General features: G+C 36.8%; 62 protein-coding genes (1 of these 62 running past the window's edge). 17 read left to right on the forward strand and 45 right to left on the reverse strand.

Annotated features, from left to right (window positions below):
• Positions 1-92: 92 nt before the first annotated feature.
• The 14 genes from ASU02_RS17335 to ASU02_RS17405 all read right to left on the reverse strand — a co-directional run bounded on the left by ASU02_RS17335 (position 93) and on the right by ASU02_RS17405 (position 16,657).
• A complete protein-coding gene (locus ASU02_RS17335) occupies positions 93-818 on the reverse strand; it encodes a (S)-benzoin forming benzil reductase (RefSeq protein ID WP_057765909.1) in 726 nt (241 codons plus the stop codon).
• 114 nt (positions 819-932) lie between these two features.
• The gene (locus ASU02_RS17340) at positions 933-3,521 is read right to left on the reverse strand and encodes an ABC transporter permease (protein ID WP_057765911.1); all 2,589 of its coding nucleotides are present in this window, start codon (positions 3,519-3,521) and stop codon (positions 933-935) included.
• A complete protein-coding gene (locus ASU02_RS17345) occupies positions 3,518-4,201 on the reverse strand; it encodes an ABC transporter ATP-binding protein (RefSeq protein ID WP_057765912.1) in 684 nt (227 codons plus the stop codon). The genes ASU02_RS17340 and ASU02_RS17345 overlap by 4 nt, the downstream gene beginning before the upstream one ends.
• A gap of 86 nt (positions 4,202-4,287) precedes the next feature.
• Positions 4,288-5,292, reverse strand: a complete 1,005-nt coding sequence (locus ASU02_RS17350; protein ID WP_057765915.1) for a sensor histidine kinase — start codon at positions 5,290-5,292, stop codon at positions 4,288-4,290.
• Between the two features lies 1 nt (position 5,293).
• Complete coding sequence (locus ASU02_RS17355) at positions 5,294-5,977, reverse strand: response regulator transcription factor (RefSeq protein WP_057765917.1); 684 nt, start codon at positions 5,975-5,977, stop codon at positions 5,294-5,296.
• Positions 5,978-6,063: 86 nt separating this feature from the next.
• Positions 6,064-6,594 carry an RNA polymerase sigma factor gene (locus ASU02_RS17360; protein WP_232426280.1) on the reverse strand — a complete coding sequence of 177 codons (531 nt, stop codon included), beginning with the start codon at positions 6,592-6,594 and terminating at the stop codon, positions 6,064-6,066.
• 33 nt (positions 6,595-6,627) lie between these two features.
• The gene (locus ASU02_RS17365) at positions 6,628-8,577 is read right to left on the reverse strand and encodes a DUF6449 domain-containing protein (protein WP_232426281.1); all 1,950 of its coding nucleotides are present in this window, start codon (positions 8,575-8,577) and stop codon (positions 6,628-6,630) included.
• On the reverse strand, positions 8,552-9,457 hold the full coding sequence (locus ASU02_RS17370) for an ABC transporter ATP-binding protein (RefSeq protein WP_057765921.1): 906 nt from the start codon (positions 9,455-9,457) through the stop codon (positions 8,552-8,554). Before ASU02_RS17370 ends, ASU02_RS17365 begins: the two co-directional genes overlap by 26 nt.
• The gene (locus tag ASU02_RS17375; protein WP_057765923.1) at positions 9,444-9,839 is read right to left on the reverse strand and encodes a GntR family transcriptional regulator; all 396 of its coding nucleotides are present in this window, start codon (positions 9,837-9,839) and stop codon (positions 9,444-9,446) included. Before ASU02_RS17375 ends, ASU02_RS17370 begins: the two co-directional genes overlap by 14 nt.
• A 304-nt stretch (positions 9,840-10,143) precedes the next feature.
• Complete coding sequence (gene fdhF, locus ASU02_RS17380; protein WP_332307648.1) at positions 10,144-12,210, reverse strand: formate dehydrogenase subunit alpha; 2,067 nt, start codon at positions 12,208-12,210, stop codon at positions 10,144-10,146.
• 205 nt (positions 12,211-12,415) lie between these two features.
• Entirely contained in the window at positions 12,416-13,780 is a 1,365-nt protein-coding gene (locus ASU02_RS17390) for an ABC transporter substrate-binding protein (RefSeq protein ID WP_057765930.1), read from the reverse strand.
• 20 nt (positions 13,781-13,800) lie between these two features.
• On the reverse strand, positions 13,801-14,613 hold the full coding sequence (locus tag ASU02_RS17395) for a carbohydrate ABC transporter permease (protein WP_057765932.1): 813 nt from the start codon (positions 14,611-14,613) through the stop codon (positions 13,801-13,803).
• The gene (locus ASU02_RS17400) at positions 14,610-15,527 is read right to left on the reverse strand and encodes a carbohydrate ABC transporter permease (protein ID WP_057765934.1); all 918 of its coding nucleotides are present in this window, start codon (positions 15,525-15,527) and stop codon (positions 14,610-14,612) included. Before ASU02_RS17400 ends, ASU02_RS17395 begins: the two co-directional genes overlap by 4 nt.
• On the reverse strand, positions 15,524-16,657 hold the full coding sequence (locus ASU02_RS17405; protein ID WP_057765936.1) for an ABC transporter ATP-binding protein: 1,134 nt from the start codon (positions 16,655-16,657) through the stop codon (positions 15,524-15,526). The genes ASU02_RS17400 and ASU02_RS17405 overlap by 4 nt, the downstream gene beginning before the upstream one ends.
• 169 nt (positions 16,658-16,826) lie before the next feature.
• On the opposite strand from ASU02_RS17405, the gene ASU02_RS17410 reads away from it, so the two are divergent.
• Positions 16,827-17,672, forward strand: coding sequence for a glycerophosphodiester phosphodiesterase (locus tag ASU02_RS17410; protein WP_057765938.1), 846 nt, complete (start codon positions 16,827-16,829; stop codon positions 17,670-17,672).
• 201 nt (positions 17,673-17,873) lie between these two features.
• Here ASU02_RS17410 and ASU02_RS17415 read toward each other — a convergent pair whose 3' ends face one another.
• The 3 genes from ASU02_RS17415 to ASU02_RS17425 all read right to left on the reverse strand — a co-directional run bounded on the left by ASU02_RS17415 (position 17,874) and on the right by ASU02_RS17425 (position 22,328).
• Positions 17,874-18,641 carry an IclR family transcriptional regulator gene (locus tag ASU02_RS17415; RefSeq protein WP_057766047.1) on the reverse strand — a complete coding sequence of 256 codons (768 nt, stop codon included), beginning with the start codon at positions 18,639-18,641 and terminating at the stop codon, positions 17,874-17,876.
• 63 nt (positions 18,642-18,704) lie between these two features.
• Positions 18,705-20,876, reverse strand: coding sequence for a malate synthase G (locus ASU02_RS17420; RefSeq protein WP_057765940.1), 2,172 nt, complete (start codon positions 20,874-20,876; stop codon positions 18,705-18,707).
• A gap of 168 nt (positions 20,877-21,044) precedes the next feature.
• Complete coding sequence (locus ASU02_RS17425; RefSeq protein ID WP_057766049.1) at positions 21,045-22,328, reverse strand: C40 family peptidase; 1,284 nt, start codon at positions 22,326-22,328, stop codon at positions 21,045-21,047.
• Between the two features lie 467 nt (positions 22,329-22,795).
• Here ASU02_RS17425 and ASU02_RS27025 point away from each other — a divergent pair, with 467 nt between their 5' ends.
• Entirely contained in the window at positions 22,796-22,948 is a 153-nt protein-coding gene (locus tag ASU02_RS27025) for a hypothetical protein (protein ID WP_232426282.1), read from the forward strand.
• A gap of 347 nt (positions 22,949-23,295) precedes the next feature.
• On the opposite strand, the gene ASU02_RS17430 is transcribed toward ASU02_RS27025, so the two are convergent.
• From ASU02_RS17430 to ASU02_RS17440, 3 genes are read right to left on the reverse strand one after another with little or no spacing between them, the layout of a single operon-like run.
• The gene (locus ASU02_RS17430) at positions 23,296-24,156 is read right to left on the reverse strand and encodes a DUF421 domain-containing protein (protein ID WP_057765942.1); all 861 of its coding nucleotides are present in this window, start codon (positions 24,154-24,156) and stop codon (positions 23,296-23,298) included.
• A 14-nt stretch (positions 24,157-24,170) separates the two neighbouring features.
• On the reverse strand, positions 24,171-24,377 hold the full coding sequence (locus ASU02_RS17435) for a DUF1657 domain-containing protein (RefSeq protein WP_057765944.1): 207 nt from the start codon (positions 24,375-24,377) through the stop codon (positions 24,171-24,173).
• 57 nt (positions 24,378-24,434) lie between these two features.
• Positions 24,435-24,635, reverse strand: coding sequence for a DUF1657 domain-containing protein (locus tag ASU02_RS17440; protein ID WP_053476490.1), 201 nt, complete (start codon positions 24,633-24,635; stop codon positions 24,435-24,437).
• 203 nt (positions 24,636-24,838) lie between these two features.
• On the opposite strand from ASU02_RS17440, the gene ASU02_RS17445 reads away from it, so the two are divergent.
• The 7 genes from ASU02_RS17445 to ASU02_RS26475 all read left to right on the forward strand — a co-directional run bounded on the left by ASU02_RS17445 (position 24,839) and on the right by ASU02_RS26475 (position 30,655).
• Complete coding sequence (locus ASU02_RS17445; protein ID WP_057765946.1) at positions 24,839-25,183, forward strand: cupin domain-containing protein; 345 nt, start codon at positions 24,839-24,841, stop codon at positions 25,181-25,183.
• Positions 25,184-25,342: 159 nt separating this feature from the next.
• Positions 25,343-26,359 (forward strand): DUF3231 family protein, encoded by a 1,017-nt coding sequence (locus ASU02_RS17450; protein WP_057765948.1) that lies wholly within the window; start codon positions 25,343-25,345, stop codon positions 26,357-26,359.
• Between the two features lie 97 nt (positions 26,360-26,456).
• Positions 26,457-26,579 carry a hypothetical protein gene (locus ASU02_RS27245; RefSeq protein ID WP_269745994.1) on the forward strand — a complete coding sequence of 41 codons (123 nt, stop codon included), beginning with the start codon at positions 26,457-26,459 and terminating at the stop codon, positions 26,577-26,579.
• A 150-nt stretch (positions 26,580-26,729) separates the two neighbouring features.
• Positions 26,730-27,812, forward strand: coding sequence for an endospore germination permease (locus ASU02_RS17455; RefSeq protein ID WP_057765950.1), 1,083 nt, complete (start codon positions 26,730-26,732; stop codon positions 27,810-27,812).
• Positions 27,809-29,266 (forward strand): spore germination protein, encoded by a 1,458-nt coding sequence (locus ASU02_RS17460; RefSeq protein ID WP_057765952.1) that lies wholly within the window; start codon positions 27,809-27,811, stop codon positions 29,264-29,266. The genes ASU02_RS17455 and ASU02_RS17460 overlap by 4 nt, the downstream gene beginning before the upstream one ends.
• Positions 29,263-30,435 carry a Ger(x)C family spore germination protein gene (locus tag ASU02_RS17465; RefSeq protein WP_057765954.1) on the forward strand — a complete coding sequence of 391 codons (1,173 nt, stop codon included), beginning with the start codon at positions 29,263-29,265 and terminating at the stop codon, positions 30,433-30,435. The genes ASU02_RS17460 and ASU02_RS17465 overlap by 4 nt, the downstream gene beginning before the upstream one ends.
• A 73-nt stretch (positions 30,436-30,508) precedes the next feature.
• On the forward strand, positions 30,509-30,655 hold the full coding sequence (locus tag ASU02_RS26475) for a hypothetical protein (protein ID WP_157684529.1): 147 nt from the start codon (positions 30,509-30,511) through the stop codon (positions 30,653-30,655).
• 100 nt (positions 30,656-30,755) lie between these two features.
• On the opposite strand, the gene ASU02_RS26480 is transcribed toward ASU02_RS26475, so the two are convergent.
• On the reverse strand, positions 30,756-31,292 hold the full coding sequence (locus tag ASU02_RS26480; protein WP_198317456.1) for a CueP family metal-binding protein: 537 nt from the start codon (positions 31,290-31,292) through the stop codon (positions 30,756-30,758).
• Between the two features lie 340 nt (positions 31,293-31,632).
• On the opposite strand from ASU02_RS26480, the gene ASU02_RS17480 reads away from it, so the two are divergent.
• Entirely contained in the window at positions 31,633-32,262 is a 630-nt protein-coding gene (locus ASU02_RS17480) for a helix-turn-helix transcriptional regulator (protein WP_057765961.1), read from the forward strand.
• Positions 32,263-32,404: 142 nt separating this feature from the next.
• Here the strand turns inward: ASU02_RS17480 and trhO are convergent, their stop codons facing one another.
• The 4 genes from trhO to ASU02_RS17500 all read right to left on the reverse strand — a co-directional run bounded on the left by trhO (position 32,405) and on the right by ASU02_RS17500 (position 35,856).
• Positions 32,405-33,379 carry an oxygen-dependent tRNA uridine(34) hydroxylase TrhO gene (gene trhO, locus ASU02_RS17485; RefSeq protein WP_057765963.1) on the reverse strand — a complete coding sequence of 325 codons (975 nt, stop codon included), beginning with the start codon at positions 33,377-33,379 and terminating at the stop codon, positions 32,405-32,407.
• 98 nt (positions 33,380-33,477) lie between these two features.
• Positions 33,478-34,395, reverse strand: coding sequence for a UDP-N-acetylmuramate dehydrogenase (gene murB / locus ASU02_RS17490; protein ID WP_057765965.1), 918 nt, complete (start codon positions 34,393-34,395; stop codon positions 33,478-33,480).
• 288 nt (positions 34,396-34,683) lie between these two features.
• A complete protein-coding gene (locus tag ASU02_RS26485; RefSeq protein ID WP_157684530.1) occupies positions 34,684-35,031 on the reverse strand; it encodes an outer membrane protein assembly factor BamE in 348 nt (115 codons plus the stop codon).
• Positions 35,032-35,493: 462 nt separating this feature from the next.
• Positions 35,494-35,856, reverse strand: a complete 363-nt coding sequence (locus ASU02_RS17500; RefSeq protein ID WP_057765970.1) for a cupin — start codon at positions 35,854-35,856, stop codon at positions 35,494-35,496.
• A 187-nt stretch (positions 35,857-36,043) separates the two neighbouring features.
• Here ASU02_RS17500 and vanR point away from each other — a divergent pair, with 187 nt between their 5' ends.
• From vanR to ASU02_RS17515, 3 genes are all read left to right on the forward strand, one after another.
• Entirely contained in the window at positions 36,044-36,739 is a 696-nt protein-coding gene (gene vanR, locus ASU02_RS17505; RefSeq protein WP_057765972.1) for a VanR-ABDEGLN family response regulator transcription factor, read from the forward strand.
• Positions 36,729-37,850, forward strand: a complete 1,122-nt coding sequence (gene vanS, locus ASU02_RS17510; protein WP_057765974.1) for a vancomycin resistance histidine kinase VanS — start codon at positions 36,729-36,731, stop codon at positions 37,848-37,850. Before vanR ends, vanS begins: the two co-directional genes overlap by 11 nt.
• A 98-nt stretch (positions 37,851-37,948) precedes the next feature.
• Positions 37,949-38,881, forward strand: a complete 933-nt coding sequence (locus ASU02_RS17515; RefSeq protein WP_057765976.1) for a D-alanyl-D-alanine carboxypeptidase family protein — start codon at positions 37,949-37,951, stop codon at positions 38,879-38,881.
• 514 nt (positions 38,882-39,395) lie between these two features.
• Here ASU02_RS17515 and ASU02_RS17520 read toward each other — a convergent pair.
• The 18 genes from ASU02_RS17520 to ASU02_RS17600 all read right to left on the reverse strand — a co-directional run bounded on the left by ASU02_RS17520 (position 39,396) and on the right by ASU02_RS17600 (position 54,870).
• Complete coding sequence (locus ASU02_RS17520) at positions 39,396-40,163, reverse strand: MOSC domain-containing protein (RefSeq protein WP_242691192.1); 768 nt, start codon at positions 40,161-40,163, stop codon at positions 39,396-39,398.
• Between the two features lie 364 nt (positions 40,164-40,527).
• Entirely contained in the window at positions 40,528-40,947 is a 420-nt protein-coding gene (locus tag ASU02_RS17525) for a hypothetical protein (RefSeq protein ID WP_057765978.1), read from the reverse strand.
• Between the two features lie 108 nt (positions 40,948-41,055).
• Entirely contained in the window at positions 41,056-41,190 is a 135-nt protein-coding gene (locus ASU02_RS27250) for a hypothetical protein (RefSeq protein WP_269745996.1), read from the reverse strand.
• A gap of 141 nt (positions 41,191-41,331) precedes the next feature.
• Positions 41,332-43,047, reverse strand: coding sequence for an ABC transporter ATP-binding protein (locus tag ASU02_RS17530; RefSeq protein ID WP_057765980.1), 1,716 nt, complete (start codon positions 43,045-43,047; stop codon positions 41,332-41,334).
• A 77-nt stretch (positions 43,048-43,124) separates the two neighbouring features.
• A complete protein-coding gene (locus tag ASU02_RS17535; RefSeq protein ID WP_057765982.1) occupies positions 43,125-43,571 on the reverse strand; it encodes a threonine/serine exporter family protein in 447 nt (148 codons plus the stop codon).
• A gap of 23 nt (positions 43,572-43,594) precedes the next feature.
• Complete coding sequence (locus tag ASU02_RS17540; protein WP_095396734.1) at positions 43,595-44,350, reverse strand: threonine/serine exporter family protein; 756 nt, start codon at positions 44,348-44,350, stop codon at positions 43,595-43,597.
• A 288-nt stretch (positions 44,351-44,638) separates the two neighbouring features.
• A complete protein-coding gene (locus tag ASU02_RS17545) occupies positions 44,639-46,366 on the reverse strand; it encodes a PAS domain S-box protein (protein WP_057765984.1) in 1,728 nt (575 codons plus the stop codon).
• A 22-nt stretch (positions 46,367-46,388) separates the two neighbouring features.
• Positions 46,389-46,826 carry a GAF domain-containing protein gene (locus ASU02_RS17550; RefSeq protein WP_232426283.1) on the reverse strand — a complete coding sequence of 146 codons (438 nt, stop codon included), beginning with the start codon at positions 46,824-46,826 and terminating at the stop codon, positions 46,389-46,391.
• Positions 46,827-46,841: 15 nt separating this feature from the next.
• Entirely contained in the window at positions 46,842-47,495 is a 654-nt protein-coding gene (locus tag ASU02_RS17555) for a response regulator (RefSeq protein WP_057765986.1), read from the reverse strand.
• A gap of 88 nt (positions 47,496-47,583) precedes the next feature.
• Positions 47,584-48,234 carry a sensor histidine kinase gene (locus tag ASU02_RS17560; protein ID WP_057765988.1) on the reverse strand — a complete coding sequence of 217 codons (651 nt, stop codon included), beginning with the start codon at positions 48,232-48,234 and terminating at the stop codon, positions 47,584-47,586.
• A 15-nt stretch (positions 48,235-48,249) separates the two neighbouring features.
• Entirely contained in the window at positions 48,250-49,755 is a 1,506-nt protein-coding gene (locus ASU02_RS17565) for a nitrate/nitrite transporter (RefSeq protein ID WP_057766056.1), read from the reverse strand.
• Positions 49,748-50,035 carry a hypothetical protein gene (locus tag ASU02_RS17570; RefSeq protein ID WP_057765990.1) on the reverse strand — a complete coding sequence of 96 codons (288 nt, stop codon included), beginning with the start codon at positions 50,033-50,035 and terminating at the stop codon, positions 49,748-49,750. The genes ASU02_RS17565 and ASU02_RS17570 overlap by 8 nt, the downstream gene beginning before the upstream one ends.
• Positions 50,022-50,333, reverse strand: coding sequence for a hypothetical protein (locus ASU02_RS17575; protein ID WP_057765992.1), 312 nt, complete (start codon positions 50,331-50,333; stop codon positions 50,022-50,024). The genes ASU02_RS17570 and ASU02_RS17575 overlap by 14 nt, the downstream gene beginning before the upstream one ends.
• 5 nt (positions 50,334-50,338) lie before the next feature.
• Positions 50,339-50,530, reverse strand: coding sequence for a hypothetical protein (locus ASU02_RS17580; RefSeq protein WP_053476519.1), 192 nt, complete (start codon positions 50,528-50,530; stop codon positions 50,339-50,341).
• Positions 50,520-51,047, reverse strand: a complete 528-nt coding sequence (locus ASU02_RS17585; RefSeq protein ID WP_057765994.1) for a Rieske (2Fe-2S) protein — start codon at positions 51,045-51,047, stop codon at positions 50,520-50,522. Before ASU02_RS17585 ends, ASU02_RS17580 begins: the two co-directional genes overlap by 11 nt.
• Before the next feature lie 12 nt (positions 51,048-51,059).
• Complete coding sequence (locus tag ASU02_RS17590) at positions 51,060-51,623, reverse strand: 4Fe-4S dicluster domain-containing protein (RefSeq protein WP_053476521.1); 564 nt, start codon at positions 51,621-51,623, stop codon at positions 51,060-51,062.
• Positions 51,624-53,801: a molybdopterin oxidoreductase family protein gene (locus ASU02_RS17595; RefSeq protein WP_057765996.1), complete on the reverse strand. Its 2,178-nt coding sequence runs from the start codon at positions 53,799-53,801 to the stop codon at positions 51,624-51,626.
• The gene (locus ASU02_RS17600) at positions 53,788-54,870 is read right to left on the reverse strand and encodes a respiratory nitrate reductase subunit gamma (protein WP_057765998.1); all 1,083 of its coding nucleotides are present in this window, start codon (positions 54,868-54,870) and stop codon (positions 53,788-53,790) included. The genes ASU02_RS17595 and ASU02_RS17600 overlap by 14 nt, the downstream gene beginning before the upstream one ends.
• 192 nt (positions 54,871-55,062) lie before the next feature.
• On the opposite strand from ASU02_RS17600, the gene ASU02_RS17605 reads away from it, so the two are divergent.
• Both ASU02_RS17605 and ASU02_RS17610 read left to right on the forward strand, forming a co-directional pair.
• On the forward strand, positions 55,063-55,392 hold the full coding sequence (locus ASU02_RS17605; RefSeq protein WP_057766000.1) for a hypothetical protein: 330 nt from the start codon (positions 55,063-55,065) through the stop codon (positions 55,390-55,392).
• 47 nt (positions 55,393-55,439) lie between these two features.
• Positions 55,440-55,646, forward strand: coding sequence for a hypothetical protein (locus ASU02_RS17610; protein ID WP_057766003.1), 207 nt, complete (start codon positions 55,440-55,442; stop codon positions 55,644-55,646).
• Between the two features lie 16 nt (positions 55,647-55,662).
• Here the strand turns inward: ASU02_RS17610 and ASU02_RS17615 are convergent, their stop codons facing one another.
• On the reverse strand, positions 55,663-56,214 hold the full coding sequence (locus tag ASU02_RS17615) for a hypothetical protein (RefSeq protein WP_057766005.1): 552 nt from the start codon (positions 56,212-56,214) through the stop codon (positions 55,663-55,665).
• A 296-nt stretch (positions 56,215-56,510) separates the two neighbouring features.
• On the opposite strand from ASU02_RS17615, the gene ASU02_RS17620 reads away from it, so the two are divergent.
• A complete protein-coding gene (locus tag ASU02_RS17620) occupies positions 56,511-56,702 on the forward strand; it encodes a hypothetical protein (protein ID WP_057766007.1) in 192 nt (63 codons plus the stop codon).
• 137 nt (positions 56,703-56,839) lie between these two features.
• Entirely contained in the window at positions 56,840-56,995 is a 156-nt protein-coding gene (locus ASU02_RS26735) for a hypothetical protein (RefSeq protein ID WP_165571582.1), read from the forward strand.
• 54 nt (positions 56,996-57,049) lie between these two features.
• Here ASU02_RS26735 and trpA read toward each other — a convergent pair whose 3' ends face one another.
• Positions 57,050-57,671, reverse strand: the 3' portion of a protein-coding gene (gene trpA / locus ASU02_RS17625; protein WP_057766009.1) for a tryptophan synthase subunit alpha. The gene runs 167 nt beyond the window's last position; only the last 622 of its 789 coding nucleotides appear in the window; its start codon lies off the right edge, out of view — the gene reads right to left on this strand; the stop codon is at positions 57,050-57,052.

The raw sequence follows: 57,671 nt of genomic DNA on the forward strand, positions 1-57,671 counted from the left end.
ACCGCTCAGCTCTTTTTTTCCTGTTTGCAGGTATCATTTGTACATTTTTTTACCGCTATTCACCTTTTTCCAGTTACTAAGCATTAAAGAATTTAAAAATTCCGAATATCGGCAATAGGACCAATCTCATTAAAGCTTTCATTCTCTATTATTGATATAAGTTTCTTTGCCGTTTCCTCCGCACTAACCAGCTTTCCTTGTTCTTTATAATCAATGAATCGGTCTAAGAGCGGAAACGCATCTTCACTGCTTGTTCGGATAGTTTCCTGCATACCGGTGTCGATAATGCCTGGAGCAATCGATATAATCTCAACTGGGTATTCTGCCTTTTCTTGCTCAAGAGCAATAACTCTTGAAAAATGATCTAAACCTGCTTTTGTCGTGCAGTACGTTCCCCAACCTTCATATGGATTTCTGCCTGCTCCAGAAGATATATTAACAATTCGCTTTTTCCCGTTAAAATTCCCCAGTTCTGAGATGAACGCATTGGAAATTACCATGGGTGCAGTTAAATTAACTGTCATTGCCTTTGCTATTTCAACAGCATGTACAGTACCGATTATTCCAATAGGATCAACCATTCCCGCGTTATTTATGAGTGTAACGGATTCCACTTCCTCCGAGACAGAGGAAACAATATCATACATAAGAGATTCTAATTTCTCTAACTTCGATAAATCTGCATGATAAAATTTCACTCCATCTAGGCTAGTATCTGTTCTTGCAACTCCAACAACGTAATTTCCTGCTTCACCCAACTGTTTAGCCAGTTCGAACCCGATTCCTTTTGATGCACCTGTTATGATATAAACATTCATTTGTTTTCTCCCCTTTTTACAATATGTACATATATATGAAGGTAACACATCACTTATAAAAAAAGGAAGTTGAATCCCACATACTGTAGAATTCATCTTCCTATCTGAGATAATCTATATACTCTCTTGCTTCAATCCATCAATTATATTTTCCTTCTTCACTTTTGAGCTCGAGTAAAGCATCGCAGAAATAACAATGACAAAAACAGCAACTAGACAATACAAAAGACTTAACCAAGGGAGGGAGAAAGCATAAGAAAAGCTGTTCATCGTTCCTTTATAAATTAAATACATGACGATGATGCTAATTGGAAGTCCAAAGAGTAATGAGTTGACCCCATAAAAGATACTTTCATAATTAATCATTTTATTAAAGCCCTTTGGTGTCATTCCAACCGATTTCAGCATTGCAAATTCTCTTTTTCGAAGGGCGATGCTTGTTGAGATGGTGTTAAAGATATTTGCAATCGAGATGGCCGTAATTAAAACAATAAATCCATAAGTAAAGACAGACATAAGCATGATCATTTGCTCTTCCTGTTGTCTCTGTTGGAAAACATTATAGACAGAAAGCCCCTTTTCCTTCATCTCTTCTATTTCCTGCTGTGTTTTCATCGGATCTGAGCTTTTCAGATAAATGGAGGTGGCAATTTCCGGACTAGGGATCTGGTCAGTCAGTTTTTTCATCACTTGTTCAGAGATAATAATATCTAATCCGCCAACTCCACCAGATTGAACGCCCATTGGGTATTGATCGGTCATTGCTGCCACTTCAATATCATCTAGCTTCGTCTGCTCTCCTGTTTCCCAATCTGCATAAAGTAAATTAATCTTTTCCCCTATTTTCGTATGAATCGCTTTTGTTTCAACAAATTTTCCTGCATTCATATCTTCATACGTAAACGTGTCAATAATAATACCCGCGATATGGCCAGGATTGTTAAGCTTATCAACATCCGCGCCAACTACTTTCGCATATGACTTCAAGCTATCATCACTTAATGCATGCAAACGGATATAATATGGAAACTTTCCATTTTCTAGGGAGGCTTCCCCAGCCTCTACTCTTTCCTTCAATTCACTTGCTATCGCAGATTCATTTATCATTGAGGTTGTGTTCAGTTCTTTTATTACATTAAATTCCGTTACATCCTCAAGCAATGAAATTGATTTAAACAAGTCATCTCTTCCATCCTCAATAAAAACCTGCATATCGAAGTCTAATCCAGATTGGGACAATGCCAGTGATTTCTTCAGGCTCGTTGTAAAATAAGACACTGTTAAAAATAAAACAATACTAATTACTAAAGAAAACATTGTTGCTCGGTATCTGCGTTTGTTTCTTTTTAAGTTTTTCAAACCAATTTCTGCTTCAATGCCGAAAAGCCCGCGTATGAATTTCGACGTTTTTACTGCTTTCCTAGTTAGCTTCACATCTGTTGTTTGCCGAATGGCATCAATAGCTGAAATTTTTGATGCTCTCATTGCTGGGACAAAAGTTGAAATAAAAATGGTAATTGCAGAAACGCCACAGGCAATAAGAATAGAAACTGGTGTGACAGTGACTATTAACTTTTCAGTAACTCCTAAAGCCCCTTGAATAATTGAGTTAATAAATAAAAAAGTAACCCCGATGCCAGCAAGTCCGCTAACAATCCCTATAGGAATGCTGATTAAACCAATAATCACTCCTTCGAAAAACACAGAATTTCTCTTCTGCCGTTTCGTCGCTCCAACACTTGAAAGCATTCCTAAGTGACGAGATCGTTCCGAGACGGAGATGGCAAAGGCATTATAGATCAATGATACAGACCCAATGATAATGACTGCCATAATAATGACTGATAAAGAAAGAAGAGTATTCTTTAGCCCATTATTATTTGTCATACCGTAATAATGCAGCAAGTCATTATTATAGGTAATCGACTTTAATGGAATATTATTCTCCTTCGCTACTTTTTCAGCATGTTCATATAATGAACGCTTAACTTTCTTTAGTACGACGGTCGCATTCACGGTATTTTTTTCTGAAATCGCCTGCTCATCCAAATAGGTGAGAATTGTATAACTTGGTGACCATGCTGGCTCCCATGTAGGACGCTTGATAAAACCTACGATCGTATAATTTTTTGTTTGCTTAATATTTAGGCTTTCAAGCAATTCCCCATTTTCTATTTGCAAAAGGTCATTTTGTGTTAGTATTGTGTCTCCAGTTGGACTTTTCCGGTCACCCACTTCAAGGAGCCATGAATCCCCCAGTTTATAGTCAACATTCGAATTTGAAGCAATTTCTTCTGAAAGGACGACTTCATTCGGTGACTCTGGAAGTCTTCCATGACTTAATTCTATAGGGAACTGATTGAAGCCATCATCATTGTATTCTTTCACAAATACATACGGCTTGTAATCATTTTCACTTCCTTCTAAGAAAGCGTAGCCAATTTCCCTTGATAGGATCACTTTTTCCGTTTCTTCATCCGATGTTATTGCTTGGAGCTGATCTTGATTGACATTCTTATATTGAAGATGCCATTCCCCATCAGTTGAAATTGTTTGCCTTTGCATCAGATCCATAAACGAGAATCCGAGCGTTGCAACAGCTGTTACCATAGCTACAGAAATAATAACACCAATAATTGTCACAAGTGTCCGTTTCTTATTTTTCTTCAAATGCCTAATCGTTAATTTATTGACGATATTCATGGACGAATCACCTCATCATTGGCAATCCTTCCGTCTTCAATGGTTATGACTCGATCTGCTTGTAATGCAATTCGCTCATCATGGGTAATCACAATTAGCGTTTGGTTATAGGTTTTATTAAACATTTTCAAAAGATCAATGATTTCACTGCTGTTTTTACTGTCCAAATTGCCTGTTGGCTCGTCTGCCAGCATAATCGCTGGATGGCTAATCAAGGCTCTGCCAATTGAAACCCTTTGCTGCTGACCTCCAGAAAGCTGATTAGGAAGATGGGTTAAGCGGTTTTGCAGATTTAATATTTTTACAACCTCTGAGAATTGCTTCTGATCAACCTTATGTTCGTCCAACAGCAATGGAAGCGTAATATTCTCTTCTACTGTTAAAACAGGGATAAGATTATAAAATTGATAGATTAAGCCGATTTGTCTGCGTCTGAAAATAGCCAACTGGGTTTCATTCAGCTGATAAATATCTGTGTTATCAATAAGTACCTTTCCGCTTGTCGGCCTGTCCACTCCCCCAAGCATATGAAGCAAGGTAGATTTCCCAGAACCAGACGGACCAATAATCGCGACAAACTCCCCTTTCTTGATTGAAAATGAAACATTATCAAGTGCCTTTACTGCTGTTTCGCCTTTTCCATAAATTTTAGACAGATTTTCTATTTTTAAAATATCCATTGATATCCCTCCATGTTTTGCTGATGGTTCTAGTTTATCTGCCTAAAATGACTATTAAGTGACTCATAATATGACAATTTAGTCACTTAAACAATTTGTTTATAAAACTTCAGTTGAAATTGTGTACCTTTATTCTGCTTGCTTTTTACATGGATGTCGCCATTTTGACTTTTAAAAATGCTGTGAGCCATCGCAAGTCCTATACCAACGCTATCCTCACCTGCATTCTTCCCTTTATAAAAACGGTTAAAAATGTATGGTATATCTTCCTTTGGAATACCTTCACCGTTATCTGTAATCAATATTTCCGTAAAAAGCACATTTTCAGAAAAAGAAATGGAAATGACACCACCTGTTGGCGTATGTTCTACACAGTTTTTTAATATATTTATGATTGCTTCACACGTCCAGTTGAGATCCCCAATAAAGGAAGCTTTCTCTTCCCCTTCGATCAATAACATTTGTTCTTTAATATCCATCGGAATCATAACTGCCTCTACCGCTTTTTCAATTAGTTTCTTCACTGTTATTCGATCTTTTTTAAATTCAACGGTGCCCGCGTCAATTTTTGATAGCTTTAATAAGGATGAAACAAGCCATTCCATTCGTTCAAGCTGCAAACGAATACTATGTATAAATTCAGTCCTTTTTACTACTGGAAGCTTGGCATCATTTAATAAATCAGCCATCATTAACATAGAAGTCAGTGGTGTTTTTAGCTGATGAGATATATCTGAGATCGCATCAGTTAACAAAACTTTATCTCGTTTTAGAAGTGACTTTTGTTCTGAAAGCATGAGTGTCACCTTGTATATATCATTTTTTAAAATACTAAGCTCTCCCTCTTGATTATCACGTACATCGAGGGAATAATTGCCGCTAGTTATTTGACGCAGATAACTTGAAAGCTTTTCTATTTCTCTATACCGCCAACAGGTAAATAACAAGCTGCACACGATTAGAAGTCCTGATGTAAACAAAGTAAATAATGCTGTCTTGAATGAAAAAAAAGCTGCCGCAGCTATACAAGATGCTATACAAATAATGCACATAGCCGTCAGCAAAATCATAATTTCTCGATTGCGGAGCATCCTACCCACCTACCTTATAGCCCATTCCTCTTACGGTCTTAATAATTGTTGGCTTTTGCGGATCATCCTCCAGTTTTTCACGCAGCCTTTTAATGTAGACGGTTAAAGTATTGTCATTGACAAAGTCTCCCGCTACATCCCAGATTTGCTCAAGAAGCTGATTTCTTGTCAGAACTTGTCCAATATGATTGGCAAAAGTAAGCAATAATCGGTACTCGAGGGCAGTAAGGGTGATTTCTGCATTATGCTTATAAACCTTGCCTTCTAAAGAACTGATTCGAATATTTTCTATCTCAATGGTCGAATTTATTTGTGGATGTTTCCTATATCTTCTTAGGACTGATTTAATCCGTGAAAGAAGCTCTCGAATACGGAAAGGCTTTGAAATATAATCATCCGCACCCATATCGAGTCCCATGACGACATTAATTTCATCATCATTTGCTGTTAAAAATATGACAGGCGTATCACTCTTTTCCTTCACTAGCTTACATAATTCATAGCCGCTGCCATCTGGCAAAGCTAAATCAAATAAGCATATATCCAATTGATCAGATTGTTCTACTAGAATCTTTTTTGCTGAAGCAACATCATGACAAATGACAGTTGTATATGAATCCTGCTGCAGTGAATACTCAAGCCCAGATGCAATAGTTTTATCATCCTCAACAATTAAAATTTTCATATAAAAATCATCCTATCTGTTCATCCTATTACAAAAAAACATGGCATTTTTCTTTCAAAAATGGCCATGTTTTCTCTATTTTTCCTTTATTGAAAATTCACTGAAAAGCTTTCGATTAACATTTCCTTGAGCTGCTTTCTTACCCGGTATATTTTCGTTTTCACTGTATTTTGGTTTATTTTTAATAGCTTGGCTATTTCTCTTTCCTTTAATCCACTATTTATTTTAAGAAGAAACACTTTCCTTTGATCGAGAGAAAGGGAATTAATCGCTTGCTGGATTTGCTCTTTTAAGAGATTCACTTCCACTTCCTTCTCGACGTTTTGGTCCATTTTTATGTTAGCCGTCTCTATCTCAATATGACCAGCCATACGATCTTTTAATTTTCTTTCTTTCCGGACAATATCAATGGCTGTTCTTGTTGTGATTGCTGAAAGCCATGCACCCATTTTTTCAGTATCTTCGATTGTGTCCATTTTTTGATAAGCTTTTATCAATGTTTCTTGTACTGCGTCTTGAGCTAAATAATAATCTCTAGTAATACAGAAGGCAACCTGAAACAGCCGCTTATTGTACAATTTACAAAGGTCATTCATATCCATACAATGGCATTCCACTCTTATCCCTCCCCTCTAATTTAAATCAATGTTTTATTTAAAATATTGCTGGACATAATCAGGAATATTTTCAGCTTGAAAGCTTTTAATTTCTATAGAACCATCCGCCTTATAATAATACCCAATCATATATGGACCATCATCCATTACACTGGTATTTACTAGGCTCTCTTCCAGTCTTTTTTTATCAGTTACCTTGATGGCTCGGCCGAGCTTACTCATCTGTTCAAATATTTCTTCATAGGAATATCCTTGCACAAAATTAATTTCCAGATCATTTGTATCAACAATATAGGCATATGAAATATCAGCAGCAGTTACTTTTGCCTGGTCTAATAATCCCTTTTTATCCAGCCATTCCTCAAACAGCTTATACGAAATTCTCCATTCGAGCCCAACCGTTTTTTCATTTTTTTGTCTAATTTCGATAGATGCAAGAGGATCTCTATTGTCAATCGTTTCCTCATAGGTTGAAGCATTAATTTCATCTTTTAATACCGCTATTGCTTCCTTCATGTCTATAGGATCAACAATTACTGCTTTTTTCTCAATAGGTCCATAAGGTCGTATCGTAATTTTTTCTATCTGATCTTCCTTCACTTTGAATATCCCATTTGTTACTCTTTTATATTCCTCTGACTCATGGATCAATTTATAAAAATGAGCAAATTTCTTTTTATCTATCGAGTAATCCCGAACAAGTTTCTTGCCATTTTTTAATTCATATACAATAAAAGCATGTTCGTTATTATTACTCAAAGCATTATTATTTTTGTTTGCAATAATATCCTTGTGAAGCCTTCTTATTAAATCCATATTATCTGCAGTAGATAAGAAAAATGCATCTTCATTATCACTATATAAATATGAGTTATCACTTAAGTGAATCCGTTCAATTTCACTTAAATCAGGCACCTTTTTTTCAAATTGAGTAAAATCAAATTGAAAAAGGAAAACCAGCAAAGCCATTACACCTGCATAAATAATAAGACCTTTTATATGAATAATAATTCTCCAAGACTTTTGCAAAACCATTTCTGCAACAAAATAGCCGAGCATGGCTCCTAACACATATCCCACAATAAGCCAAGTTGAATTTCCCTCCATAATCCCAAAGTATAATCCACCTAACAACATTGTACAGAAGGTCATTCCATACTTGAAAATTGGTTTTAACAATGGAAATACGAGTGATTGTGTCACAGCTTCAAGTTTTCTGTTTTTATAAACCCATAATGATAGACCGTATAAAATGAGTATTAGTGCACAATAAATACTGATTTCAATTGCCCCTAAAGGTCTAAAACTTACTTGGCTGAGCGCAACTAATGGCGAAAATGCTTCAATCTTACTTTCCAGCACATATCGATCAGCAAATCCATATAAGTAGAATGGCAGATTATACCCCAATAAAATGAGTAAACCCATGGGAAGTAATAAAAATATATACGTAAGAATCCCTTGAACTGCTGATATCCCTGAAATCATTCCTGTAAAAACGCCTGCCAAAAAGACAAGAAGATTAAACATTATTGTAATGCCTATCCACTTGAAAATATCTGTCCATGTAAAAAACTCAGCTAAATTTAGTGGATTATACAAAACTGAAACGATAATAGCTATCAGCAAAACCGGCATGATTAAAATGACAATTCCTGTTAGCGCAAATTGATGGAATAGTGAATCCCTCTTAATCGGAAGGCTATGCATAAAATCGCTATAGGACTTTACCTGGAGAAAGCGGAATAAAAAAACAGCCAATATGACTGGAATTCCGATATTTAATACAGCCTGAATCTCAAAGTGAAAATAGAATAAACTTTCAGCTCTTATATATTGTCTCTGTTCTCCTGTTGTCGTCATTAAAATCTCTAATGGAATCGCAAAAATTAACCCTAGAAAGTGAACGATTGCAACCCAGCCAACACTTCTCAATATCGTCTTTCTTATTTCTTTATTAACCAAGGATATTTTCGACTGCATAACCAACATCCCCCATTTCATAAATAAAGATTTCTTCTAGCGTCAGTGGAAGGATATCGAAAATGACAGGCTGATATTTTTCTATACTTGCCGTAACTTCCTCTTCTTTTCCTTTTACGATTAGTAAAAGAATACTTCCCCTTTTCTCTTTATGCAGCACTTTAACAGAATCAAAAATACCAGGCGGAACCGGGGCACCACTCTTGAAAGCAATCTGCACTTTATGTGTATCCGATTTAAGGTCATCTAAATCTTTTTCAATCATCATTTGACCTTTATGCATAATTCCAACAAAATCACACAGATCCTCTACTTCTCTTAAGTTGTGTGAAGAAATTAGGACGGTCATTTCTCTTTCCGCCACATCGTCAATCAAAAGGCCTTTCACCTTTTTTCTCATGACCGGATCCAATCCATCTAAAGGCTCGTCAAGAATCAATACTTCTGGCAGTGTAGATAAGGCAAGAATAAATGCCACCTGTCTTTGGATTCCCTTTGAAAAACGATGAATTTTCTTATGTATATCCACTTGAAAAATAGCTACCAGTTCCTGATAGCGTTCTTCACTCCACCTTGGGTAAATGCTTTCGTAAAACTGTGCCATTTGTTTGGTCGTGTAATGCGGCAGGAAGTGGGGCGTATCCTGGATAAAAAAGATCTTTTCTTTCACTTCCGGATTTTCATAGACCGGCTGAGAGTCAATCGAAATCAATCCTTCATCAGGCACATATAAACCAGATAAAAGCTTTAAAAGGGTCGTCTTCCCTGCACCATTTGAGCCGAGCAAGCCGTATATCGAACCACTGTTGACAGTTAGACTTACATTCTCAACTGCTTCCAATCCATCAAATGATTTTCGGATATGACTAATTTTGATCATGTTCTATCCCTCCCCCAATTGAAGCTTGTATTTCTTCTATTATTGTTATTAATTCTTCAGCTGTTACGCCTAGATACATCGCTTCTGATAACAGCTTGATTAAGTCATTTTTAACTTTATGAAGCTTTTCTGTATTTTGGCTGTCATTAGCAGAACTGACAAAGCTTCCTTTTCCTTTAATCGAATAGATATACCCTTGAATTTCAAGCTCGCGATACGCTTTTTGAATCGTATTCGGATTGATTGTTAGCTGTTGGGCTAGCGTCCGGACGGAAGGCAGCTGTTCATCTATTTTTAACACTTCAGTTATAATAAGTTCTTTAAGCCTTTCAACCAATTGTTCATAGATTGGCTTGCGGCTCCTTATATCCAACTCGAACATACGCACTCTCCCATCTGTATGTAGTGTACTACGACTCATAGTACAGTTGATACAGTATGATTATAGTACAAATTGGAAGGAAATCAATCCCCTTTTTTAAAAAACTTGAAGGATATTCTCAAAATGCTTAATAAACTTGAAAAATAGCTTGATAAAATTTAGAGAATGCTAGAAAAAGCTTATAAAGAGCTAGATAACTTTTTAAGTTTGCTAGATAAAGCCGAATATGTGCTTTTCATCAAATGAAATCATCCCATTTCCAGACAAAAAAAGGAAAAGTGCTGAGCACTTTTCCTTTAAGCAATTATTTTAATGGACGAATATTCACTGCGCATGCCTTGAATTCAGCTGTGCCAGAGATCGGATCAAATTCGTTTATCGTTAAGACGTTTGTTGGAACGTCACTGAAATGGAAGCTCATGAATACAAGGCCAGGCGCGACTTGCTCGGTGACTTTCACCTTTACCTGCAGGCTGCCCCTTCTTGAGCTGATTTCAACTAGTTCACCTGTCTCAATGCCTAGCTTGGCTGCATCATCTGGATGAATATCAAGTGATTCCTCTGTTTGTTTAATTTTCACACCACTTGCATAAAAGCGTGTTTGCGTATGGGTATTATACGATTCGTAACGCCTTCCAGTTGTAAGCGTAAATGGATAATCCTCATCCGGCAGCTCAACCGGTTCCGTATACATAACAGGTATAAATGGAGACTGCTTTCCGCTCGCCTCTACCTTGTTATGATATCGTTCATGCAAAATAAATGTACCCGGATGGGACTCGTCTGGACAAGGATAATGGAGGCTATATTCTTTCTCCAGCCTTGAATAAGGCATCCCTCCATACATTTCCCATGCAAGCTCACGCAGCTCATCCCAAATTTCCTCGCTTGTATTATAGTTCATTGGATAGCCCATTAATGTTGCTAGTTCACAAAGAATGACCCAGTCATCCTTTGTATTCGGGTGGGCATCGACCGCTTTCCGTACTCGCTGAATCCGGCGGTCAGTATTCGTATACGTGCCTTCCACTTCTCCCCATGATCTTGCAGGCAAGACGACATCAGCAAGCTTTGCCGTTTCCGTTAAGAAAATATCTTGAACAACTAAAAGGTCTAGTTTTTCAAGCAGTTTTCTTGTGTGAGTCATATGAACATCTGCCACTAATGGATTTTCACCAAGGCAATAAAGCGCTTTGACTGCTCCAGTTTCCATCTTATCGAATGCTCTTGTTTGTGTATCTCCAGCGATTGGGTTAATATCCATGCCCCAGGCTTTTTCAAATCGGCCTCGGTATTCATCATTTGTTATGCTGACGGCACCTGGCAGCTGGTTAGGCAGACAGCCCATGTCACCTGCACCCTGCACATTATTTTGTCCGCGAAGAGGCATAATTCCGCTTCCTGGTTTTCCAATATGACCTGTTAATAACGCAAGATTGGCAATATCAAAGACATTATTGACCCCACAATGATGCTCAGTAATTCCGAGCGTGTAGGCAATCATTGCCTTTTCCGCTTTTGCATATTCTCTTGCTGTATCGATAATATCCTGCGGTTCTAGTCCAGTAATGACTGCAGCATATTCTGGTGTATACCTTTTCACTTGTTCTTTTAACGTATCAAAATCAACTGTAAATTGACTAATAAATGCAGGATTATATAATTCTTCTTCAATAATAACGTGAATCATTGCATTCATTAAGGCAATATCTGAACCGACATTAATTTGCAAATGGCGGTGGGCGCTTTTCACCATATCAATACGGCGAGGGTCAATCACTATGATCTTTAATCCTGATTTCACTGCTTTCTTCATTCGATTTGCAATGATCGGATGTGCCTCTGTCGTATTCGAACCCATAAGCAAAAGAACTTCAGTATGATCAAAATCTTCTAATCTATTAGTTGGAAATCCACTTCCAAATACAGTTGCCAGACCGGCAACGCTCGGAGCGTGTCACGTTCGGTTACAGCCATCAATATTATTGCTGCCAATGACTGTTCTCATAAATTTCTGGGTTACATAATTCACTTCATTTGTGCTTCTAGCCGTCGCAAACATCGTTATGGATTCAGGACCGAATTGTGATTTGATTCCTTGTAGCTTCTCGGCGATGAAAGCATACGCTTCTTCCCATGTTGTCTCAACAAGCTTTCCCGCCTTTCGAATCAGTGGAGAAGTTAATCGGCTCTTATCATGAACATATTCATAGGCAAACGAGCCCTTGACACATGTTTGCCCCTTATTAACAGGCGCTTCCTTATCTCCGCGTATCTTCACAATTTTATTATTGTCAACTTCGACAACGAGACCACAGCCTGTTCCGCAGTAACCGCAGACTGTTTTTACTTTTGCAGCTTCACTCATCATTTATCCTCCCTTTACGTAAGAATAGTTGAATTCATTCCCCATCTTTTGAAAGCGATTCCAATATTCCTCACATCACTTCAAAATTCTCATAATACACTTTCTATTATACTACATTATGAATATTTGAAAAATAGGTTAGCATTATAGAAAAGAATCAGTCCATTCATAGGGACTGATTCCTTTCTCAACCTCAATGTCCTTCATATTACTTCTTAGTTTTGTTTGCAATTTCTATTGCCCGATTTGACCCTTCTGCTGCTTGATCAAGTACTTCCTGCGGGTCTGCCCCTTGATACAGGTTTTCCAAGGCGGTGACAATTTGCTGGCGTGATTCTGGGAAGACTGAAATGAGCGCTCCTTGTGTCGCAACAGACGGCTTAGTTTGCTGAAGCTGATCAACAGTAACCTTAAATTGCGGGTATTTCTCCCACTCTGCCTTTACAATATCCTCATCGTATGCTGCGGGATTTATTGCAAAATAACCAGTTCCGATATGCCATTTCGCCTGAACTTCTGGTGTAGTTAAGTATTTCATGAATTCCCATGCCGCTTCCTGTTCTTCCTCAGCAATTCCTTTTGACATCCATAGGGATGCACCGCCAATGGCAACCCCTTGACGTTCTATGTCATCCGCATACGGAATAAACGCTACCCCTACTTCGAATGGAGAATTGTTAACCGCAGCGGCAACACCTGCAGAAGAATCCATGTACATCGCTACTTTCCCTGTCTGGAAAGCTGCACGAATATCATCCCAGTTTGTTCCATAGTTTCCAAAAGTGCCTGCTTTATTCATATCATTTAAGAAATTAAAGACACGAAGGCCCTCTTCTCCGTTAAATACTGCTTCTGTCGCATCACCAGCTCGGCCGTTTTCTTCATTTACATATAAACCGCCTTGGGTAGCAAGAAGCTGTTCAAAGAACCATCCATACGTAAGCATTGAAAAGCCGTATTGCTCACCCGACTTTGTAAGTTTTTCTGCAGCTGCTTTGACTTCGTTAAATGTTTGTGGCGGCTTCTCAGGATCAAGTCCTGCTTCTTTAAATGCATCCTTGTTATAAATCATCACCGGTGTGGAAGAATTGAATGGCATCGAATACAATTTTCCATCTACACGGTAATAGTTTAAAATATTTTCTTCCAGTTGAGAGAGGTCATAGTTGTCCTTATCAATAAATGATTGCATTGGCTCAATATAACCGCTGTCAATCATAAACTTTGTACCGACCTCAAATACTTGTGTGATTGCCGGCGCATCCTTTGTTCCGCCTACACTGCGAAGCTTTGTTAATGACTCCTCATAAGAACCTTGAAATTCGGCATTAACTGTATACTTATCCTGCGAACTATTGAAATCAGACACAATGCTATCAAGAGCTTCTTGGCCTGCACCAGACATTGCATGCCAGAAATTTATTTCCACCTTGCCCGGACTTTCCGCTGTTCCCTCTTCCTCATCATTCGGATTCGATGGTTCTGGCTTACTTTCATTATTCGAACAAGCAGCCATTAACATCATGCTAAATATCACGCTGAACAAAAAGAGCAGCCTCACATTCTTTTTCACTATGGCCAGCACCCCCTATTTTACTTTAATGCGCCTTGTGTTAATCCTTTTTGCAATTGCTTTTGACCGATAAACAATAGCAGCAATGTTGGGATTATAACAACAATTACTCCAGCCATGACCACCCCCCATTCGGTTGCGACCTCTTGGGACTGGAGCTGCTTCAGTCCAATTTGGACGGTCCGGACTTGATCGTTGTTTGTAACTAATAATGGCCACAAATACATATTCCATGTCGTTAAAAATCCATATGCCCCTAAAGTGACAAGACTTGTTTTGGAAACGGGGAGAATCACACGCCAAAAGAAAGCAAATCGGCTTAAACCAGCAATTTGTGAGGCTTCAAATAATTCTTTTGGAATCGTTTTGAAATGCTGTCTCAGCAGAAATGTCCCGAAAGCCAATGCAAAAAATGGGACCGTCAGTCCTTGGTACGTATTTGTCCAGTCTAATTTTTGAATGGTAAAGAAATTCGGTATCATCGTTGCTTCCCAGGGGATCATCATCGTTGAAATAAATAGGAAGAAGATAAAATCCCTTCCCTTAAAAGAAATAAATACGAACGCATACGCGGCCATACTGCAGACGATCAGCTGGCCAATCATTACACCAGCTGAAACAACGAAGCTATTTATTAAATACTTCATCAATGGCAAACGTTCAAATACTCTGAAATAATTATCAAAGGTAAATGTTTGTGGAAAAAACTTGCCTTGCATGATCTCTCCGCCAGTCATGAAAGAAATCATGAAAGCATACATAACCGGAAAAAAGAGCAGGAAGGCTGAGAATAAAAGCAGGAAGTAGAAAACAATTTTTTTCGGAAAGCTCATTGATAATGCACCTTCCTTTCGCCAAACTTAAACTGCAAAATCGTGACGATTAGTATGCACAAAAATAGAAAGACTGCTTGAGCACTTGCTGTACCAAACTGATAGTTTACAAACGCTTCTCGATAAATAGAATAGACAATTAAATTAGTAGCCTGCGAGGGACCGCCTTTTGTCAAAATATCTATTTGTCCGAATGATTGAAAAGCATTAATTAATGAGATAGTAATTATAAAAAACAATGTCGGTGACAGCATCGGAATCGTTATTCTTCGAAGCTGATACCAATAACCTGCCCCATCAATTTTTGCACTTTCATATAAATATCCATCAATGTTTTGCAGACCGCCTAAAAGAATCAAAAATGAAAATCCGGTATTAAGCCAAATCGTAGATATTGAAACTGATAATAATGCCCAATCCGGATCCAGCAGCCATTGAACCTCTGGCAAGTTCATGAGGCTTAAAAAACGATTAAACATGCCGACGCTGGGATGAAAAAGAAAAAGCCAAACAACAGATGAAGCAGCAACAGAAATTCCCATCGTTGAGGAATAAATTGTTCGAAAAAAGCCGATACCTCTCAGCTTTTCATTTGCAATTAATGCCAGAAATAAAGCAAGAATGACACCTGCTGGAACTGTATATAAAACAAATAATATCGTTGCCTTTATACTATTTCGAAAGGCTTGCGATTCTAATAAGTAGGTATAGTTCTCCAACCCGACAAATAGTGCTGCACTTCCATGCTGATCTGTTAAGAAGAAGCTTAAATAGATTGTCCGAAACATCGGATAAAAAACAAAAACAGAAAAAAGAAGAATTGATGGGAACAAATAGAGAAGGGCGGTCCGAGCATTTAAAGATTTTTTCCAGATGCTTGATTTTGCAAGAAGACTGACACTGCTTTCTTTCATAAAAACACCTCTTTATCGAGGATAAAATTTTCAATATCTGTTGGCGCTTTTATTCGCTCATTCGTTTTGCGATCAAATAAACATATGGATTCATATTTCATTTGAATAGGTATACGATCACCAACCTGCAGGCGCCATTGACCATTCCATTTAGCCATCCATTCATGTCCACCAACTTTAAATGAAAAGATCGTTTCATTCCCCAGGATTTCAACATTAATTGCTTCTACAACCATTCTGCTCTCATGGCTCGTCTCTTTTGAGGCCGCCTTTATATGCTCTGGCCGTATGCCTACGAGAACCTGCTTCGTTTGTAAAAGCCTGCTATCTTCATCCGGAATTTTAATTTTACATATGTCGGCAATCAGTATTTCAGATTGCATTTCATTCATTACGCCTTCAGCAATATTCATCGGTGGGGAGCCGATAAACGTTGCAACAAAAGGATTTGCAGGATGATTATAAATATCGATTGGCTTTCCGATCTGCTGAATCTTGCCATCGTGAAGAATCATTATTCGATCCCCCATTGTCATTGCCTCCACTTGATCATGGGTAACATAAATCATCGTAATCCCTAGACGCCTTTGTATTTGTCTAATTTCCGATCGCATATGTGCCCGGAGCTTTGCATCTAAATTGGACAGAGGTTCGTCCATTAAACAAATAGGTGCTTCATTCACAATTGCCCGGGCGAGGGCAACCCGCTGGCGCTGCCCGCCTGAAAGTTCTCGGGGCTTTCGGTTTAAATATTCGCTTAAACCAAGCATGGCCGCAACATCATTACATCGAGTCTTTCTTTCTAGCTTTGGTATTTTCTTCACATGCAGACCAAAAACGATATTTTCCATAACAGTTAAATGTGGATAGAGCGCATAGTTTTGAAAGACCATTGATATATCTCTTTTACTGGGAGGTAAGTGATTAGCTTCCTTTTCACCTATTCGCAAGATCCCTCCTGTGATGTCTTCCAAACCAGCAATCATCCGCAGCATAGTGCTTTTCCCACAGCCAGAAGGACCAACTAGTACGAAAAATTCACCTGGTTCTATCGTGACATTAATATTGGAAATGACCTCTGTTTTTTTATCGTAAGTCTTTGATACATTCAGGAGCTCTACTTTTTTCAACTATTCATCCCTCCATGCCCTTTGGGAGCTTTATAGCAAGATGTTTATAGATTGGAAATATTTCTCTCCTTCATATTCTAATTACACATAATCTTAAATATGCTAACAATATCAAATTTGCAAAAACAAGGAGTCTTTCAGCCTATTAAATGAAGGAGAAAATTATAAAATGAAGAAAAAAATACTAATAATATATGGATTACTGATATGTACCATCGGGGGGGGGCTGAAGCCTGTGGCACCTGACCCTCCCAGTATTCCAGATTCTTTTATTGTCATCGGCCATCGCGGCGCATCTACCTATGCACCTGAACATACACTCGTATCCTATGAGTTAGCGCGGGAACTTGGTGCTGATTATATTGAAATTGATTTGCAAATGACAAAGGATGGAGTCCTAGTTGCCATGCATGACCAAACGGTTGATCGCACAACAAACGGAGTAGGGCGCGTAGATTCACATTCACTAGAACAGTTAAAGAGACTTGATGCAGGTTCATGGTTCAATAAAAAATTTCCGCTGCATGCTAACCCTTCTTATGAATTTTTAACCGTCCCAACTCTGGAAGAGGTTTTCTCCTATTTTGGAAAAGAAGTAAACTATTATATCGAGACAAAATCACCTGATAAATACCCTCAAATGGAGGAAAAACTTCTCAGCCTGCTTCGGAAGTATGATCTTATTAACGAGCAAAAGGTAATTATTCAGTCCTTTAGTGAAAAAAGCCTCAAACAAATCTTTCAGATCGAGCCAAAGATCCCTTTAATCCAGCTTCTCTCCTATCAGAGTCCAGCAAAATTAACAGAAGCAGAAATCAAAAAATGGAAGCAATATTCAGTTGGGGTCGGACCCAATTATCAAATGATTGATGAAGCATATATTAAAACAGCAAGAAGAGCGCAATTACTTGTCCATCCATATACAGTTAATTCAAAAGAAGAGTTGGACAAGTTAATGAAATGGGGGGTTACCGGAGTATTTACTGATTTAACAGATTCTTTTTTTGAGGAATGAAAAAATAACCTAGTTTTATATCGCGGGTTCACAAGAAAAAGTAAAAAACAATTAGAATCTTTCACAATTAATACCATATATCCGAGAGTTTGTTTTCTCTCAAAAAAATAGGTATTTCACAATTTAATATGTATAATCAATTTATTTCATTAGATTTTCTAAAAAAGTCCGAAACACCCTTAAGTTGTTTCGGACTTTTTTTTAACTTAAAAACCCAAGTCTTGCTGATATTTGCTTTCCAATTTCAATCATACGAGGCTGAAGCTCTACTAACCTCGTCTCATTCATTCTAATCGTCGGTCCGGAAATGCTGACGGCAGCTGCAACTTTACCTAAATGGTCAAAAATCGGAACAGCTATACATGTAATCCCATTTTCATTTTCCTCCAAGTCAAGTGCAATCCCTTTCTTCTTTACCTCAGCAAGTTCCTCAGCTAAAACATTCTTATCTGTAATAGTCTTAACTGTATGAACAGGAAGTCCTTTTCTTTCGAGTATTTCCTGAACACTATCTGCTGGAAGATAGGCAAGGATGGCTTTACCAACTGACGTGCAATGCATTGGTGCCCTTTTCCCAACCTTAGAGTGCATACGCAATGCTTCATTCCCATCTAACTTTTCAATATATACTACTTCTCCTTGATCATAGACAACGAGATGAATCACTTCGTTCGTCTCTTTTTCAAGTTCTTGTAAAAATGGCTTCGCTTCTGTTCGTATATCAAGTGATTCTAAAAGCCTTGAACTCACCTCTAAAAATTGATAGCCCAATTTATACCGTTCTGTGCCTTTATCCTGTTCAACATAGCCATATTGAACAAGTGTGGAAAGAATTCTGTAAACCGAGCTTTTGTTAATATCCATCTGATTAGCAATCTCTGTTACTCCTAGCCCGCCTTTTTTCCAACTGATTAGCTTAATAATATCTAGCGCACGACTCACAGATTTCACCATATTCTCTCTTTCCAACATTCTTCAACTCCTGATTGGTAACACCTGCTTTTTTAAATCAATATATACCCAGCTTGATAATTACTTGATTGCAAATTTCATCTTTGCTTCCAGTCTGCTCCGATGCAAGATCGGCTCTGTATATCCGTTTGGCTGTTCATATCCAGAGAATATCAATTCGCATGCTGCTTGGAAGGCGACAGAATCCTCATAATTAGGAGCCATTGGACGATACACTGGGTCCTCAGCATTTTGTTTATCTACGACAATTGCCATTCGTTTTAAAGTTTCTTCTACTTGTTCCTTTGTACATATGCCATGATGCAGCCAATTAGCTATATGCTGGCTGGAAATTCTTAATGTCGCACGATCTTCCATTAGCCCAATATTATTAATATCAGGCACTTTTGAACAGCCGATTCCTTGTTCCACCCAGCGGACAACATAGCCAAGTATTCCTTGCGCATTATTATCCAGTTCTGCCTGTACTTCCTCCTGTCCCCAGTTTCGATTAGGTGCAACCGGAATTTGCAGGATTTCATCCCGTAGGCTTGGCTGTTCACATAATATTTCGTTTTGTACTAATTTAACATCGACTTGATGATAATGTAGGGCATGCAGGGTGGCAGCTGTAGGAGATGGCACCCAAGCCGTATTTGCTCCTGCTTTTACATGCGTCACCTTTTGCTTGATCATTTCTGCCATTAAGTCAGGCATAGCCCACATCCCTTTACCAATTTGGGCATGGCCTTGGAACCCTGTTGCAAGCCCATTATTCACATTTGACTTTTCATAGGCGTGCAGCCAAATCGATGATTTCATCTCATTTTTACGAATCATTGGCCCAGCTTCTATTGATGTATGAAGTTCATCCCCAGTACGGTCAAGAAAACCCGTATTAATGAATGCTATTCGTTCCTTTACTTCCCGTATACAAGCTTTTAAGTTAAGAGAGGTTCTGCGTTCCTCATCCATTACACCAATCTTAAGCGTGTTTCGTTCTAAACCAAGTAAATCTTCTACTCTGTTAAATAACTCATTCGCAAAAGCGACTTCTTTAGAGCCATGCATTTTTGGTTTTACAATATAGACAGAACCTTTTTTGGAATTTTGATATTCTGCATTTCCAATTAGTGAATGCTTTGCAATTAAGCTTGTAACAACCGCATCAATAATCCCTTCATACACTTCCTCCCCATTACCATCTAAAATGGAGGGATTTGTCATTAAATGACCAACATTGCGAATAAACATTAATGACCTCCCATGCAAGGAGAAAGTTTGGCCATTCGGAGACCTATAATTGCGGTCAGGATTTAACTTTCTTTTTACTGTTTTATTATCTTTTGTAAAAGTCGCAGTCAGGTCTCCCTTCATTAGACCCAGCCAGCTTCGATACACTTGAACTTTATCCTCTGCATCAACAGCTGCGACAGAATCCTCACAATCCATAATCGTTGACAATGCCGCTTCAAGAAGAATATCTTTAACACCTGCATCATCTGTTTTACCTATCGGGTGGGTACGGTCCAATTGTATTTCGAAATGTAATCCATTATTTTTTAATAATATGGCTGTGGGATTATGAGTATCTCCTTGGTAGCCTGCAAATTTTTCGTCGCTAATTAATTTGCTTTCATTCCCATTGTTCAATTGTGCTAGAAATTGACCATCCACAATCTTATATTGCACCACATCCTTATGTGATCCAGCAAGTAATGGGGCGGTTTGATCAAGAAATGCACGCGCAAAGGCAATAACCTTTTCACCTCGAACCGGATTGTAGCCTCCGCTGCGATGACCTCCATCCTCCTCACTTATGACATCCGTTCCGTAAAGAGCATCATATAGACTTCCCCAGCGAGCATTCGCTGCATTGAGTGCATAGCGATGATTATTTACAGGTACAACTAGCTGAGGACCAGCCTGAATGGCAACTTCCTCATCAACTTCATCCGTTGTAATTACAAAATCTTCTCCTTCATCCTCCAGATAACCAATCTCCTCTAGAAAGGTTTTATATTTTTCAAAATCAAATACCTTATTTTCTCTATGCCATGAATTTATTTTAATTTGAAAATCTTCTCTTTCTGAAAGAAGCTTCTTATTTATAGGTGTGAGCTCCTTCACTATTGCTCCAAATCCTTGCCAAAACTCTTCCTTCTCCACTCTCGTTCCTGGAAGTGCTTCAGAATTAATAAAATCAAATAATTCTAATGCCACTTGCATATTCCTAATTTTCCGATAATTCATTTTTTATCATAACCTCCTAATAATTTATTGTTTGTTATTACGAAACACTGTTCCCTTCTATCGTAAAAAAAGAATATCATAGGTTATTGTACCGTTTCAATAATTTTCTAAAAAATCTGTAAAATAAAAAAACCACAGTTTCAATCACAACTGTGGTTTTTTACTTTATTAGATACGTCTTGCATGTCCGTTAAAATGATCTTTCCAATACCCGCTCGTCATGGTCGCAACTGCTACACCTGTAGAGGATTGAGAACCAATGAATTTTCCTCCACCAATATAAATGCCCACATGTCCGTCTTTTTTATATGTGTCGAAGAAAACTAAATCTCCTGGTTTCAAATCGCTTGGTGACACTTTCGTTCCTGAGTATCTTAAGGATGAAGTACTTGAAGGAAGGTTAATTCCTCCTTGAGAAAACGCCCATGATACAAAACCAGAACAGTCAAATCTTCCATTTGCAATATCTGATGCCGATCTTCCTGCACCAAAAACGTAAACAGAATTTCCGATATATTTATATCCAGCTGAAATAATTGTACTTAAATCTCCACTTGCTGAAGGTACATTATTAGAAGAACTGCTTTCACTGGATGATGAACTGGAATTTGAACTTGAACTTGAATTAGATTTAGAATTTGAACTTGAACTTGAATTTGAATTAGAACTTACAGAAACACTTTTTGGAGTGAACTGGCTTGCAATTCTATGTCTGATTTCTGCTTCTCTTGCAGCAAGCTCACTATCCTTGTACTGTAATCCTTCTTTTAGTACTGCAATTTCATTTTCTTTTGCTTCAAGATCTTTTTTTAATGCATCATTTTGAGCCTTTTGCTCATTCATTAACACTTGCATACCTTCAAGTTCTGTTTTCATTTCTTGTAATTCATTTAATTTCTTTTCTATTTTTGCTTGATTTTCTTCTAAAATCTTTTTATCTGCTTCATGCTCAGCTAAAATATCTTGGTCTGCCTGTACGATTTTTGTTACAGCACCGACTCTTTCAATAAAGTCACCAAAGCTAGTTGATCCAAGAAGGACCTCAACATAGCCAATCGAGGAGCTCCCATTTTCCTGGTAAGAAACTGCACGTTGTTTTAGAATAACACTTCGCTTGTCGATTCTTTCTTGAATGATAGCTTTCTCTTTATTGAGTTCTTCGATTTCTGCGTTCGTACTTGTAATGTCTGTTTCTGTTTTCTTTATTAATTGAGTATTATCAAGAATTGCTTGATCAATTCTTTTTAATTGAACATCTAATTTCGCTAGTTCTTCAAGAACTGCAGTTAATTCCTGATCTGCCTTTGAAAGGCTAGATTGTATGCCTTGACGCTGTTTTTGAATTGATGATTTTTGTGTATTTAAGGAATCAGCTTTTACAGACGGAATAGCAAACGCTCCTCCTAATCCAAGCATTAATGTCGTATTTAAGATTACTAGTTGCTTTTTCATCATTTTGCCTGCCTTCCGATATACTCTAGTTGGTTTTATATGTATTTTTTCAGATAATTATGTTATTTTTCATGTAATTTCGATTTTTTTTGACAAAATATCTATTACTTTCACTTCCATGTTGAATTATATCATCGTAATTTGACAGGAAGATGTTATTAATATTACAAGAATATTTCATTCAGTTCCATATACTTGAAAAAGAGTGTTAATATGTATATTTTCTGGAATAACTAGTTAATTATTGGTAACATTATCTAGATTGAGGCATTGAGCTCCTATGAATATAGTAAAAGAGATTTCAAATGACTAACATCTCGCTTGCAGAAGCTGTTGAACTAAAAGTGTATTTTCAAAAGAGAATTCATAAATTTAAAGAGGAAATGGACCATGTTGCCTTTATCAAAATAGAAAAAGGAAGCTAACTGCCAAAACAGTTACGTCAATTGGAGGATGTAGAAGAAGTAATGGAGCAGGTTCGACTTGAATTTCGACTGCCCGGTCGATTAGGTTATCGAGCAAATGCCGTTCATGAAATGCCATTTAATAAGAGGACTCTCCCTATAGCAGAAGCAATGGAACTTGCTCCACAGCTCCGGGTTCAAAGCATGCAAATATAAAGAAATTGGTTTTCATTAAAGCGGCACTTTTTGCCCTCTAAATAATATCGCATCAATGCACTTGAAATGGAGCGCTAAGCAAATAGGCTGTCCAATTTATCAACGCAAAAGATTTTACGATTGAATTGGGTTTTGACAGTGATAAGTATTTCAAAACCTTGAAGTGGTGAGACTTGTCTTCAACACATAGAAGGAGAAGATTTCTGTACAGTATTAGGGTGACGGCAAACCAATGGCTACTAACCATTTACTTTGTTACCACTAATTGATCACAAACTATGTCAATGGACGCCGACCTTTGTTTTTGCTCTCCTTCATAAGCCCCCTAGCTTTTTAGCAGGGGGTTCCTAGTTACTTAAATAGGGGCTTAATGTATTAATTGCCTCGTTAAGTTTTTTGGCATTTTTCTCATACATTTTTTTCGCATCTGCAGATTCTGTTTCAAGACTAAAAATTTCCAGATCGGCTTGACATTTTTTCATCATTGCCATTAATAATGGTCTTGTTTGAGGAGTGGGCACTTGGATTTTATCATCGAAAAGATCGACAGTCAGTTCACCATACGAGTCAACTTGTCCATAAAAGACATTATCTAATGTTACATTGAGCTTTTCTAATTCAAGATCCAGCCATTTTTTACTTTTCCCCACTGCAGCAAGTGCATCAAAAACAATTTCTCCATCTCTAATGATCATTTGAGGTGCTTTTTCATTTGGCACCTTCATATTTAAGTCTTTAGCAGTTAAAGGTCTGTTTTCTTTTTTTAATAGTACACTTAAATCGCCCGTCGGTTCTAAAACCGCAAATTCAACATCGGCTACATTAAAGACATCTTTTTGTCTTAGTAAAGTTCCCAGCTCATCTGTAGAATAATTTTCTTTCTTTAAATTATCCTCCATGATCTTTCCATCTTTAATAAAAATCGTGCTTTTTCCTTCGACAAAATCACGAAATGAATTGCTTTTTAATGACAGAAAATCCACTAGATACGTGATGCTTCCGAATAAGAAAATGGCAAGAATTCCATGAGCCATATTACTTTCCAGACCCATAATCACCTCACCGGCGATACTTCCTATTGTAATTCCAGAAATATATTCAAAAAAGGAGATTTCCGAAATTTGCTTTTTCCCTAATATCTTTGTAAAGAAAAATAAAACGATCATAAATAATAGTGAACGAACAATAATATGGCTCCAATCTGACATACTCTCACCTCACCTTATGATTGTTTATATTGTGGTTCTTCTAGCACCATTTCATTCACCCGGTATTGGAGATCTTTCTTAATCTCATTCATGATGTTCATCATGTCATGAAACGTCCTTTGAGATTCTTCTTCCTGTGAATTTAAAGCAAGGCTAGATAGCTGTGCTTCGATCGAACGAATTGTTGATACACATTGATTCACACTGGAAATTGTTGTCATTCTAACACCCTCTTCTACATAATGAAAAGGTTGGCAAGAAGCCAACCATTCATGCAATCATTTATATTGAGGCTCTTCTTGCTGAATTTGCTGCAAACGTGGCTGTACATTATCAATGATCGCCTGAGTTTGCTGTGCAGCATCTTGATATAACTGCTTTGCTGCTTTATTATCAGTTGCTAATGCAAACGTTTCAAAGCTTGCTTGTGCGCTTTTTAAACCTGCGATTGTTTGCTTAATATTCGTTCCTACAGTCATTTCATTTCCTTCTTTCTTTAAGTGATATCTTACAAAGATATTATTTCTTTTTTTGCCAGCAATATTAAAACTACTTTTTGGAAAAAAATCTGCAGTGACATACGCGCTGCAAATATATAAAATGTGATACTCATCACTGCTCCCTCAGTTGAGATTTATTATCATTAACATGTACGATACTCTCTAATATGGAGGTTGTAATAATGGAAAAAAAATCAATTATCGAAGCTCAAGAATTCAACGCTAAACAATTTACTAAAAGAATCCTTTTTCGTGAGGGAGAAAGTACCGTATTTGTGCTAAACTTCATGCCAGGTCAGCAGCTTCCTGCACATAAGCATCCTGGAACAAATGTTTATTTATTGGTACTTCAAGGAAGCGGTACACTGACAATAGATGGCGTTCCTTCAGAGGTAAATGAAAAAGATGTAATATTGGCTGGCGGAGACGAGGAATTCGCCTTTATTAATAATGGGAATGATCATACAACTTTATATGTTATGTTAAATAAGATTCCCGATGAAAGGTATGTACAGAATATTTATTGATATTTTTTTTAAGGACTGGTTAACCTCCAGTCCTTTTTTATTTCAATGAAAAATTTGGACTTATGATATAGAGTCTCTTAAGTGAATCGATGATAACAGAATAATCCATCGGAATAATGAACATAATTTAATTATAAAGTTTTTGGAGTGAACAAACTCATGAATAATAAAAATCCTATCAGTTCCTCGGAACTAGGAACGCTTTGGCTTACATACCAAGAAAAAACACTCATTATAAGAGTTTTAGATTACTTTATCCAGAAAGCTGATGACCAACAAGCTATAAATATTATGGGTGGATTATGGCAAGAACTTGATTATTACGTCAAAAAAATAGAGGGCATTTTTATAAGTGAAGGGGCTGCTATTCCTAAAGGATTTACCAAAGAGGATGTAAATATCGAAGCGCCAAATTTATATGACAATGGTTTTGATATTATGTTCATTCGGATATTAAAGGAAATTAGCATGGGGATGTATACAATAAATATGAATATGGCATACCGTGATGATGTGATGGCTATTTACGAGGGACTAACTGCTATTACTCAAAAAATTTATAAACTATCTACATTGTATTTGCTTGAGAAGGGAATACTCACACTTCCACCTAATGTAACAATGCCCAAATCTACAGGGTTTATTAAAAGCAAAGACTATTTAAAAGGCTTTAAACTTTTTGGCGACAAACGATCGTTAAATGACATTGAATTAGGATATCTTCACCATGGAATTGAAACCAATAATATTGGCATGCAGCTGATAACTGGTTTTGCACAATGTGCAGAGGATGAGGAAGTAAAACAATACTTTGTTAAGGGAATGGATCTAGCAAAAAAACAAATAAAAGAATATGAGCAAATACTTTTAGAAAGTGATGTTCAGTTTTCTGCTACTTCCGGAAGCATCGTTACTTCATCCACCATTGCGCCATTTTCACAAAAGCTTATGATGTTTTGCGTTTATCTTTTGAATAGCTTTGGGATTGTCGGAGGAAGTTTTGGAGCAGTATTTAGCTTAAGAAATGATGTTATCTTGAAAACTTCATTGTTTGCCAAGGATGTTTTCTTTTATGCAAATGATGGGATCAAAATTATGATAAAAAATGGGTGGTTAGAAGAACCACCTCAAGTGGAAGATCGCACGAAAATAATTAATGGAAAAAATCAAAAATGAATAGGTTGATTCTTCCCTTCTGAATAAATATGGGTTCACAGATGAATAATAAGGCAAGTGTTATCTACTAACACTAAATATAAATGTGGAGGGATACATGTTGAATATTCTTATCCGCTTAATATCTGCTTTATTAACGCTGTTTATTAAAGGGGTATTTTTTATGAAGACTTTCAAATGGAAGTTAGATGAATTGTTACGAATGCCTTCCTACAATTAAGCATGAATATTCTTTTCGTATCGCACTTTTCCGCATTGTGTAAATATAAGGCAGGCATATTCATATGCTTGCCTTTCTATATTTTTCATTTACATAAAAACGTAAAAAGCACAAATACTACCATAATAACGAGATATCGGTGGTGTACACATGCAGTTTTCCAGACTTCAGCTATTTTTTGTTTTAATCTTATTCATTGGAATTTCAAACCATGTACTCATTCTGCCTCATTTATTGAGTAGTGCAAAACGAGATTCATGGGTTTGTGTCATAGCTGCATATTTTATTCTGCTTTGCTGGGGGTATGTGATCTACCGTATTATGTCAAAAAATACACAAAGACAGAAACTTTATTATTGGCTGCAAGCAAGATCTGGAAAACAAATCTCAAAATTCATCCTCACATTATTAATGTTATATATTGTATCTGTAGGTGTAATATCCTTTTATGATTTAATTCAAACCGTTCAAATTTACTTCCTTCCACTTTCACCTAGTTGGTTAGTCATGCTGCCCTTCCTCCTCCTTTGTGTTTGGACAGCATACAGTGGAATGAAATCAATCGTATATATATCTACAGTATTATTGCCCCTTGTCTGGCTTTTGGGGCATTTTGTTGCTTTTTCCACGATGGATGCTAAAGATTATTCATATATTTTCCCGGTATTAATTAATGGATATGATCCTATTATTAAGGGGACTATTACTATATTAGGAGGAAGTGTTGACCTACTCGTTCTGCTGCTTCTTCAGCACCATTTAAATAAATCTTACTCCTTTTTATATATTCTTATTCTAATTTCTATTTTGCTTGGACTGGTTCTTGGTCCCACACTCGGATCAATTGCTGCATTCGGACCAAGCATTGCTGCTGATATGCGATTTCCAGCATTTGAACTATGGAGGCTAATCACACTTGGCCAACACATTTCACATGTTGATTTTTTAGCTGTGTTTCAATTATTAAGTGGTGCGATCATTAGAATATCTTTATGTTTATTTTTAGTATCAGATGTTGTAGAAACTAGTTCAAAAAAGATAAAAATTCTAATATTTATTCTATTCTCAATAATTTTGGCAAGTGTTACCATTTTTCCAATTAGTGATATGTGGGTTCAACATTTTGTTGGAAAATATTTTTATTCAAGTACTGTCATCTTAGCTTTATTCATTTCTTTATTCCTGTTTATCATTAGTTATTTACCTTTACGGAAAGGAATAATTAACACATGAATTATGATCAAGTACATGGTATATCCACTATAAATCATACTCTTAAAATGGGAAAATTAACTAGTGAAGAGCTAAAAGGGATGATGCGCCCCTATTCCGACATCTATTTTATCCCAATCGATACGGATATCGATATTCAGTTGTTTTATTGTACAGGCATGATTGATACTGTTCAGCTTAATGAAATTTTTAATAATCTTCTTCTGCATATTAAGAATGATAATAATCTAATAAGCCGATCTCATGATGGAGATTTACCTCCAATCATTCAAATTGGCAGTGCAGAAGATATGATTAATAAGACATTTTCTGGTTTTTTGATTGTATACAAAGAAGGTATGCCATATTTTTATGGAGTTGATCTTTCAAAGCTTCCGCAAAGAACACCTGAAGAATCCAATACTGAAGTATCTATCAAAGGGCCAAAAGATGGTTTTACTGAAGAACTGCATGTGAATATTTCACTCATACGAAAAAGAATAAAAACACTTGATTTATACTGTGAATCTTTCCAAATCGGATCATTGAGTCAAACAAAAGTTTCACTGCTTTACCTAAAAAACAAAATAAATAACGATACAATAGAAGAAGTGAGGAATCGCTTAGATAATTTTCAAACAGAAAGTATTATAAGCAGTGGGCAATTAGAGCAATGGATTTCAGATCGTTCATTTTCTTTATTCCCTTTGCTCGACTATATCACTCGTCCAGATTTTGCAATCGAATGCTTATTGCGTGGCAGATTTATCATCTTTGTAAATGGATCCCCTTTAGCGCTTATTGGTCCAATAAATATTTTTGAGCTCGTTAAATCACCAGAAGATGTCCATTTTCCATTTTATCTCGTTGCATTTCAACGTATGTTAAGAATATTAGGATTAGTAATCGCCATCCTTCTTCCAGGTTTTTGGATTTCTTTAGCTTCTGTTAATGTGGATCAACTCCCATTTTCGCTTTTATCAACTGTTGTTGTATCAAGAGCAGGGCTGCCTTTTCCCATCGGCTTAGAAGCATTTATTATTCTAGGCTTATTTGAGTTTCTTAGAGAAGCTGGCATTCGTATGCCTACAGTAGTCGGGCAAACTATTTCAATTGTTGGCGGGTTAATTATCGGGGATGCAGCTATTCGAGCAGGTCTGGCATCACCAACTATGATAGTAATTATTGCGATGACCGCAGTTGCAAGCTACACGTTAGTTAATCAATCATTGGTAGGTACTGTGAGTATCCTACGGATCTTTGTTATGCTAATTTGTATTTTTTTAGGGATTTATGGGCTATTTATTAGTGTCATAGGCATCCTCGTTTACATATCACGGCTTGAATCATTTAAAATAGCCTATCTTGAACCCATTTCCTCCTTAAATTTTAAAGAAATGTTATCAGCTTTACTAATTAACCCATTTAAGCGAAGAAGTTTCACCTCAAAAATGCTAAAAAGGAGAAAAGGATGAATCGCATAATACATATTCCTAGAATCATCATCTTCCTTCTATCTATATTGTTAACAACAGGATGCAGCAACGATATTAATGAAGTTCAAAATCTAAATTTTGCAACAGCTATAGGAGTAGACTTTAAAGATAACAAATACCATATTTATATCCAAATGTTAGGCTTAGGTTCAGTAGCAAAAACTGAATATGCCACAAATGCCCCTCCTCAAGTGTATATTTCAGAAACAATCGGAGAAACATTCATTGATGCATTTTTTAAGGCATACCGAACTTCTCAAGAACGGATTATTTGGGCGCATGTAACTGCAATTGTTCTTAGTGAATCAGCCTTAAATAAAGGAATAGAAAACATCTATGATGGCTTAACGAGATATTACGAATTTAGACCCACACCTTGGGTATTTGGCACGTTGGAACCGATTGAGGATATTTTATCTGCCAATGGTTTTTTTAATCAATCCTCATTGAATACAATATTGCATAGCCCGCAGAGCTCATATGAACAAGGTTCATGGGTTAGACCCATTAGATTAAATAAATTTGCAAGGGAGCTATTGGAACCCGTCCAAACAACATATATTCCTACATTAAAAATCAACAGAAAACAGTGGAAAAAAAATAAAGAGGCTGAGCCAAAACTGGCAATAAACGGTGCCTTTTTTCTTAAAAATAAAGAGTATAAAGGATTTTTCGAGTTAAATGATATTAAAGGCATTCGCTGGATTGCATCCGAAACAGAGCGGGCTTCAATTTTAGTTCCAAGTACAGAAAAACCCGAATTTCTTACAGTTTTTGAAGAACAATATGTAAAAATTATACCCATTAAAGTAAATGGAAGATATAAATATGATGTAGTTTTTTTTGCTAAAGGATATATCAGCAATAGACTAAAAAATAACGTTTTAAACGTAAATCATATGCAAAACTTTGTTAAAGACAGCATAATTTCTCAAATAAAGGATTTTTATCAATTGGGTTTAGACAAAAATATAGATTTTTTAAACCTAGAGCATCAATTATATCGAAAACATAATAGTAAATGGAAACAAATGACTAAGAAAAATGAGCCATTTCTTGAGGAAGATAGCATTAATGATTTCAAAGCTTATATTTCACTTCAGCATTCGGGTTCCTTTAAAAAACAAAAAATTAAAATAAATGATTAGTAAAGAGAATGTTGTTAGATAATAATTAGTGTGTTGTCATTTAACACAAAATTAATAATGGAGTAGATAATAAATGCCAAACAAACAACCTATTGAATATACAGGAAGGGTTTTGGATCAAAGAAATGATCTAACGGGACCTGATGATAAAGGAAAGGCTTCCTATCCAGAACGTCCAAAGCATGTACCCATACAGCAGTCTAGTGATAAAAGACGCTAATAGTGACTCTTAATAAGAACCTTTTTCACTGGGTTCTCATTGGGAGATAAAGAAAAAGAAACCATTTTGAATTAAGGTTAATCAAAATGGTTTCTTTTTGTTATGTTAATTGCATAGTTGTTATACATGTACCGTCATTTTCAAAAGTAGAAAGCTCAGACTCCACTTTTTTCCCATCGCTTGTGATCGTTATATGGTACTTTTTATCTCGCGGCAGCCATAAATCGATAAATCCGTTCGCTAAAGACTTCATTTTTTCATCTACAATTACATTTCCCTCAGTATCTTCAATGTACACGTCAAACTCTTTATCCACCATTTCACCTTGACAACCTGTCAAGCTATGATTCGTTCATGGATGGGTTTCATTAACATAAGGGGCTATCGAAACAAAAAATTCGTCCGCAGGTAAGTCGTAGGTTAACTTGTTCTCGTCACTGTCAGTTACAATGAGTTCCTTAGAAGTGATAGAAGCAGTCTGATCTTTTAATTTTCCAACACTGTACTCATTGACTAGTTCCTTTATGTTTTCTGTTTCCCCTTTTTCCGAAGAAATATCTTCATTCGTGTTTCCTGCGCTGCAAGCTGCTAAAACAATGGAAGCCAATAAAGTTAGACCAAAGATTATTCTTTTCATCTATTATTTATCCTCCTTTCACAATCATTGCTTACTATATCCAAAAAGTATGCAGATTTTATGCATTTGATTTGGCTGAAGTTGTGTATTTTTTTTGTCAAATATATGATAGAATAACATTCTATTTTATTCTATCATTTTTTCTTTATTAGGCTGTTTTCTAAAACATTTCAGGTCATTTAAATGATGCTGGAGGCTGAGTTTGATTACCCGTCCAGCCAACTATTTTTGCAAACATTTTTTATGCACACAAACAAATATAATAACAAAATAGCATTCAATAATGATCGATATATAACTTTTTAATGCTTATTAGCCGAAAATAGGGACGGTGACTGCATTGGTTTCAAGAGTCTCTACACGAGATAAAATACTTGAATTATTAAAAAAGGAGACAATTTTAACTGTTAGCGAACTTTCTAAGTCATTAGGAATTACAGAAATGGCTATCCGAAAACATTTACATATTCTAGAACGTGATTCATTCCTTGTCATAAATGAGGTAAGACAACCAATGGGAAGACCCATCCAGGTTTATTCATTATCTCCAAAAGCAGAAGAACTATTCCCAAGCAGTTATGAAAATTTAACTGTAGAATTTCTGCATGATCTAGAAGAATTGCATGGGGAAGAAATTATTGATTATCTTTTAGAAAAAAGAAGTGAACGACTTAAAAATAGTTATAAACAAAATATGCAAAATAAAAACTTCGAAGAAAAAATAGAAGAGCTTAAAAATATTCAAATAAAAAAGGGATATATGGCAGATGTAACAAAAATAGATAACGAGACGTATGAATTTGTAGAATATAACTGTCCCATTTATACAGTCGCGAAAGAATATAAAAAAGCTTGTTCTTGTGAAACTGAAATGTTCAAAGAGGTCTTAGGAACCAGTAATGTAAAAAGAAAAACTTGCAAAGCTGACAATGATGAGCATTGCAGATTTTTAATCAAGGATCATGACTAAAAAAAAACATGCTAACGACTTAGTCGTTAACATGTTTTTTTTATTACCGCGATAGCGAGCACGTCTTCACCTAATCTTGAATAATGTAACATGTATGGACATGGCCAACTAGTTATTCAAGATACATAAATTTTTCGTTCTCCTAGATAACTTCTACTGAATTCTCTTCAATTTGTTTTAACCTTGCTGAGGTTTCTTCATCACTTAATTCATGTTCTTTCACATAACGGTTTCGAGGGTGTACTCGACATTCATGTGTACATCCTCGTAAATATTTATATTCATTTTCTTCTGAGCAAATAATTTGTTTGTTGCACTCAGGATTCGCACAGTTTACATAGCGCTCACAAGGTTCTCCTGTGAAGTAATCTTTTCCAACTACAACATGTTCTTTCTGATTAATTGGTACACTAATTCGTTCATCGAAAACATAACATTGTCCATCCCAAAGATCACCTTGTACCTCCGGATCCTTTCCGTAGGTCACAATGCCCCCATGCAGCTGGCCTACATCCTGGAACCCTTCTTTTACTAGCCAGCCGGAGAACTTTTCACAGCGGATGCCGCCAGTACAGTAGGTTAGGATTTTTTTATCAGCAAACTCCTCTTTATTTTCCTTTATCCATTGAGGTAAATCACGGAATGCCTTAATGTCTGGTCTTACAGCACCTCGGAAATGACCTAAATCGTACTCATAATCATTTCTAGCATCAATCACTACTGTATTCTCATCCTGCATTGCTTCATAAAATTCTTTCGGGTTTAAATATTGACCAGTTACTTCCTTCGGATTAATATCATCCTCTAAGCGAAGTGTAACTAGCTCTTTTCTAGGACGAACGTGCATCTTTTTAAAGGCATGGTGCTCAGCTTCATCTATCTTAAAAACTATTTCAGCAAAACGTGAGTCTGCTTTCATTGTTTCCATATAACGTTCGGTTTGTTCAATTGTACCTGAAACCGTTCCATTGATCCCTTCTTCAGCAACAAGAATTCTTCCTTTTAGTTCAAGGTCTTTACACAATTTCAAATGGTCACTAGCAAACTCTTCAGGATTGTCAATAGGAACATACATATAATACAAGAGGACTCTAAACGGTTTATTTTTTTCAGTCATTTTAATACTACCACCTATCATTATTAATATTTGCAAGATATTAATGCATTTAGGTAGGATCCACATACCTTATTGCTATTCTTACAATTTTACTCTTTCTAAGATTCTTCACCTAAAAAAATCACTTCTGTTTCTAAGTCAATTTCAAAATTTTTCTTAACTGTCCCTTTAATCACATTAATTAAATCAATATAGTCATTAGAGGTAGCTTGATCGATATTCACGATAAAGCCAGCATGTTTTTTTGATACCTCTGCTCCACCAACTCTGGTCCCTTGAAGCTTGCTATCTTGAATTAATTTCCCAGCATAGTGTCCGGGCGGTCGCTTAAAAACACTGCCGCAAGAAGGGTATTCTAGCGGCTGTTTTGATTGTCTTGCAATAGTAAATTCATCCATTTCGCGTTTAATCAATTTGTGGTCGCCCTGTTTTAGCTGAAATTCCGCCTCTAAAATAACATAATCCCTATTCATGAAAATGCTCTTACGATAGCCTAATTGCAATTCTTCTTTAGACATCGTTACTATTTCACCATTTCTTGTGATAACCCGTGCTTTTTCGAGCACATCTGAAATTTGACCCCCATATGCACCAGCATTCATATATAAAGCTCCGCCAACACTTCCTGGAATCCCACATGCAAATTCTAAGCCAGTCAATTCATTTTTCAATGCAAAATTAGAAACAGCAATGATGGCAGCACCGCTTTGTGCAGTTATCACATCATTTTCTATACTTATATGATTAAACTTAGTAAGGCATAAAGTAATTCCACGAATGCCTCCATCTCGCACAATTACGTTCGAACCGCTCCCAAGAATTGTAACAGGAATATTGAACTTTTTTGCCTGCTTCAAGACTGCCTGTATTTCTGTAAAACTAGATGGTGTAATAAACAGATCTGCCACTCCACCAAGTTTTGTAAACGTATGCTGTTTAATCGGCTCCAATGTTTTAATATTTTCATCCAAAACATCATCCGAAATACTATTCACAAAATGCTGATAATCACTCATCATTTTTCTCCTTCAATCCTAAATAGATATCCCTTTTCACTTATATTTAATGATATCTACCTTAGAAGTGTGTTCGATCAAATGAACAACTCTGATAGAACATTATTTAAGTTTTTATACCAAAATGTTTAAAAACCCTTTGCTACTATAACATACTATCTCCATTTTTTCATCCTTTTGAATAAGTATCTATTTAATATCTCAATTTCGAGATAATATCAAAAAAGTTACTCATTCATTTGAGTAACTTAAAATCACTAAAGATATGTAAAAAACTGGTGAAGTATACTAATCTGCCTGGACTTTATAATTTAAAACCTTTTCGGCATTATCAAACCAGATAACTAGCCATTCACTATCTATACTAATAAATCCCCTCTCATTGCCAAGGTAATAGACAATAGTGTTATCATCTTTAAAACGCTCGATAGCATCAGGTTTTCCCAATAACATGATGACCTCTTCTTTTGACAGTCCGATTAGTTTAGTCCTGCTCAGCAAATCATCGATCATATATACTCTTTCATCAGATTTAGCCAGCCAACGTTCGGCAGTGAAATTTGCTTTTTTCTCATTTATACCTAAAACAGTAAAACAATAGAGAGGGAGTATTAGGCAAAGGAATGTAACAATCAAACATACTCCTCTCCCCTCCCTGTGATGTCTTAAATCCGTATACTTCCATAAAACTAGTAAAAATAAAAGTAATAGTCCTACTGGCATCAGAATGGCAGATACACTTAATCTGTGAAAAGTAGAATGCATTGAGTCGATGTAAATGCTTAAACCAAAATAAAATAACACGTATAGAACAATATACCCACCGAAAATAAAGTAAAAAATATTTTTCATTTTCAACTGCCTTTTTATGTAGTAATCAACTTTTTTATAGTTGTTATAATAAATACTAACTCTATCATTTCTTTTTGCCATCCCACATGTTTGTTCATTTAACCGTTTTTGGAAAGTTCTTCTCTAAAATTAGTACAATTTTTGTTTGATTGCTCCTTTGTACTCTCACCAATTTTGTTATTTGCTATTTTGCCTTCACTTGTACAATAGTTATATAAGTTGTGCCCTTTTCATTTAATTACCTGCTTATTCAAAATTCTTTAATGCCATAAAATCCAATGGACATAATTCTTCACTTTCAACAACAATGGCTGTTAACCCTGTATCTGTTTTTGTTTCATGCCACTCATCCTTCATCCAAAACACCGCGTCTCCAGTATGAACTTTTACATAATTCTCTATTTCTCCACGAACGTAGCCCTCGCCACTTACAATTAGAAGCAGCTGCGGCAATTTGGCTTGGTGAAACCCAATAACCCCACTTCTCTCTAAGTGCATACATCCAATATGTGCTTCTTTTTTTGTTTGAATGATTCGAGACATGATAAAATCCGAATTGAATACTGTGATCCTCTTCCCTGTATCTTTATTAAAAGAATAGATTTCCATTTAAAAGTCCTCTCCTATTTTCAGTAATTAATAACTTTTCATCTACTAGATTCGTTACTCAAGAATACATTCCTTTTTTTTACTTATTTATTTTTACAATTGTATCGACTTGTCCAAATAGTTGAAACCAAAAAAAAAGCTGTTAAAGTAGGTATAAAGGGTAGAAATATTTGGAGGAACCATACACATGAGTATTAATATTTTAGTTGTTGATGATGAAAAGGAAATCGCGGATTTAATTGAGGTTTATTTAAAAAATGAAAATTATACTGTCTATAAATTTTATTCTGCTAAGGAAGCTCTCCATTGCATCAGCATGGAAAAACTAGATCTTGCTATTCTTGATGTAATGCTGCCAGATACAGATGGATTTGCCATTTGTCAAAAAATCAGAGAAAAGTTTCATTTCCCTATAATTATGCTAACTGCCAAGGATGAAGAGATCGACAAGATTACAGGCTTAACATTGGGTGCAGATGACTATATAACAAAACCCTTTCGCCCTTTGGAGCTAATTGCCCGCGTAAAGGCACAGCTTCGGAGGTTTACAAAGTATAATCAGCAGGATACAGAAGAGGATGAAAATATTATTGCCATCTCAGGATTAATTCTTGATCTGAATACACGGAAGTGCCAATTAAACGAAAAGGCTTTATCGTTAACACCGACAGAGTTCTCCATTCTTAGGTTTCTATGCGTGAACCGAGGCCGTGTTGTTAGTTCTGAGGAATTATTTAAGGAAGTATGGGGTGAAAAATATCTTAGCAGCAATAATACGGTCATGGTTCATATTAGACATTTACGTGAAAAAATGAGTGAGTCCGCAGAAAATCCCAAATATATAAAAACGGTCTGGGGAGTGGGGTATACGATTGAAAAATGAATTTAGCAAACTAAAAAGGAAAATCATTCTTCAGATTACTTTAATTTTACTCTTAACAATTATTGTCGGTTATTTCGTTTACTTTGCTTTAATTGATGGTGTCTTGCAGGCTCCTTTTGCCAATATGTTTATTAGCTTTTGTGAAAACGTGCTTCAGCTTGATTTCTATACTGCACAAAATATTTATGTATCAATATTTCAAATGAATAAATCATTGTGGCTTGCGATTGGGTTCATACTATTGCTGCTTGTTATTTTTTATCTGGCACTCTCTCGATTTACACGTTATTTTAATAAAATTAGTGAAGGCGTTGATAGGCTAACTGAGGAGTCAGATACCGACATTCAACTTCCTGCCGAACTGGACTTTATGGAAAAAAAGCTGAATACAGTTAAAAGTAAACTTGAAAAGCGTGCAAAGGACGCAAAAGAAGCAGAACAGCGAAAAAATGATCTTGTTGTCTATTTAGCTCATGATATCAAAACTCCATTGACATCAGTTATTGGCTATTTAAGTCTTTTAGATGAGGCAGCAGATATGCCAATTGAGCAAAAAGAAAAATACTTGAAAATCACACTGGAAAAAGCAACTCGTTTAGAACAATTGATCAATGAATTTTTCGAAATTACAAGGTTTAATTTACAGTCGATTTTACTTGAAAAAGAAACAATCAATCTGAACTATATGCTCATGCAGATAGCAGATGAATTCTATCCCTTACTTGCCCCAAATGGAAGGCAAACAATTGTGGAAGTTGATAATGATCTTAAGATTGATGCGGATCCAAACAAATTAGCAAGGGTATTTAACAATATTTTAAAAAATGCTATCGCCTATAGTTATGAAAATAGCATCATTGAAATTTGCGGTACTAGGAAAAATGAAATGGCAATAATAACTTTTACCAATACAGGAAAAATCATTCCTTCTCATAAGCTAGAAATGATTTTTGAAAAATTCTATAGATTGGATACTTCCCGTACTGCTCAGACAGGTGGAGCTGGATTAGGGCTGGCTATTGCTAAAGAAATCGTCCATGCTCATGGAGGCAGCATTTCTGCGGAAAGCAATGATGAGAAAACAGTATTCACGGTTACGATTCCGATCTAATCTTAAGGGAATCTTAAGATTTCAATAATAGAAAATTAAAAACTAACTCCTTCTTTTATGTTTTAATTAGTGAAGCAATGAGATAAGGAGTTGTGTTTATGAGAAAAAATAAACGTACATATAGTACTGTTTGGATCATTATTTTTCTGATTGTCCTAACTATTTTTTTTATACCTGATGAAAAGTTTGATGGACTGATACAGGACATGCTAAATAATTATACAAAGGAATATCCTGCAGAAAGTAATAGCACAATTGATGATTTGTATAGTCAGAATGCGATTTTAATAAATTTGGATGAGGAAAAAATCTTGATGGAAAAACAAAGTGAAGAAATTATCTTCCCTGCCTCTCTTACAAAAATTATGACTACCTTGGTCGCTATTGAGAATCTTGCTGATTTACAAAAGCGGATTTTACTTCCAGCAAGCATGTTTTCTGACCTTTACTATGCTAATGCTTCAATGGCAGGATTTCTACCAAATGAAAAAGTAGCTGCTATTGATCTACTTTATGGAACAATGCTTCCATCCGGTGCAGAAGCATCTATAGGACTGGCAAATGAGATTGCTGGGTCAGAAACAGCGTTTGTTGAGCTGATGAATGAAAAGGCAAAGCAGATTGGTATGAAGGATACTCACTTTACAAACGCTACAGGTCTTCATCACAGAAATCATTATTCAAGTGTGAAGGATATTTCAGTGCTTCTGGAATATGCATTAAAAAATCAAACCTTTCGCACCATTTTTACAGCAGAAAGGTATTCCACAGCACCATCAAATCTTCATCCAGATGGGATCACGTTCAAGAGCAGTATGTTTAAAAATCTCAATTCCTCCAATTTAATGGGTGAAGAGATTATTGGAGGAAAAACCGGCTACACAGAACAAGCTGGGTTATGTCTAGCGAGTATCGCTGAAATAAATGGGCAAGAATATCTCCTAATTACCGCTGGTGCAAATGGAAACCATCAAACAGAACAATACAATATTACAGATGCGATAGAAGTATATAAACAAATACGATTTTAAAAGATAAACGATATTTCTGAAATAATGAAAACCTCCTAATAGTGAACTGCACCTCAATTGCTTGACACCATGAAACAATTGAAGGTGCAGTTTTTCTTTGGTTTAATTTGCTGTAGAAGATTACAAGCAATTCTCTTATCAAAGCTGGCATTTTCAAATGAAGCAATGTCTTTATAGACTTGACTCAAGGGGAATCATCCAAAGTATGTCTCGCAATGAAATGGTTACGACATCACTGCCATGGATAAGTTCTTTTGTATGATGAAATCTCAGTTCCTCCACATGAGAGAATTTGAAATATACATCGCTACCAAAAATACAAAGTGAATAAAGGCAAATTTTAAATAAGTCGGGTGCAATACCGAACTCTTTTAACCCAAGCTGCCTAATGAAATAACCGTGTCTTACTTGGTATTTTCCCCTACATTAGGAATCAATATATAGATTCATCTCCCTTCAATTTCAAAATAATTTCTTATAATTGCTTTAAATCCCTTTTCACTGCACCTTCAAATCAAACACGCTCAAGTTTCCGATATGGCTTAGAGGGCAGCTGAATACGAATTGAATCATCCGGACTTACCTCACCACTTTTCAAAACGATTCCCATGATTCCAGCCTTGCGAATAAGATTTCCCTCACTATCCTTATCTATTACTGCTTGCAGAAGACCTGGTTTAAAATGATCTATTTGCGGACATGGATTACGCAAACCAGTAATTTGAATGATAGCTTCTTCACCTACTTGCAGGATAGTATCAGTTGGCAGCTCCAAAAGGTTGATCCCGCGAGTAGTAATATTTTCACCTAGCTGTCCAGGTTTAATATCAAAACGGTCCTTTAACTCATCAAATAATTCAGATTGAATGATATGTACTTGTCTTAAATTTGGCTGATTTGGATTCTGTGCAACCCTTGAGCGATGCTTAACGGTTTTGCCAAAATGCGCATCTCCTTCCACCCCGTATCCACTTAATAATTTGATTTTATTTCGATTCTCCTTACTAAATGTATGAGTATTGCTCAAACTTACAGCTATTACTTTTCCGCTTATCAATTTCTCATCAATTAAATTCATCAAAAGTCTCCATTTCTTTTTTTTACGTATAATACAAAAGTACTTATATATATTGTAATTTAAATAATCCCCATGCCCTCTAACAAGCTCAACCTCATCGTTTGCTGATAGCCAAAAATAGAGAAAAGCTAATCCGGCTTCATCTCCCTCGCCCATTGGCAGGTAATCCCAACGATCTAGGGGCAGCTCATAAATCCCCTGCAATTAAACTTTCAACCTCAAACTCTTCTAGCCATCATTTCTTCCTTCACGTCTCTAATAACTACCTGTTTCGTGTACGCCTCAGATCTAACTGTCCCCTTTGGGTTTGTAATCCCCAATGAAGATCAGAGTGTTGAAATTATTATGGCTGCCTTTTGTCCTCTTTTAATCTTGTGATATATCCATAAGCGATTCACATCTGATAGAACCTTTATTAGATTGCATTAACACTTAACCCCGCATACAAAATAAATGACAAAGCATTTATTCTTTTTCACAATAATCTTTATTCCTCATCAATCGTAAAGATTCCTTCAATAATAGTTTAGCAGACAGATAAAAAGCATTACTATATAAGCAATGCTTTCTATTTCAATCGTTTTTCTACTCCCGTGAGAATATTTAGACCCTTCTTCAAATCTTGGTTCGCTGCTTTAATGACCTTCATGCCTAAGCTGATAATAGATGTATCTTGCTTCTTTAATATCGCTAATTCTTGTTTTGTTTTTTCAAGCTCCTTATGCATATTCTCTACTTGCTTTTGCAAACGATAAAGCTCTTGATCCTCTCCTTGGTAAGAATCGAGTTCTTCATCGCTTTCAGAGGTTGACAATCCAATATCTCCGACTAATTCCATTAATGTTTCATCCTTCAGTAATTTATTAGCCATTTTCATTAAAGAGGTATAGTTAAGAGAATCTTCATTTTTCAAAAGGCTCCCCATTAAGTCCATAGCCGAATCATTCATTAATGCCCGCTTTTCTGTTTCCTCACTATTACTTGCCAATGGTAAACTCTCCTTTCAAATCAGAAAAAAAGTATAATTATACCTGTAAAAATCTAGCCCACTTATAGATAAATACACTGGGAGAAATATCCCCAGTGTATCCTCTAATTAAGCTGCAGATGCTTGTCCAACTAACGAACGAATGGCTTTTCTAATAGCAGATGCATGACTATCACTGCCAAGGATCATTGCCAAAATCCAAGCAAACAACAAAATGACTAGAAGTATAAGGATAACTAGCATTAAAAGTCCCCCCTTTCACAAATATTTAAGGGACCCTTACAGTTCCATGGTATGTATGAGGGATGGACATGCATAATGAATCACCCTATATTCTAAAAAATAGGCAAAAAAAAGCACAAGCCTTATGCTTGTGCGCTATGTTTATCTCTGAAATTGAACTCTATGAAGATTTGCGAAAATGCCGCCAAGGTCAATTAACTCATCATGGCGCCCTTCTTCTGCAATTCCATCTTCTGTTACGACAACAATGCGATCAGCATTACGAATCGTTGCCAGACGGTGTGCAATAACAAGTGTTGTTCGATCTTGTGCCAGTTCGGTCAAGGCGTGTTGAATAATTTGTTCTGTTTCCGTATCCAAAGCAGAAGTTGCTTCGTCAAGTATAAGAATAGGAGGATTTTTTAAAAACATTCGCGCAATCGCTATCCGCTGCTTCTGACCACCTGAAAGCTTCAGCCCTCTTTCTCCAATTTGTGTTTCATAGCCCAACGGAAGTGACGCAATGAAATCTTCTAGGTGGGCTCTTCTTGCAGCTTCTTCAATTTGTTCATCTGTTGCGCCAAGCATCCCGTAGGCGATATTTTCTTTTAACGTTCCTGTAAAGAGAAAAACATCCTGCTGTACAATCCCAATTTGAGATCGCAATGATTTCTTAGTCAGTTCTCTTACGTCTATTCCGTCGATTGTTATACTTCCACTATTCACATCATAAAACCGGGGGATTAGAGAACAAATGGTAGTTTTCCCGGCTCCAGAAGGACCGACAAAAGCGACAGTTTCCCCTTTATTTATCTGAAGATTGATCCCTTCCAGCACTGGTTTATGCTCATCATAACTGAAAGTAACATTGTTAAACGTAATATCTCCATGAAGGGAAGCCACTTCTATGGCATCTTCTGCATCTTCTACTTCTGGCTCTGAATCCAATAATTCAAGGAAACGTTTAAACCCTGCCATCCCTTTTGGATATAGCTCTAGCAATGCGCTAATTTTATCAATTGGTTTCAAAAGTACATTTACATAAAGAACGAAACCAACTAGCTCCCCATATGTCAGCTGGCCAGTAAAGCTTAACCAGGCACCAAATACTAACACGATAAGCGTCATTAAGCGTGTTAGCATATAAATTCCTGACGAGCTAAAGCTCATAATTTTGTAGGCAGAAAGCTTTGCTAATCGGAATCTCTGATTGTTCGTTCTGAATCGGCTAATCTCATAATCTTCGTTTGTAAAGGATTGAACAACACGTACACCTGAAACACTATCTTCTACTCGAGCATTTACATCAGCAATTTCACCATACATTTTCTTCCACGCTTTATTCATACGAATATTGCAGAAGGAAATGAGCCAAATAAGAAATGGTGTAATGATAATTGTCACCAATGCTAGTTTTACATTAATCGTAAGCATAATCCAGAATGCCCCAACAAAAGTCATGATTGCAATAAATAAGTCCTCTGGTCCATGATGGGCAAGCTCCCCAATATCGAAAAGATCATTAGTCACACGGCTCATTATATGACCTGTTTTTGTATTATCAAAGAAACGGAAGGATTGACGCTGAACATGCTGAAACAGCTGCTGTCTCATATCTGTTTCAATATTGATGCCAAGCATATGCCCCCAGTAGTTTACAATATATTGCAAAAATGTGCTTACTAAATATAGTGTTAAAAGTCCAGCACTAACGGATACAATCTTCGACCAATTTCCGCTTGGCAATAAATCATCAACAAACCATTGTACAGCAAGCGGGAATGCAAGTTCCAAAATCGCAACAATAACTGCACTGCTAAAATCAATCGTAAATAGTTTTTTATGCGGTTTATAATACGAAAAAAATCGGCGAATCATAACATTTTTCTCCTTGTCCTCAAAATATAATCACTTGGATTATATGGTGTGGCTGATAAACATACAAGTTAATTGACTTAATTAGCTTTTTTCGGTTGTTTAAACTTTATCTTCATAAATAACTGATAGAGGACTTCTGAAATAACAAGTCCTACGGCAATCGCCCCAGAAATCATAAATGCTTTTGCTGCTAGCTGAATAGCACCATTATAATCATTGACAACAAAATGGCGCATCGCATCATAGGCTAAGCCTCCTGGAACTAGTGGAATAATCCCTGCGACACTGAAAATAATAATTGGTGTTTTATACATTCTAGCAAAGATCTGACTGATAACCGCAATCACAAAAGCGGCAACCAAAGACGCAACAACCGCATCGAATTCCTTATTTACGAGAAAGATGTAAACAAACCAGCCAGCCATACCTACAAATCCACATTTAAGTAACGACTTTTTAGGCGCATTAAAAAGAATACCAAACGCTGCAGAGGCAATAAAACTTGTAATTAAGTGTACAATCATCTGCTGCATACCTCCGTTTTACACTAATAAAAGGCGACGACGACTGCTATTCCAGTACCAATCGCACAAGCAGTTAAAAATGCATCTGCCCCTTTTGATAATCCTGACACTAAATGCCCCGCCATCAAATCCCTTACCGCATTGGTAATTAATAGACCTGGGACAAGCGGCATAACAGACCCAATAATTATTTTATCAAGCTGTGTTCCGACACCAATTTTTACAAATAGAAAGGCGATTAAGCCAATAACGAGTGAAGCTACAAATTCAGAGAAAAATCGAACTTTTAAAATTTGATGTATGTAGACGAAACAAACAAATCCTAGTCCTCCCGCAATAACGGCTGGAATAAAATCGCTCCACTGTCCCAGAAACATCATTAAGAAACAGCCACTGGAAATGGATGCAGCAATGATTTGCTGATAGATTGGAAAAGTAAAATCTGCATCTTGTATTTCCTTCAATCGAATAAGTGCCTGTTCTAACGTCATCTCCCCGCTGCTTAACTTCCTTGAAACCCCGTTAACTAGCGTTACTTTATATAAATCAGTTGTTCGCTCTGATATTCGCATAAATTTTGCCGGCTCTGTCCCATCAATAGAAAAAATTATCCCTGTCGGTGTTACATAGCTATGTGATTGAGGTATGCCGAATGAAGCAGCAATCCTTGACATTGTATCCTCTACGCGATACGTTTCTGCTCCGCATTGCAGCATAATTTTTCCAGCAAGCAGACATAATTCAATCACTTCATATGTTTGGGGAAATCTATTTTCCACCCTTTTCCCTCCTAAACAATCATACATTACCACAATTAATTATATTTCTTCATAATAAAGGAAATGTTTCATGAATTAAAGAGGAATTAAGAAAGTTTTGCCCTTCTCTGCAATATAAAAATCTTCGAAATATATTTATATCTGCGAAAAAAGCAATTTATCTACGATAATATAAAATATATCTACGAAAGTGGATGTTTTATCTTCGAAAAATCGGAAATATCGATTTTTCGACAAAAGCCTTATGATTCATGCAGAGAAAAAAGCTGCCAAGCTGGCAGCTTTCTCCTAAAGAGGAACGTCTAAAATAATCTTAGTCCCACTATCCTTTACTGATTGGATTGTAATATTTCCCTGTACAGCTTTAGCTCTTTCTTCCATACTGAAAAGGCCGACACCACGAGAAACGGAATGAATATCAAAGCCCTTGCCATTATCCTCTATCATGACTCTCACTTCATCCTCCATCTCACGGATCGTCACGGTTGCTTCTTCCGTATCCGCATATTTTCGGATATTCGTCAGTGCCTCCTGGATTATTCGATAAATGGTGATTTCTTTATTTTCACTAAGTCTTGTATTCAAATAGCAGTCAAAATGGACATTAATATGGCTGTGATCAGAATAACGGACCAGGTAGGAGCGGATGGCAGGAATTAATCCTAGATCATCAAGAACGGAAGGTCTTAATGTCCAAGAAAGATCCCTAAGCTCTTCGATAATTTCAGTTGCCTCATCCTGCATTTGATCTAATAACGGGTGATTCAGTTCAGTTTGCAAACGATTGATTGTTATTAGATGGCTATATAGGTTTTGACCAATCCCATCATGCAGTTCACGGGAAAGCCGCCTTCGCTCATCCTCCTGCACATTTATGATTTTCGCCATCATTAATTGGAGTTCTTCCTCCGCCTTTTTTCTCTTAGTTATTTCGTGTCGAATAGCTAAATATTGGTAGGGACGATTATGATCATCCAGAAATGGAACGATCGTCGTGTCGACCCAATAAAATGTTCCATCTTTGGCACGATTTTTTATTTCGCCTTTCCAAACTCTGCCAGACGCAATCGTTCGCCACAAATCTGTGAAAAATTGTTTATTGTGATATCCTGAATTAATAATCCGGTGATCTCTCCCCATTAATTCTTCTCTTGAATATTTAGAAATACGGCAAAATTGGTCATTAACATAATGGATGGTCCCTTTTTGATCAGTAATAGCCACAATAGACGATGCATCAAGTGCAAATTTAAGGTCACTCAATTCATTGACTGACTTCTTCAACTCTTCCACCACTTGCTTATACTCCGTTATTTCATAACGGATGGCAAGATATTTCAATGGTTTGCCTTTTTCATTAAGAAAAGGAACAATGGTGGTATCTACCCAATAATAGGAACCATCCTTTGCTTTATTCTTAACTTCTCCACGCCATACTTCCCCATTTCCAATTGTCCGCCAAAGCTCTTTCATAAATTCCTTTGTATGATAACCTGAATTTATAATACGATGATCCTTCCCTATCAGTTCCTCAGCTGAATACCTCGATACCTCACAAAATTTTTCATTCACATATGTAATAATTCCCTTTTGGTCAGTAAAGGCAACAATTGTTGAAGCATCAAGGGCATACTTTAAGTCAACGAGCTCATTTAAATGATAGGCATTCTGTGATTTTAGTCTTGATTGATCTTTTACACCATTAAAAATAATTAGGTAGTAATTTTCATTACCAAGTGAAAAAGCATTTATACGATAAAACAATGAAAAATCATAACCGGTTCGATGTTTCCCATACTGATGAATAATCATTCCTTCTTTAGCAGTAAAAAGATTCATTTCAGGCATAAACTGATTTAGCTTTTCCCCAATCATCTCATCCTTTTCATAGCCAAATATGTAACATGCCCGTTGATTCGAATCTGAAATGATTCCCTTTTCATTCACTAGAATAGTCGCATCTTCAGAAGCTGGAGTATTGTTATTATTAACTTGCATCTGACTATCCCTATCCATTTTTGTTCCTCCTGATTGCCGTTTAAAACAGGCCGCTTATCATCCCTTCCAAAGAAAGGGCAGCCTGCCTGACAATATTTTGTTCCCCTTCATTAATCGGTTTATTCGTACGTCGCCCCACTAATAACACACCTTTTGGTGCACCCTTATAAAAAATCGGGACGGCATAGGCATAAAGAAGCTTTTCAGCAAGCATAATCGGATATTCAAGTGCTTTTCCATAGATATTATCAGGAAAATTATTGACCGTAATGGGACTCCCTGTCGAAATCACTTTCCCTGCAATCCCTTTTCCATAACGAACAGTGATTTTCTTATATTTATCATTACTATTCCCAGCCGCATAATGCCATCTAACATCAGGTCCTTCTCTATTCTGTAAAGCAAGGCCGACAAAATCAGTGGCTATTTTAGATAATATGGATTCACACATATGAGCAATCTCAAATGATTGATTCAAGATTGAACTCCCCCTTTAAATTCCATATCCTAATAACCCCTTTTTCAACGCAATCTCCACGAGTTCTGGCCTTGTTTTCATTTGCAGCTTTTCCATCAAATTTCCTTTATGTGTTTCAACCGTTTTGACACTGATAACTAGCTGTTCAGCAATTTCCTTATTTGAAAATCCTTTGGCAATTAAAGTCAGTACCTCTTTTTCCCGGTCAGAAAGAAGATTAAACGTATCCACATTCCCGTTTTTTGCATTTCCAATGTACTCTTCCATTAACCTTTTTGTTGCTGATGGATGTAAATAAGCATTACCTGCAGCTACAGAACGGATTGCTGAAAGAAGTTCATCATGTGGAGCACTTTTTAAAATACATCCAGATGCCCCTGCTTGAATGGCCCTAAATAAATATTCCTCATCATCATGCATCGTTAGAATAAGGATGGCCGTTTCAGGCAACAGTTTTTTTAGTTCGGTTGTTGCTGAAAGACCATCTTTCCCATGTGGCATGCTTAAGTCCATGACAACGACATTTGGCTTTAATTCGAGTGACTTTTGAATGCCTTCATTCCCTTCAGAAGCTTCCCCTATCACTTCTAAGTCTGAATGATTGTTTAAAAGCATTTTCAAGCCCATTCTTACAACCGCATGGTCATCACAGAGCAGAATTTTGATCATACCAGCTCCCCCTATCTTTGTTCGATTGATAAGCGCAAAATACGTAACAAGGGATTGCAGCTTCGCAAATCCCTTGTTTTTGTCTATTCTATATGAATGGAAGATAAAGTTCGACTACTGTCCCCTCGCCAATCTTTGTTGAAAGATGCCATTCTCCCCCGATTAAATGCATTCTTTCCCTCATTGCTGCGAGGCCAGTCGATTGATGCCATCCTTTATCCTTATCAAACCCTCTGCCTTTATCTTTAATGATAATAGATAAATGATCGAATTGCCATGTAAAAGTCATTTCTGCCTTTACTGTGTCCGCATATCTTGCAATATTTGCCAATGCTTCTTGACATACTCGAAAAAGAGTAATTCTTTGTCTTTCCTCTAACGGAACTTCTTTACCGGAAGTCTCCAGCTCTACCTCTATCCCGTATGTAGAGGTATACAGCTTCAGATAACTTTTCATAGCAGGAAGCAGTCCTAATGTCGTAAGGGTAGGAGGATGGAGTTCGACAGCCAGCAGCCTGATTTCTTGAATCGTTTTTTCAAGCAATTCTGCCATATCACTAACATATCCCTTCATTTCATCCTGTTCAACTGCATTCCCAATAAACTGCATCCCTGTATAAAGACTATATAATGTTTGGCCGACCCCTTCATGCAGTTCAAGTGCAATTCGTTTAATCTCTTCTTCTTGGGATTGTATGATATAGGAACTAATTTCGTTTTTATCTGGCTGCCTTTCCATGTCTGACACCCCTCCTTATGCTTTTTTCTTTTTTAGATTTGAAATATCACTAAACATCCCTGCATATTGAACCACTTCACCTGCATCGTTCTTTACCGCACTAATCGTCAGCCATTGAAGATATTCTTCTCCATCTTTGCGGCTATTCCAGATTTCACCTTGCCAGTAACCATTGGTTTCAATTGAATGCCAGAGATCTTCATAAAAACTCTTTGCTTGTTTATTCGATTTAAGGATATTCGGATTCTTACCGATTGCCTCAGCAGCTTCAAAGCCTGTAATCTTTGTAAATGCTGGATTGACAGAAATGATCTTCCCATTGGTATCTGTTATCATAATTCCTTCTGCTGTATGATTTAAAACCTCATTAGCCAGACTCATTTTACCTTGGAAATACATCCAAACAACTAATATTAAGCTTGCAAGCGCTACTTCAGAAAGAGCCATAAAGCCAATTGCATAATGCCCAGTTAGATTGAACAGCAAAGTAAGAATTAGCGGCGGAAAGAATCCACCCAAGCCACCCATTGCAGAAACAATCCCGTTAACAATTCCCGCCTGTTTACTAAAGTACATCGGCACCAGCTTAAAGATTACACCGTTGCCGATACCAGCGCAAAGTGCGATTGTAAGACACCCGAACGTATACCAGCCGATAGAAGGTGCAAATGATAGGATCATTGCAGAAACCGTGTAAACACCGAAAACAAACATCAGAAGAATCAGTGAATGAAAACGATCTGCCAGCCACCCGCCAATTGGCCTCATGAGTGTAGCAATGACAATAAAACCAGCTGTTCGAAAACCTGCATCTACTTTTTCTAGTCCAAAATTTGCAACAAGAAAGTTTGGCAAATAGATCGTGAAAGCAACAAATGATCCAAATGTGATAAAGTAAAACAAGCTTAACAGCCATAGCTTTTCATTTTTATATACACCTTTAATTTGTTCTAAAAGAGGTGTTTTTACTTTTGTTTCCTGTTTATCCCCTAAAAGAAAGTTAGCAAGAATAAAAACGCCTAGAATAATCAGATAAAGCTGTACAGTTGTTGACCAGCCAAATTTTGTTGCAACAACTGGTGCTGCAAATGCAGATATCGCTGTACCAAGATTCCCTGCACCGTAAATCCCATTCACAAACCCATGTTTTTCCTTTGGATAATACTTTGGCAGAGATGTAACACCAACAGAGAAAACGGCTCCTCCAATTCCGAGAAATAATCCCCCAACCAGTAAATCTGCTAAAGAATTCGCAATACTAATATAATAAACTGGGAATAATAGCAGAACAAAGCTGATGAGAAAAATTTTCCTTGCACCAAATTGATTAGCATAATACCCTAGCGGAACACGTAAGATTGACCCTAGAATAACCGGAATGGCTGTCACAAGTGCCAATTGGTTATCAGGAATAGCAATGTCTTCTTTAATAAATGGCAGTAATGAAGAAATCAACACCCAAATCATAAAGCCGACAATAAGATTTAATGTTTGTAATGGGAGCTGTATTTTTCTAAGCATCTGGTCCACGCTCTCTTCTAATAACATAATTTAATCCCGCTTCATGGTCATATGCAGACCATTCATTTTCGCTCATTCTCACATCTGCTTTTAACGGCACAGCGAAGAAATATTTATCATCAAAATAAATGCGCAGATGTGTCTTATCAGGACATAGCCCTGTTTTTGTTATCGTTTTTTTCACAAAAGGTGCTTGATCTTCCCCGGGCTGGTCTAAGATTGCAACTTCAGCCCGATGGAAAATGAATGACTCGATTTTTTCTATTTCAGTGGGTCCCACAGCTACCGCACCCTCTCTTTGCCGGATAGATAAACATTTTATAGCCTTGAAGTGTATCCCAAAATGTCTCTTCTGCATGTTCCTCAATATAGGCAATGGTTTCTTCCTCTGATTGCCATTTGCTCATGCCTTTTACTTCAGCTACGACAATTTCCATGTCATCCTCAATTTTCTCGTCTAAATACCAATTTAAGCGGACGCCCTTAAATAGCCTCGACAACATTTCATCTACTTCGGCTGCAAAATTTCCGGAAGATTTTCTAATAAAACAAAAATCAAGGTATGTTTCACTGTTCATTTGACTCACGCCTTTACATTTTTCATCTTTTTATAAGCAAATAATGCGATTGGAAACAACACGATATTTAAACCGCAAAATATTAATGTGTTGACATAATTTTCATAAAAGAATTGATGAACCATATATTGTGTAAAAATAATGTTTAGAAACAAAATGAATGCAAGGACAGCAACTCCTACATAACTACGCTTCATAACGTTTCACCCTAACTGCATAAATTGCGCCATTATCTACTTTCACTTGAATTTCAGGAAGCGGGCGTCTTGGCGGTCCCGCTGTTGGTGCACCTGTTTCTGCATCAAAGAATCCATGATGGCAAGGACAAACCATTTGGTTTTGTTCTTTCACCCAAAAGACTGGGCAGCGAAGATGTGTACATGCATTCTGGTAAGCTACATATTTGTTTTCATTTAATCTGATGATAATCGCATCATCATGCTCCCCAGGGAATTTAAATTCCAGTGAATCTCCTACCGCTAATTTACTTACATCCGTAATTTTTTTATGCGGGTACTCTTTCTCTCCGAGTCCCATTAATTCCTTTGCTGCAACAGCTCCCCATGGAAGGGAGGAGACAGCGAAGACACCCGCAGCCCCAGCCAATGTTTTCATAAATCCGCGTCTATCCAATTTTCTTTCATTATCCCGTTCAATATTGTGTGTATAATTATCTTCATTAAAGGGAATTTTATTATTTTTATCTGATGGCATTCCGAATCCCTCCTAAAATAGCTTAGTTACACCCTGCAGAATACCAGGGAGATTTACTTTCACGTTTGTTTCACCTTCTAGGTATGGCAGGCTTGTTACCCATTTGCCATTATCTAAATTAAATTGCTGCTTCTTGTTTTCAATCTCTTCGTCTGTTAGCCATTGAAGTGTATTAGATGGACAAACACTTGCACACATCGGCGGAATGCCATCCTTTGTCCGGTCAATACATAAATCACATTTATACATTAAGTTTTGTTCTGTATCAAATTTCGGTATGCCATAAGGACAAGCAATTGTACAGTTTTGACAGCCGATACATTTTTCCACTAAAGCAGATAGAACAGCTCCTGTTTCATGGATTTGTATCGCTTGCGCCGGACAGCTTCTCGCACATGCCGGATTGACACAATGAAGGCACATTAAAGGCATCGTTTGTCTGTTAACTAGAGGGTTTACATCATAAACATAGTTTCTGTTTCTTTCTTCGTGTCCGCCGCATTGTGTACATGCTGCAAGGCATGATCGGCAGCCGATACAGTTTTCTAGTTCTAAATACAGCCTTTTTTTAGTCATTTATTGCACCTTCTTCATTTCAGCTTTTTCTACTTTTTCTAACTGTGCAGCACATGCTTTATATTCTGGCATTCTTGAAATTGGATCCAATGCTGCTATTGTTAATAGATTAATAGATTGTTCATGACCAAAGTGATATGGAACAAAGACCGTATCCTTACGAATCGCTTCTGTAATTTTAACTTTGTAAATAGCTTCGCCTCTTCGTGTAAATAGGCGGACTCTTTCTTCATGATCCATCTTATATTTTGCAGCTGTTTCTGGATGCACTTCCACAAATGGCTCTGGACACATATCGCGAAGGAATGGAATTCTTCTCGTTTGGTTTCCTGATAGGTAATGGTAAACAACACGTCCAGTTGTTAAGCGCAATGGATACTTTTCATCTGGCTCCTCTGCTGGCGGACGGTAAGGTAGTGCACAAATTTTTGCTTTTCCATCTGGATGATAGAATTTCTTGTCTAGGAACATATGCGGAGTACCTTGATCATTTTCATCCTTACACGGCCAGAACACACCATCTTGCTTATCAATTTTATCCCATGTCGCACCATAGTAATCAGCATAACCGCCCTTACTTGCCAAGCGGAATTCGTCTGCTACGTCTTTTGCTGTTTTTAAGTGAGAGAAGTATTTTCCTTTGCCTAACCGTTCTGCAAGCTCTACTTGAATTTGCCAATCCGGCTTGGATTCGCCAAGCGGCTCTTGTGCTTTGTTAATTTTTATAATTCGGCCTTCAAGGTTTGTCACTGTCCCTTCATCCTCAGACCAAGTCACTGAAGGAAGAACAACATCTGCAAATTCTGCTGATTCAGAAAGATAGAAGTCAGCGCATACCATAAAATCTAAGCCTTTTAATGCTTTTCTGACAAAATTAAGGTTTGGAGCAGATACAGCTGGGTTTGAGCATAATAGGTATAAGCCTCTAATTGTTTTTTCTTCCATTAATTCGAACATTTCATAGGCAGAAACCCCTGGTTCTGGCATTTCCTCTGGTGTTATCCCCCAAACTTGGCATACTTCCCTTACATGTTCAGGGTTCGTAATTTTTCGGTAGCCTGGGAGTAAATCAGACTTCTGACCATGTTCACGGCCGCCTTGCCCATTTCCTTGACCAGTGAATGTCGCAACACCTGATTTAGGACGGCCAATTTTACCTGTAACTAGTGCCATATTTGTATATCCTGAAACATTATCTACCCCTTTATGCTGCTGCTCGATTCCACGAGCAAACATAACAACTGCATTTGGTGCTTTTCCATAAATCTCAGCTGCACGGATAATTTTTTCAGGAGCCACTCCTGTTAATTCGCTCGTATACTCTGGTGTAAATTCTTTTACAAGTTCTTTCGTTTCTTCAAATCCGTTCGTATGCTGATTAACAAATTCTTCATCAGCATATCCATTTTGTATTAATAGATTTAAAATCCCATTTGCAAGGGCAAGGTCTGTCCCCGGTTTCAAATCAAGGTGAACGTCTGCTCTTCTAGCAATGGGTGTTTCACGAGGATCAGCAACAATAATGTAGCCGCCTCTTTCCTGTACATTCCAGACACGGAACATTGAAGTTGGATGGCATTCCGCTGTGTTGCTTCCTGCAATAAATAAGCAATCTGTTTCATGAATATCCGTCCAAGGCAAAGTTGAACCTCTATCGACCCCAAATGAACGGAGGAAGCCACCGGCTGCACTTGACATACAGAAGCGGCCATTATAATCGATATAACGTGTTCCAAGAGCTACACGTGCAAATTTTCCTGTTAAGTAGCATTTTTCATTTGTCATTGACACACCGCTGAATACGGATAGTGTATCTTTCCCATATTGTTTTTGCAGTTCAGTAAATTTCTTAGCGATTAATTCGTATGCTTCTTCCCAGCTTGCTTCTCGGAAGCCTTCTTTCGTGCCTTTTAATGAAGCATCATCACGAATAAGCGGTTTAAGGATTCGATCATCATGATTGGTTTGCTGGTAAGCTGTAACCCCTTTTGGACACATCTTTCCAACTGTCACCGGCCAATCGTAGCGAGGCTCAACCCCGATAATTTTATTTGTTACCGTATTTACCCGTAAATTCATGCCGCATTGCATGCCGCAATAGCTGCAATGTGTTTTTACAAGTGTTTCATTCGGATGTCTAACATTCTCTATCTCTTTAAAAAACTTATCCCTTTGCATTCTGGTTTGCCTCCTTCACTTTTACCTCATGGGTAGGGAAGCCGGAAAATTGTGCAATCCGGTATTTTCTGCGACATGGAAGACATAATTCTGCGAGATGGTAGCCTTCCTCTGTTTTAAAATGAATATCGTTCACGCCGAGCACTTCGACGACATCTTTTGATTGTTCAGTAGAAACAAATTCTGTTTCACATACTTTACATTTTTTCATTGATTGCTCCCCGTAGTATTCACGATAATTTTTCGCAAATACGCTTAACGGACGGAACGGGATATGTGCCAGTTTTCCGAATGGAAGATAGATTAAAGTAATAATAACTGTCCATTGATGGATTAAAGACATGGCTGGCTGTCCATGGCCATCCATAAACATATTTAAAAAGGTTAAAAGCAATCCTGTCACACTTACCAATATCAACATAACTAATGGCAAGAAATCGTACATGAATTTCTGTTCTGCTCTTGCCTGCATATTCTTGAAACGGCGGTAAAGTACCATGCACACACCAGCGATTACCATGACGGCAGTAATATTCAGAGCATTATAGGAAAGGTTAGCGATAATACCATCAGCTGGAACTGTTAAGATTTGCATTCCGAAAAGAATAATATTGTACATTCCATTATCATCCATTGTGAAGTACATCCAGCCAAATACGAGCGGGAATGTTACACAGCAAGCGAGGATGCATCCCCATCCAATCAATACGTGCTGAGTCCATCGGTAAATTCCCCTATTCCAGATGAAACGATATGTAGCTAAATGCTCTACAGATGTTTTTGGTGTTGATTTTCTAAAAAGCAGCTTGATGCCTTTTTTAATAATTATTTTTGTCGGCGGTCTTTCTCCCCAAGCAATAAATCGATAAAAGAACCCACCAAGAAAGACAATGGTTCCAACCATATAGCCATATAAATTTAAATCGATATGCGTGAACATCCTTGTACCAATGAATGTTAAGACGAAAAGTCCACAGATAGCCAGAAACATAGATTTTGCAAATTTTGAAGCAAATGCGTTATTAATTGAATGGACCGGCTTTTCGTTCACAGCAGCTTTTGCCTGCATTTCATATTCCCCCTCAATACATTTAACTTACTTTCATTTTAGAAGTTTGTAAGACATTCATGTATCGGGGAACTTCCCTATCTTAGTGGGAAAATCCCCTGATATTAAAATCTTAATAAAACTGAATATCCAGCTGAAAATTCGAAACTTTTTAACTCCTCATCCGTAACTTAATTATTGGGAGGCGATTAAATGAAGAAAAACATTGTGATCTTTACCCTTACATTGTTCGTAGAGGTTGCACTGACTATTATTCTTGCATCATTGTTCTCTGTTCGCTTCATAGAATTAATGTTTTTTACTGGGATTGCATTTACGGCATTTACAATATGGTTTTCGAGCAGCGGCGGAGCAATGACAAGACATATTGACAGCCAAACGAGTGCAATGACGGGTATTATGATGAAAAGAGAGGAATTTACTTTAAGTCCTAACTATGCAGTCTTTGCTTCGGTCACTTTTCTTGCCATAGGACTCATTTTCTTTGTATTATTAGTAACAAATATTATCCCGCCAGCTTAGGTGTAATTTTTTATTATGCAGTAAGGTACAAAAAGGAGTGTCTTTCAATGACCAAATCAAAAGCGAAGAAAATTCGTGAAAAGTTAACTCGCGAAGGAAAAAGAAATCCTGAAGAAAATCGAAGTCCATTTGCATTTACTGATATGCGGACAAGAAAAACAAAAACAAAAAAAGATTTGCTTTATCAGAAAAAACAAAGGAACCATTCACCCTATAATGACATAAGTGATGGTTCTTTTTTTATATTTATATAAGAATATAATGGCAAAATCAGTTTACTTCTAATTGATTTTCTCGAAATGAAAAATAAGATTGGAGATCCCCTTGATAAACTAGTTTTTGAGAAGATGCATGTTTTAAGTCCTGAGGGGTAATCATACAAAGATGTTTGTTTGTTTCAAGAAGCTTGCCCTCTTTTAAAATTGTTGCAACAAAATGAGAACAAAAATAAGCATGCTTACGTTTAATTCGTTTATTTAACGCCAGTGCAAATAAACCTAGTAAATTATAGCGATAGTTTTGTTTATTCTCTTCTATTTCCTTTATTAGACGAAGCATATTTTCATACTGTATATCTGTTACCGAATAAACATATACTGCACATGTGGCATTTCGGAATAATTCCGAACGTATATCTTCCTTTACAAAACCGCCAATAAATGGATTTCTCGGTCTTTTTCTGCCAAAGCTGTATACTTCAGTTAAATCGCAATCAAAGCCAATGGATGCGTGGTTATGACTTTCTCTCGTATATAACCTTATCATTCTAGTAAATAATGTCCCTGTATCGGTAAGCAGAAGATACACTTTCCTTTCTCCCATAAATCATCCTCCTGCAATCACTTATCGAAAAGGAATCATCTGATAACATAATCCCAATCGTTCTTTACGCTTTTATTAAATCAAAATCTAACAATTGCCATAAGAATCTAGAGAACTATTATTCTCTAGGACTTGAGAAGTAGGGATGAATCTTCTATGACAAAATCATAACAAATTCTGTCCCACTATTCATATCCAATATTATACAAAAATTATATAGAATTGGGTATTAAAAAGTAAAATCATAGTTTCTTTTGAATATACATGAAGAAAGGATATGAAGGAAGGGGATAAACATGACTTTTTGGATCTTATTGTTTGTTGTTCCAATTTTCATCATCGCTATCGTAGAGGAGTTGATTTATTTTATAGTAAACAGAAAGGTGTTTGGTCCTTCAAACTTAGAACTTTCTTTAACGAAACTGTCCAAGCAGCTTGCTAAAAAATTCAAAAAAGTCATTTACCCTAAATCGATCAAACAAGAATAAGTCTTTTTATCATGAAACCCCAAGCTATTGAACAATATATTTAGGAGTTCCTCCTACGATCTCAAAAACCAATTATCTGACTAACTCAACTAATATTGTGCATATTAATAGTGTAATCATTTTGAGGAGGTTTTACTATGAATAAGCAAGGACATTCTAATCCTGATCAGACAAGGGGTCAAATCGAAAAACAAGATAAGCACAATGATCTCGAACTTGGTTCAGAGTTCCAGATTGGAAATGATTCTTCGCAAAGTCAAAAAAAAAGCGGAAAACAAGTGAATAAGAAATAACATAAAAAATCCCCGTTTTTTACAATGGGGATTTTCCCTTATTTCTAGTATCTGTCATTGCTTTATTGTCCTTTTTATTTTTGCTGCTCTTATAAGCTCTTTGATGGCCGACAAATTATTTTCACTAAAAAACTCTACTATCTTACTGCCAACTATGACGCCATCACAATAATGAATCATTTCCTCAACATGCGAAGGGGTTGAGATGCCAAACCCTGCAAATACTGGCAGGGTACTGACGCTTTTTACTCTCTTCAAATGCTCCACCGCCTCCTCATCAAACCTACTTCTTGCACCTGTTATTCCATTTATTGTCACCGCATAAATAAACCCTTTTCCCTTCGAAGAGATCTCCCTAATACGCTCAAGCGGACTAGTTAACGTAACAAGCCTAATAATTTCAATCCCAAATTTTTCTGCTAAAGAAGTAACCATCGTCTCTTCCTCGATTGGTAAATCAGGTAAAATTAGCCCATCAATGCCTGCATGACAGCTGTCTTCAATAAATTTCTCAATTCCATAGGCGATAATAGGATTCATATAGGTCATAATAATTAGTGGAACATGAACAATCGGACGAACCCCTGCAATTGTTTGGATCACTGCCTTTAAAGTCGTGCCTTCCTGTAACGCTCTAATACCAGCCGCTTGAATAACAGGTCCATCAGCTACTGGA

The sequence above is a fragment of the Cytobacillus praedii genome, assembly GCF_001439605.1.
Taxonomy (GTDB): Bacteria; Bacillota; Bacilli; order Bacillales; family Cytobacillaceae; genus Cytobacillus; species Cytobacillus praedii.

Excerpts from the sequence above, each read along its gene's own strand:
- ASU02_RS17335 (WP_057765909.1), bottom strand. The coding sequence starts at position 818 with ATGAATGTTTATATCATAACAGGTGCATCAAAAGGAATCGGGTTCGAA.
- ASU02_RS17340 (WP_057765911.1), bottom strand. The coding sequence starts at position 3,521 with ATGAATATCGTCAATAAATTAACGATTAGGCATTTGAAGAAAAATAAG.
- ASU02_RS17345 (WP_057765912.1), bottom strand. The coding sequence starts at position 4,201 with ATGGATATTTTAAAAATAGAAAATCTGTCTAAAATTTATGGAAAAGGC.
- ASU02_RS17350 (WP_057765915.1), bottom strand. The coding sequence starts at position 5,292 with ATGCTCCGCAATCGAGAAATTATGATTTTGCTGACGGCTATGTGCATT.
- ASU02_RS17355 (WP_057765917.1), bottom strand. The coding sequence starts at position 5,977 with ATGAAAATTTTAATTGTTGAGGATGATAAAACTATTGCATCTGGGCTT.
- ASU02_RS17365 (WP_232426281.1), bottom strand. The coding sequence starts at position 8,577 with ATGCAGTCGAAAATATCCTTGGTTAATAAAGAAATAAGAAAGACGATA.
- ASU02_RS17370 (WP_057765921.1), bottom strand. The coding sequence starts at position 9,457 with ATGATCAAAATTAGTCATATCCGAAAATCATTTGATGGATTGGAAGCA.
- ASU02_RS17375 (WP_057765923.1), bottom strand. The coding sequence starts at position 9,839 with ATGTTCGAGTTGGATATAAGGAGCCGCAAGCCAATCTATGAACAATTG.
- ASU02_RS17395 (WP_057765932.1), bottom strand. The coding sequence starts at position 14,613 with ATGAGCTTTCCGAAAAAAATTGTTTTCTACTTCCTGCTTTTATTCTCA.
- ASU02_RS17400 (WP_057765934.1), bottom strand. The coding sequence starts at position 15,527 with ATGAAAGAAAGCAGTGTCAGTCTTCTTGCAAAATCAAGCATCTGGAAA.
- ASU02_RS17410 (WP_057765938.1), top strand. The coding sequence starts at position 16,827 with ATGAAGAAAAAAATACTAATAATATATGGATTACTGATATGTACCATC.
- ASU02_RS17420 (WP_057765940.1), bottom strand. The coding sequence starts at position 20,876 with ATGAATTATCGGAAAATTAGGAATATGCAAGTGGCATTAGAATTATTT.
- ASU02_RS17425 (WP_057766049.1), bottom strand. The coding sequence starts at position 22,328 with ATGAAAAAGCAACTAGTAATCTTAAATACGACATTAATGCTTGGATTA.
- ASU02_RS27025 (WP_232426282.1), top strand. The coding sequence starts at position 22,796 with ATGGAGCAGGTTCGACTTGAATTTCGACTGCCCGGTCGATTAGGTTAT.
- ASU02_RS17430 (WP_057765942.1), bottom strand. The coding sequence starts at position 24,156 with ATGTCAGATTGGAGCCATATTATTGTTCGTTCACTATTATTTATGATC.
- ASU02_RS17435 (WP_057765944.1), bottom strand. The coding sequence starts at position 24,377 with ATGACAACAATTTCCAGTGTGAATCAATGTGTATCAACAATTCGTTCG.
- ASU02_RS17440 (WP_053476490.1), bottom strand. The coding sequence starts at position 24,635 with ATGACTGTAGGAACGAATATTAAGCAAACAATCGCAGGTTTAAAAAGC.
- ASU02_RS17445 (WP_057765946.1), top strand. The coding sequence starts at position 24,839 with ATGGAAAAAAAATCAATTATCGAAGCTCAAGAATTCAACGCTAAACAA.
- ASU02_RS17450 (WP_057765948.1), top strand. The coding sequence starts at position 25,343 with ATGAATAATAAAAATCCTATCAGTTCCTCGGAACTAGGAACGCTTTGG.
- ASU02_RS27245 (WP_269745994.1), top strand. The coding sequence starts at position 26,457 with ATGTTGAATATTCTTATCCGCTTAATATCTGCTTTATTAACGCTGTTT.
- ASU02_RS17455 (WP_057765950.1), top strand. The coding sequence starts at position 26,730 with ATGCAGTTTTCCAGACTTCAGCTATTTTTTGTTTTAATCTTATTCATT.
- ASU02_RS17460 (WP_057765952.1), top strand. The coding sequence starts at position 27,809 with ATGAATTATGATCAAGTACATGGTATATCCACTATAAATCATACTCTT.
- ASU02_RS17465 (WP_057765954.1), top strand. The coding sequence starts at position 29,263 with ATGAATCGCATAATACATATTCCTAGAATCATCATCTTCCTTCTATCT.
- ASU02_RS26475 (WP_157684529.1), top strand. The coding sequence starts at position 30,509 with ATGCCAAACAAACAACCTATTGAATATACAGGAAGGGTTTTGGATCAA.
- trhO (WP_057765963.1), bottom strand. The coding sequence starts at position 33,379 with ATGACTGAAAAAAATAAACCGTTTAGAGTCCTCTTGTATTATATGTAT.
- murB (WP_057765965.1), bottom strand. The coding sequence starts at position 34,395 with ATGAGTGATTATCAGCATTTTGTGAATAGTATTTCGGATGATGTTTTG.
- ASU02_RS17500 (WP_057765970.1), bottom strand. The coding sequence starts at position 35,856 with ATGGAAATCTATTCTTTTAATAAAGATACAGGGAAGAGGATCACAGTA.
- vanR (WP_057765972.1), top strand. The coding sequence starts at position 36,044 with ATGAGTATTAATATTTTAGTTGTTGATGATGAAAAGGAAATCGCGGAT.
- ASU02_RS17515 (WP_057765976.1), top strand. The coding sequence starts at position 37,949 with ATGAGAAAAAATAAACGTACATATAGTACTGTTTGGATCATTATTTTT.
- ASU02_RS27250 (WP_269745996.1), bottom strand. The coding sequence starts at position 41,190 with ATGCTAGTTATCCTTATACTTCTAGTCATTTTGTTGTTTGCTTGGATT.
- ASU02_RS17530 (WP_057765980.1), bottom strand. The coding sequence starts at position 43,047 with ATGATTCGCCGATTTTTTTCGTATTATAAACCGCATAAAAAACTATTT.
- ASU02_RS17535 (WP_057765982.1), bottom strand. The coding sequence starts at position 43,571 with ATGATTGTACACTTAATTACAAGTTTTATTGCCTCTGCAGCGTTTGGT.
- ASU02_RS17545 (WP_057765984.1), bottom strand. The coding sequence starts at position 46,366 with ATGGATAGGGATAGTCAGATGCAAGTTAATAATAACAATACTCCAGCT.
- ASU02_RS17555 (WP_057765986.1), bottom strand. The coding sequence starts at position 47,495 with ATGATCAAAATTCTGCTCTGTGATGACCATGCGGTTGTAAGAATGGGC.
- ASU02_RS17560 (WP_057765988.1), bottom strand. The coding sequence starts at position 48,234 with ATGGAAAGGCAGCCAGATAAAAACGAAATTAGTTCCTATATCATACAA.
- ASU02_RS17565 (WP_057766056.1), bottom strand. The coding sequence starts at position 49,755 with ATGCTTAGAAAAATACAGCTCCCATTACAAACATTAAATCTTATTGTC.
- ASU02_RS17575 (WP_057765992.1), bottom strand. The coding sequence starts at position 50,333 with ATGAACAGTGAAACATACCTTGATTTTTGTTTTATTAGAAAATCTTCC.
- ASU02_RS17580 (WP_053476519.1), bottom strand. The coding sequence starts at position 50,530 with ATGAAGCGTAGTTATGTAGGAGTTGCTGTCCTTGCATTCATTTTGTTT.
- ASU02_RS17585 (WP_057765994.1), bottom strand. The coding sequence starts at position 51,047 with ATGCCATCAGATAAAAATAATAAAATTCCCTTTAATGAAGATAATTAT.
- ASU02_RS17590 (WP_053476521.1), bottom strand. The coding sequence starts at position 51,623 with ATGACTAAAAAAAGGCTGTATTTAGAACTAGAAAACTGTATCGGCTGC.
- ASU02_RS17595 (WP_057765996.1), bottom strand. The coding sequence starts at position 53,801 with ATGCAAAGGGATAAGTTTTTTAAAGAGATAGAGAATGTTAGACATCCG.
- ASU02_RS17600 (WP_057765998.1), bottom strand. The coding sequence starts at position 54,870 with ATGCAGGCAAAAGCTGCTGTGAACGAAAAGCCGGTCCATTCAATTAAT.
- ASU02_RS17605 (WP_057766000.1), top strand. The coding sequence starts at position 55,063 with ATGAAGAAAAACATTGTGATCTTTACCCTTACATTGTTCGTAGAGGTT.
- ASU02_RS17610 (WP_057766003.1), top strand. The coding sequence starts at position 55,440 with ATGACCAAATCAAAAGCGAAGAAAATTCGTGAAAAGTTAACTCGCGAA.
- ASU02_RS17615 (WP_057766005.1), bottom strand. The coding sequence starts at position 56,214 with ATGGGAGAAAGGAAAGTGTATCTTCTGCTTACCGATACAGGGACATTA.
- ASU02_RS17620 (WP_057766007.1), top strand. The coding sequence starts at position 56,511 with ATGACTTTTTGGATCTTATTGTTTGTTGTTCCAATTTTCATCATCGCT.
- ASU02_RS26735 (WP_165571582.1), top strand. The coding sequence starts at position 56,840 with ATGAATAAGCAAGGACATTCTAATCCTGATCAGACAAGGGGTCAAATC.